General features: G+C 73.1%; 51 protein-coding genes, 1 other RNA gene and 1 riboswitch (2 of these 53 cut by a window edge). Of the genes, 21 read left to right on the forward strand and 31 right to left on the reverse strand.

The annotated features are described in order from the left end of the window. A riboswitch (TPP riboswitch) is annotated at positions 1–32 on the forward strand; it begins 83 nt to the left of the window's first position. The 6 genes from thiC to NR073_RS00555 all read left to right on the forward strand — a co-directional run bounded on the left by thiC (position 29) and on the right by NR073_RS00555 (position 7,263). Then, positions 29–1,834: a phosphomethylpyrimidine synthase ThiC gene (gene thiC / locus NR073_RS00530; protein ID WP_036341386.1), complete on the forward strand. Its 1,806-nt coding sequence runs from the start codon at positions 29–31 to the stop codon at positions 1,832–1,834. It overlaps the preceding riboswitch by 4 nt. A 370-nt stretch (positions 1,835–2,204) precedes the next feature. After that, positions 2,205–3,125 carry a hypothetical protein gene (locus NR073_RS00535; RefSeq protein ID WP_036381796.1) on the forward strand — a complete coding sequence of 307 codons (921 nt, stop codon included), beginning with the start codon at positions 2,205–2,207 and terminating at the stop codon, positions 3,123–3,125. After that, complete coding sequence (locus tag NR073_RS00540) at positions 3,122–4,258, forward strand: hypothetical protein (protein WP_235186472.1); 1,137 nt, start codon at positions 3,122–3,124, stop codon at positions 4,256–4,258. Before NR073_RS00535 ends, NR073_RS00540 begins: the two co-directional genes overlap by 4 nt. Continuing rightward, positions 4,258–4,929: an ABC transporter ATP-binding protein gene (locus tag NR073_RS00545; RefSeq protein ID WP_036381706.1), complete on the forward strand. Its 672-nt coding sequence runs from the start codon at positions 4,258–4,260 to the stop codon at positions 4,927–4,929. The genes NR073_RS00540 and NR073_RS00545 overlap by 1 nt, the downstream gene beginning before the upstream one ends. Before the next feature lie 105 nt (positions 4,930–5,034). Further along, positions 5,035–5,784, forward strand: a complete 750-nt coding sequence (locus tag NR073_RS00550) for a DNA-3-methyladenine glycosylase I (RefSeq protein WP_141842609.1) — start codon at positions 5,035–5,037, stop codon at positions 5,782–5,784. A gap of 63 nt (positions 5,785–5,847) precedes the next feature. Next, positions 5,848–7,263: an NAD-dependent succinate-semialdehyde dehydrogenase gene (locus NR073_RS00555; protein ID WP_036381712.1), complete on the forward strand. Its 1,416-nt coding sequence runs from the start codon at positions 5,848–5,850 to the stop codon at positions 7,261–7,263. A 54-nt stretch (positions 7,264–7,317) separates the two neighbouring features. Here NR073_RS00555 and NR073_RS00560 read toward each other — a convergent pair whose 3' ends face one another. Then, positions 7,318–7,911, reverse strand: a complete 594-nt coding sequence (locus NR073_RS00560) for a 2'-5' RNA ligase family protein (RefSeq protein WP_036341396.1) — start codon at positions 7,909–7,911, stop codon at positions 7,318–7,320. Next, positions 7,908–9,542, reverse strand: a complete 1,635-nt coding sequence (putP, locus tag NR073_RS00565; protein WP_098093186.1) for a sodium/proline symporter PutP — start codon at positions 9,540–9,542, stop codon at positions 7,908–7,910. Before putP ends, NR073_RS00560 begins: the two co-directional genes overlap by 4 nt. Positions 9,543–9,650: 108 nt before the next feature. Here putP and hrpA point away from each other — a divergent pair, with 108 nt between their 5' ends. Beyond that, entirely contained in the window at positions 9,651–13,754 is a 4,104-nt protein-coding gene (gene hrpA, locus NR073_RS00570) for an ATP-dependent RNA helicase HrpA (protein WP_230277820.1), read from the forward strand. Between the two features lie 24 nt (positions 13,755–13,778). Here hrpA and NR073_RS00575 read toward each other — a convergent pair whose 3' ends face one another. Both NR073_RS00575 and NR073_RS00580 read right to left on the reverse strand, forming a co-directional pair. Beyond that, a complete protein-coding gene (locus NR073_RS00575; RefSeq protein WP_036341403.1) occupies positions 13,779–14,207 on the reverse strand; it encodes an HIT family protein in 429 nt (142 codons plus the stop codon). Between the two features lie 44 nt (positions 14,208–14,251). After that, on the reverse strand, positions 14,252–15,379 hold the full coding sequence (locus tag NR073_RS00580) for a sulfurtransferase (RefSeq protein WP_144919006.1): 1,128 nt from the start codon (positions 15,377–15,379) through the stop codon (positions 14,252–14,254). Between the two features lie 111 nt (positions 15,380–15,490). Between NR073_RS00580 and NR073_RS00585 the strand changes: the two genes are divergently transcribed. Beyond that, positions 15,491–15,937, forward strand: coding sequence for a Fur family transcriptional regulator (locus tag NR073_RS00585; RefSeq protein WP_036337773.1), 447 nt, complete (start codon positions 15,491–15,493; stop codon positions 15,935–15,937). 19 nt (positions 15,938–15,956) lie between these two features. Here NR073_RS00585 and NR073_RS00590 read toward each other — a convergent pair whose 3' ends face one another. The 6 genes from NR073_RS00590 to NR073_RS00615 all read right to left on the reverse strand — a co-directional run bounded on the left by NR073_RS00590 (position 15,957) and on the right by NR073_RS00615 (position 22,794). After that, positions 15,957–16,775, reverse strand: a complete 819-nt coding sequence (locus tag NR073_RS00590; RefSeq protein WP_044659228.1) for a metal ABC transporter ATP-binding protein — start codon at positions 16,773–16,775, stop codon at positions 15,957–15,959. Continuing rightward, on the reverse strand, positions 16,772–17,671 hold the full coding sequence (locus NR073_RS00595; RefSeq protein ID WP_036337769.1) for a metal ABC transporter permease: 900 nt from the start codon (positions 17,669–17,671) through the stop codon (positions 16,772–16,774). Before NR073_RS00595 ends, NR073_RS00590 begins: the two co-directional genes overlap by 4 nt. 2 nt (positions 17,672–17,673) lie before the next feature. Then, the gene (locus tag NR073_RS00600; RefSeq protein ID WP_060974336.1) at positions 17,674–18,681 is read right to left on the reverse strand and encodes a metal ABC transporter substrate-binding protein; all 1,008 of its coding nucleotides are present in this window, start codon (positions 18,679–18,681) and stop codon (positions 17,674–17,676) included. 75 nt (positions 18,682–18,756) lie between these two features. Then, on the reverse strand, positions 18,757–19,815 hold the full coding sequence (locus tag NR073_RS00605; RefSeq protein WP_041104317.1) for a hemolysin family protein: 1,059 nt from the start codon (positions 19,813–19,815) through the stop codon (positions 18,757–18,759). Continuing rightward, positions 19,812–21,128 (reverse strand): hemolysin family protein, encoded by a 1,317-nt coding sequence (locus NR073_RS00610; RefSeq protein WP_060974335.1) that lies wholly within the window; start codon positions 21,126–21,128, stop codon positions 19,812–19,814. Before NR073_RS00610 ends, NR073_RS00605 begins: the two co-directional genes overlap by 4 nt. 184 nt (positions 21,129–21,312) lie before the next feature. Next, on the reverse strand, positions 21,313–22,794 hold the full coding sequence (locus NR073_RS00615) for a GuaB1 family IMP dehydrogenase-related protein (protein WP_049147194.1): 1,482 nt from the start codon (positions 22,792–22,794) through the stop codon (positions 21,313–21,315). A gap of 200 nt (positions 22,795–22,994) precedes the next feature. On the opposite strand from NR073_RS00615, the gene NR073_RS00620 reads away from it, so the two are divergent. From NR073_RS00620 to NR073_RS11300, 3 genes are all read left to right on the forward strand, one after another. After that, positions 22,995–26,723: a multifunctional oxoglutarate decarboxylase/oxoglutarate dehydrogenase thiamine pyrophosphate-binding subunit/dihydrolipoyllysine-residue succinyltransferase subunit gene (locus tag NR073_RS00620; RefSeq protein WP_060974334.1), complete on the forward strand. Its 3,729-nt coding sequence runs from the start codon at positions 22,995–22,997 to the stop codon at positions 26,721–26,723. Between the two features lie 76 nt (positions 26,724–26,799). After that, a complete protein-coding gene (locus NR073_RS00625) occupies positions 26,800–27,405 on the forward strand; it encodes a GDSL-type esterase/lipase family protein (RefSeq protein ID WP_004167659.1) in 606 nt (201 codons plus the stop codon). 44 nt (positions 27,406–27,449) lie between these two features. Then, positions 27,450–27,524: a 50S ribosomal protein bL37 gene (locus NR073_RS11300; protein WP_095346645.1), complete on the forward strand. Its 75-nt coding sequence runs from the start codon at positions 27,450–27,452 to the stop codon at positions 27,522–27,524. A 138-nt stretch (positions 27,525–27,662) separates the two neighbouring features. Here the strand turns inward: NR073_RS11300 and rsrA are convergent, their stop codons facing one another. Both rsrA and NR073_RS00635 read right to left on the reverse strand, forming a co-directional pair. Then, complete coding sequence (gene rsrA, locus NR073_RS00630; protein WP_060974333.1) at positions 27,663–27,941, reverse strand: mycothiol system anti-sigma-R factor; 279 nt, start codon at positions 27,939–27,941, stop codon at positions 27,663–27,665. Continuing rightward, positions 27,938–28,654, reverse strand: coding sequence for a sigma-70 family RNA polymerase sigma factor (locus NR073_RS00635; RefSeq protein WP_036314006.1), 717 nt, complete (start codon positions 28,652–28,654; stop codon positions 27,938–27,940). The genes rsrA and NR073_RS00635 overlap by 4 nt, the downstream gene beginning before the upstream one ends. A 200-nt stretch (positions 28,655–28,854) precedes the next feature. On the opposite strand from NR073_RS00635, the gene aroA reads away from it, so the two are divergent. From aroA to NR073_RS00660, 5 genes are all read left to right on the forward strand, one after another. Next, complete coding sequence (gene aroA / locus NR073_RS00640) at positions 28,855–30,285, forward strand: 3-phosphoshikimate 1-carboxyvinyltransferase (RefSeq protein ID WP_044659233.1); 1,431 nt, start codon at positions 28,855–28,857, stop codon at positions 30,283–30,285. After that, positions 30,285–31,385, forward strand: coding sequence for a ribosome small subunit-dependent GTPase A (gene rsgA, locus NR073_RS00645; protein WP_044659234.1), 1,101 nt, complete (start codon positions 30,285–30,287; stop codon positions 31,383–31,385). Before aroA ends, rsgA begins: the two co-directional genes overlap by 1 nt. Before the next feature lie 29 nt (positions 31,386–31,414). Then, positions 31,415–32,254, forward strand: coding sequence for a histidinol-phosphatase (gene hisN, locus NR073_RS00650; RefSeq protein WP_041104303.1), 840 nt, complete (start codon positions 31,415–31,417; stop codon positions 32,252–32,254). 77 nt (positions 32,255–32,331) lie between these two features. After that, positions 32,332–32,817, forward strand: a complete 486-nt coding sequence (locus NR073_RS00655; RefSeq protein ID WP_060974332.1) for a CrcB family protein — start codon at positions 32,332–32,334, stop codon at positions 32,815–32,817. Beyond that, positions 32,814–33,260 carry a CrcB family protein gene (locus NR073_RS00660; RefSeq protein ID WP_060974331.1) on the forward strand — a complete coding sequence of 149 codons (447 nt, stop codon included), beginning with the start codon at positions 32,814–32,816 and terminating at the stop codon, positions 33,258–33,260. Before NR073_RS00655 ends, NR073_RS00660 begins: the two co-directional genes overlap by 4 nt. A gap of 80 nt (positions 33,261–33,340) precedes the next feature. On the opposite strand, the gene ssrA is transcribed toward NR073_RS00660, so the two are convergent. The 16 genes from ssrA to NR073_RS00740 all read right to left on the reverse strand — a co-directional run bounded on the left by ssrA (position 33,341) and on the right by NR073_RS00740 (position 46,619). Continuing rightward, positions 33,341–33,712: a transfer-messenger RNA gene (gene ssrA / locus NR073_RS00665) on the reverse strand. A 135-nt stretch (positions 33,713–33,847) separates the two neighbouring features. Next, positions 33,848–34,363, reverse strand: a complete 516-nt coding sequence (gene smpB, locus NR073_RS00670) for an SsrA-binding protein SmpB (RefSeq protein WP_044659238.1) — start codon at positions 34,361–34,363, stop codon at positions 33,848–33,850. A gap of 129 nt (positions 34,364–34,492) precedes the next feature. Continuing rightward, positions 34,493–35,158: a CoA transferase subunit B gene (locus tag NR073_RS00675; protein ID WP_060974330.1), complete on the reverse strand. Its 666-nt coding sequence runs from the start codon at positions 35,156–35,158 to the stop codon at positions 34,493–34,495. Then, a complete protein-coding gene (locus NR073_RS00680; protein WP_060974329.1) occupies positions 35,155–35,964 on the reverse strand; it encodes a CoA transferase subunit A in 810 nt (269 codons plus the stop codon). The genes NR073_RS00675 and NR073_RS00680 overlap by 4 nt, the downstream gene beginning before the upstream one ends. Before the next feature lie 31 nt (positions 35,965–35,995). Next, positions 35,996–37,204, reverse strand: coding sequence for an acetyl-CoA C-acetyltransferase (locus tag NR073_RS00685; RefSeq protein WP_060974328.1), 1,209 nt, complete (start codon positions 37,202–37,204; stop codon positions 35,996–35,998). Between the two features lie 190 nt (positions 37,205–37,394). Then, positions 37,395–38,462: a 2,3-butanediol dehydrogenase gene (locus NR073_RS00690; RefSeq protein ID WP_041104337.1), complete on the reverse strand. Its 1,068-nt coding sequence runs from the start codon at positions 38,460–38,462 to the stop codon at positions 37,395–37,397. Between the two features lie 217 nt (positions 38,463–38,679). Then, positions 38,680–39,801 (reverse strand): peptide chain release factor 2, encoded by a 1,122-nt coding sequence (prfB, locus tag NR073_RS00695; RefSeq protein ID WP_049147200.1) that lies wholly within the window; start codon positions 39,799–39,801, stop codon positions 38,680–38,682. A gap of 150 nt (positions 39,802–39,951) precedes the next feature. After that, the gene (locus NR073_RS00700; RefSeq protein WP_060974327.1) at positions 39,952–41,106 is read right to left on the reverse strand and encodes a LysM peptidoglycan-binding domain-containing protein; all 1,155 of its coding nucleotides are present in this window, start codon (positions 41,104–41,106) and stop codon (positions 39,952–39,954) included. A gap of 159 nt (positions 41,107–41,265) precedes the next feature. Then, positions 41,266–42,006: an alpha/beta fold hydrolase gene (locus tag NR073_RS00705; RefSeq protein WP_135019366.1), complete on the reverse strand. Its 741-nt coding sequence runs from the start codon at positions 42,004–42,006 to the stop codon at positions 41,266–41,268. Then, complete coding sequence (locus NR073_RS00710) at positions 42,003–42,461, reverse strand: pilus assembly protein TadG-related protein (RefSeq protein WP_061867911.1); 459 nt, start codon at positions 42,459–42,461, stop codon at positions 42,003–42,005. Before NR073_RS00710 ends, NR073_RS00705 begins: the two co-directional genes overlap by 4 nt. Next, positions 42,461–42,889 carry a hypothetical protein gene (locus NR073_RS00715; protein ID WP_127435439.1) on the reverse strand — a complete coding sequence of 143 codons (429 nt, stop codon included), beginning with the start codon at positions 42,887–42,889 and terminating at the stop codon, positions 42,461–42,463. The genes NR073_RS00710 and NR073_RS00715 overlap by 1 nt, the downstream gene beginning before the upstream one ends. Beyond that, positions 42,873–43,301: a TadE/TadG family type IV pilus assembly protein gene (locus NR073_RS00720; protein ID WP_127435438.1), complete on the reverse strand. Its 429-nt coding sequence runs from the start codon at positions 43,299–43,301 to the stop codon at positions 42,873–42,875. Before NR073_RS00720 ends, NR073_RS00715 begins: the two co-directional genes overlap by 17 nt. Before the next feature lie 2 nt (positions 43,302–43,303). After that, positions 43,304–43,510, reverse strand: a complete 207-nt coding sequence (locus NR073_RS00725; RefSeq protein WP_004167681.1) for a hypothetical protein — start codon at positions 43,508–43,510, stop codon at positions 43,304–43,306. 87 nt (positions 43,511–43,597) lie between these two features. Continuing rightward, on the reverse strand, positions 43,598–44,539 hold the full coding sequence (locus NR073_RS00730) for a type II secretion system F family protein (RefSeq protein ID WP_127445890.1): 942 nt from the start codon (positions 44,537–44,539) through the stop codon (positions 43,598–43,600). Beyond that, the gene (locus tag NR073_RS00735; protein WP_135019367.1) at positions 44,536–45,393 is read right to left on the reverse strand and encodes a type II secretion system F family protein; all 858 of its coding nucleotides are present in this window, start codon (positions 45,391–45,393) and stop codon (positions 44,536–44,538) included. Before NR073_RS00735 ends, NR073_RS00730 begins: the two co-directional genes overlap by 4 nt. Beyond that, entirely contained in the window at positions 45,393–46,619 is a 1,227-nt protein-coding gene (locus NR073_RS00740; protein WP_135019368.1) for a CpaF family protein, read from the reverse strand. The genes NR073_RS00735 and NR073_RS00740 overlap by 1 nt, the downstream gene beginning before the upstream one ends. A gap of 237 nt (positions 46,620–46,856) precedes the next feature. Here NR073_RS00740 and NR073_RS00745 point away from each other — a divergent pair, with 237 nt between their 5' ends. Then, the gene (locus NR073_RS00745; RefSeq protein ID WP_256748539.1) at positions 46,857–49,856 is read left to right on the forward strand and encodes an FtsK/SpoIIIE domain-containing protein; all 3,000 of its coding nucleotides are present in this window, start codon (positions 46,857–46,859) and stop codon (positions 49,854–49,856) included. A gap of 578 nt (positions 49,857–50,434) precedes the next feature. Continuing rightward, positions 50,435–51,013, forward strand: coding sequence for a dienelactone hydrolase family protein (locus tag NR073_RS00750; protein ID WP_036339098.1), 579 nt, complete (start codon positions 50,435–50,437; stop codon positions 51,011–51,013). A 19-nt stretch (positions 51,014–51,032) separates the two neighbouring features. On the opposite strand, the gene NR073_RS00755 is transcribed toward NR073_RS00750, so the two are convergent. Then, entirely contained in the window at positions 51,033–52,436 is a 1,404-nt protein-coding gene (locus NR073_RS00755; protein WP_036339096.1) for an MFS transporter, read from the reverse strand. Between the two features lie 71 nt (positions 52,437–52,507). Further along, entirely contained in the window at positions 52,508–53,089 is a 582-nt protein-coding gene (locus NR073_RS00760) for an LURP-one-related/scramblase family protein (protein ID WP_036339093.1), read from the reverse strand. Positions 53,090–53,230: 141 nt separating this feature from the next. Here NR073_RS00760 and NR073_RS00765 point away from each other — a divergent pair, with 141 nt between their 5' ends. From NR073_RS00765 to NR073_RS00775, 3 genes are read left to right on the forward strand one after another with little or no spacing between them, the layout of a single operon-like run. After that, on the forward strand, positions 53,231–54,421 hold the full coding sequence (locus NR073_RS00765; protein WP_127435283.1) for an LLM class flavin-dependent oxidoreductase: 1,191 nt from the start codon (positions 53,231–53,233) through the stop codon (positions 54,419–54,421). Continuing rightward, positions 54,418–55,107, forward strand: a complete 690-nt coding sequence (locus NR073_RS00770) for an FMN reductase (RefSeq protein WP_049147210.1) — start codon at positions 54,418–54,420, stop codon at positions 55,105–55,107. Before NR073_RS00765 ends, NR073_RS00770 begins: the two co-directional genes overlap by 4 nt. Then, positions 55,079–55,621, forward strand: coding sequence for a MarR family winged helix-turn-helix transcriptional regulator (locus NR073_RS00775; RefSeq protein WP_228070444.1), 543 nt, complete (start codon positions 55,079–55,081; stop codon positions 55,619–55,621). Before NR073_RS00770 ends, NR073_RS00775 begins: the two co-directional genes overlap by 29 nt. A 105-nt stretch (positions 55,622–55,726) precedes the next feature. On the opposite strand, the gene NR073_RS00780 is transcribed toward NR073_RS00775, so the two are convergent. Continuing rightward, positions 55,727–56,449, reverse strand: partial view of a trypsin-like serine protease gene (locus NR073_RS00780; RefSeq protein WP_233437060.1) — the 3' portion only. 501 nt of this gene lie beyond the right edge of the window; the window shows 723 of its 1,224 coding nt (coding positions 502–1,224); its start codon lies off the right edge, out of view; the stop codon is at positions 55,727–55,729.

The raw sequence follows: 56,449 nt of genomic DNA on the forward strand, positions 1-56,449 counted from the left end.
TCCGGCGAAGGAAGAAGGAGCCGCGGCCATGTCCGTTTCCGAGCGCACCCCCCTGCCCGCAGCCGAGTCGACGGCCGAGGTCGTCGCCGAGGAGAACTACCCCACGCACCGTCTGGGCTGGCTCGAGGACGCCGAGCACGGCATCCGCGTGCCCGTCACCGAGGTCCACCAGGACGACTCCCCCGACGGCACGCCCAATGCGCCCCTGACCGTCTACCGCACCATGGGCCCGGGCTCCGTGCCCGAGCGCGGCCTGCCCGCCCAGCGCGCCGAGTGGATCCGCGCCCGCGGCGACGTCGAGGAGTACGAGGGCCGCGAGCGCGACCTGCTCGACGACGGCCGCTCGGCCGTGCGCCGCGGCGCCGCCTCACAGGAGTGGGCCGGCGAGCGCCGCCCCCCGCTGCGCGCCAAGGAGGGCGCGCGCGTCACCCAGATGCACTACGCCCGGCGCGGCGAGATCACCCCGGAGATGCGCTACGTCGCCCTGCGCGAGGGCGTGGACGTGGAGCTGGTGCGCTCCGAGGTCGCGGCCGGCCGCGCCATCATTCCGGCGAACGTGAACCACCCCGAGTCGGAGCCGATGATCATCGGCAAGGCGTTCGCCGTGAAGGTCAACGCGAACATCGGCAACTCGGCGGTGACGTCGTCGATCGCCGAGGAGGTCTCGAAGCTGCAGTGGGCCACCCGCTGGGGCGCGGACACCGTGATGGACCTGTCCACGGGCGACGACATCCACACCACCCGCGAGTGGATCCTGCGCAACTCCCCGGTGCCGATCGGCACCGTGCCGATCTACCAGGCCCTCGAGAAGGTCGGCGGCGACCACCAGGCCCTGACCTGGGAGATCTTCCGCGACACCGTGATCGAGCAGTGCGAGCAGGGCGTGGACTACATGACCGTGCACGCCGGCGTGCTGCTGCGCCACGTGCCGCTGTCCGCGGACCGCGTGACCGGCATCGTCTCCCGCGGCGGCTCGATCATGGCCGGCTGGTGCCTGGGCCACCACAAGGAGAACTTCCTCTACGAGAACTACGACGAGCTCTGCGAGATCTTCGCGCGCTACGACGTCGCGTTCTCCCTGGGCGACGGCCTGCGGCCGGGCTCCGTGGCGGACGCCAACGACGCCGCCCAGTTCGCCGAGCTCGACACGCTCGCCGAGCTGACGGAGCGGGCGTGGGCGTACGACGTCCAGGTCATGGTGGAGGGCCCCGGCCACATCCCGCTGCACCTGGTGCGGGAGAACGTGGAGCGCCAGCAGGAGCTGTGCAAGGGCGCCCCGTTCTACACGCTCGGCCCCCTCGTCACGGACATCGCCCCGGCGTACGACCACATCACCTCGGCCATCGGCGCCACCGAGATCGCCCGCTACGGCACCGCGATGCTCTGCTATGTCACGCCCAAGGAGCACCTGGGCCTGCCGGACCGGGACGACGTGAAGACGGGCGTGATCACCTACAAGATCGCCGCGCACGCCGCCGACGTCGCCAAGGGCCACCCCGGCGCCCGCGACCGCGATGACGCGCTGTCCAAGGCGCGCTTCGAGTTCCGCTGGCGCGACCAGTTCGGCCTCGGCCTGGATCCGCAGCTCGCCGAGGAGTACCACGACGAGACGCTGCCGGCCGAGCCCGCCAAGACCGCCCACTTCTGCTCGATGTGCGGGCCGAAGTTCTGCTCCATGCGCATCAGCCAGGACATCCGCAGCGAGTTCGGCGGCGCGTCCGAGCAGGCGCGGATCGCCGAGGCCGGCATGGCCGCGAAGTCCGCGGAGTTCCGGGCCGCCGGCGGGTCCGTGTACCTGCCCGAGCCGACGATCCGCACCGCCTCGGACGCCTGAGGCCGGACGCGGGGTGAGGTGGGGCGGGATGGCCCGCCCCTGCGCCACCTGACGATCGCGTCATGACCTGAGGGCCGCCACCAGGTCATGACGCGATCGCCAGGACAAGGCCCTCCGGGACGGCGAAGGCGCGGCCCCACGGACGGGGCAGTGCGCTCGGTGGTCGATCGAGTGGTGATGCCTCTTGACTCACACACACACTGGGCTCACTATTCCGTCAGGCCCCTGTGATGCGTGTCCCATTCGCCCACAGGAATTGAGTGGATGGAATATGACGTGAAAGTCGACATGACCCCGCCGGTCCGCACCCCAGGGGCGCTTCCCAGGTGAGGCATCATCCAGCCGCTCAGCTCTCCTCGGGCCAGCCGTGATGACCCGGATGCTCGTCTCGAGATTCCTCCTTCTCCTGATCACGCTCGGAACAGCAGCGCTCCTCGCGTCCTACGTCGGGGTGGAGAAGGAGGAACGCTGGCGCATGGACGGCACGGTGTACGAGATCTCGGCATTCCCCGCTGGCGAGGCCTGGCCCATGATCCGGACGTCGCTGACGGGACCGGACTCCGGCTCTGCGGCCACGTCCACGAGCCCCCACGTGACTGCCCTCGCCGGCCGACCTGCTCTGGACGTGCTCCCGGATGGCGTCGCCCCGACCGCGGTCGTCCCCAGCACCTCCCCCTTTGCCGCACGTGCCGCTGCGGGCGAACTGAGCTGGCCGGACGTCGATCGGGTCGTCGTCCGAGACCTCTCCTCCGCGCCGGATCGCGCCACCGAAGCAGACCTCCTGGTCCCGTTCCTCTCCACCGACAGTTCGTCCCTTGCCGGCGTGATCGGCGGCTCACCGGCCCAGGTCGACGAGCTCGTCCAATCGCTGCGGCGGGCCGGTGTCGTCGTCGACGTCGTCCCGCTCCCGCCGCCGTGGGAGGCAGCGATGCGACGCAGTGTCCACGTGCCCCTGCTCGCCGTGATCGCCGGCTTCGCCCTGCTGGGCGCACAGGTCGTCTGGCGCACGACCCTGCGCAGTCGACTGCTCCCTGCCGTCACCTCGCACCGCCTCGTCGGTGCCTCCCCGCTGCGAGCGGCCCGGCTCGGTGTCCGGCCCGCCATGCTCGCCTGGGCGACCGCCGCCGCGAGTGCCGGCGGAGTCTGGCTCGTGGCATGGCCCCGGTGGGACGCGGAGATCGGGCTCACGGGGGGCACCGCTCTCCTCTGGTCCGCCGTGCTCGTCGTGGACGCCATCCTCATCCTCAGCACGACCCTGTCCACCCTCTGGGTCCGAAGGGCACACGCATGATGGCAGCCATGCGGGCCGTTGCGGACGGCCTCCGCGACCTGTTCGACACGCCCGGACTGCTGTTCCTGTCCCTGCTGCACACGACCGTGGCGTCGGTCGTGTTCGGACTGGCCCTGGGCGTCGCCGGCGGGGTGACCACGGCGCTCGAGGTGCTCGAGGACGCCGAGTCGTCGGGCCTGGTGACAGCCAGGATTCTGGACCCCGCCGTCACGACCGACCTCCGCCCCCGCGCCGTCGACACCGTCTCCCGGGCGTTCGCCGCCCATGTCGACGGAGTCGACCCCCGTGCCTTTCTCGTGACGGACGCCATCGGAATCGAGGACCCCCGGCTGCAGGGGGCGGTCATCGCCACGCCTGGTCTGGCCCGGGAGTTCGGCGCTGCCGCTGCCGTCAGTCCCGCCGAGGGCGTGTACTTCGCTCCCGCCGCGATCACCTCCGGGGGGCCGGGCGGCACCGTGTATGTGGGGTCCACACCCCACAGCTATGCCGGCCCACTCCCCGGGGACGCGGCCGCGCCGCGGGCCGACGGATCCCTCTGGCCCCTGGGTGAGTCGCCCGTCATCGTCACCAGCACCACGACCATGGCCGGCCTGATCGAACCGGCCCAGCTCGCGGCGGTCTACGGTTCCGTCGTGGCACGCCAGGACGCGGCCTCCGAGGTGAGAGCGGCACTCGACGTCCTCGAGGACGAGACGGGCGTGGTCGCCGAGTTGGCCCCGATCGCCTCGGCCAGGTCTCCGATCGCCCGAGAAGCCCGCGGTGCCGCGCTCATGGTCACCGCCTACACCGCCGGGCTTGCCAGCGCCGTCGTGACGGTGGTGAGCCTCCTGACGACCATGACCCGTCGACTCACGCCCGCGTGGCTGGCGCACCTGACGGTCGGGGCGCCCAGACGACTGATCCGGCTCCGGATCGCCACATCCGTGGCCGCGGTATGGGGCATTCCGGCCGTGCTCGGATCGTTGCTCGGCCTCGGCATCGCCTCGGAAGCGGGCGGACTGCGTCCGGCGCCTGCCGTCGTCGTGGTCGGGCTGGCGGTCGTCTTGGCGATCGCCGCTGCGTGCACCCGTCATCCCCTCCGCCGGCTGCACCGGGCCGTCCGCACGGCGGCACTCGTCGAAAGGACCGTGTGATGTCCCTGCTCACCGTGCACGACGTGCACCGCTCCTACCGCGGCCCCGCCGGGGATGTCCCCGTGCTCCGAGGCGTCTCACTCCAGGTCCCCGAGGGCGGCGTCCACGCGATCATGGGACCCTCCGGGTCCGGCAAGTCCACCCTGCTGCGGCTCCTCGCCTGCCTTGACACACCGGACGCCGGCAGCATCCGTGTGGCTGGGCGGAGCCTGCCGGCACCGTGGTCGTCCGACGGCGACGCCTACCGGAACCGGACGTGCGGCATCGTGCTCCAGGACCATCTGCTCATCGATCGGGCGACCGCCATGGACAACGCGGCCCTGCCGCTGCTCTACGCGCGGCCGCGCCCGGCGAAGCGCGAGCGTCGCGACATGGCCGCCGAGCTTCTGACGCGGCTCGGGCTCGGAGACCGTCTCCACCACCCCGTCGGCCGACTCTCCGGCGGCGAGCGCCAGCGCGTGGCCATCGCCCGGGCCGTGATCATGGGGCCCTCCCTGCTGCTCGCCGACGAGCCGACGGGCGCCCTGGACGAGGAGCGCACCGACGAGGTGATGGGGCTCTTCCGCTCCATGTCCCAGCCGGAGCGGGCGATCGTGATCGTGACGCATGACCCCGCCGTGGCGGCCCGGTGCGACCACACGTGGCGGCTGCGGGCCGGGCGGCTCGAGTGACGAGGTCCGGCCGTGCCTCCTGCACAGGTGTCCGCAGACGGCGTGGCGTCCCCGGGCGTCGCGTTCCGGTTCCGGATGTCCGGGGCCGCTCCTAGGCTCGGATGCATGAGCGCGCACCACGCCGACGACGGCCTCCCCGCCCCCGTCTCCACCCTCGCCGAGGATCCACCGGCCGACGGGCGACAGGCGCCGCCGAGTGGCGTCGTCGTGGGTGAGGACGGGCGGGCCCGCCCGCCGTGGGCGGCACGGGATCCGCTGCTGCGGGAGTACTACGACACGGAGTGGGGCCTGCCCGTCACGGACGAGCGGGGCCTGTTCGAGCGCCTCGTCCTCGAGGCGTTCCAGTCGGGCCTGAGCTGGCGGACCGTCCTGGCCAAGCGGCCCCGGTTCCGGGAGGTGTTCGCGGGCTTCGACGCGGACGCCGTCGCGGCGTTCGGGGACGCGGAGGTCGAGGCGCTGCTGGCGGACCCCGGCATCATCCGGAACCGGCGCAAGATCGAGGCGGCGATCGCGAACGCGCAGGCCGTCGTCGGGATGCGCGGTGAGCGGTTCGCCCCGCTGCACCCGGGCTCCCCCGGCGCGGGCCCCGCCTGGCACGGCGACGGCGACCGGCCGGTCCGCGGTCTGCCGGGGCTGGTCTGGGCGCACCAGCCTGCCGCGACCCCACGGCCGGAGACGGTGGCGCAGGTCCCCTCGACCTCGGACGAGTCGCGCGCGCTCGCGAGGGCGCTGAAGGCGCACGGCTGCCGATTCGTGGGGCCGACCACGTGCTTCGCCCTGATGGAGGCCGCCGGGATCGTGGACACCCACCTTCTCGGCTCCTGGCGAAGAGGGGCGTCCGGGATCTGGGAGTGAGCGGGGGCCTCCGGCAGGATGGGGAGCTCAACGCAGGACGTCCACACGAAAGGGTGACGACTGATGACCACCACCTCCGCCTCTCAGGGCTACCGCACGATCAACCCGGCCACCGGGGAGCTGCTGAAGTCCTTCGACAACGCCACGGATCAGCAGATCGCCGACGCCCTCGACGCCTCGCAGGCCGCGTACGAGCAGTGGTCCCGGAAGTCGGTGGCCGAGCGCGCCGCCGTCGTGAAGCGGATCTCCGAGCTGCTGGCCGAGCGCTCCAAGGACATCGCCGCGCTGATCACCACGGAGATGGGCAAGTCCCTCGGCGCGGCAGTCGGCGAGGTGCGCTACGGCGCCCAGATCTTCGGGTACTACGCGGACGAGGCCGAGGAGCTGCTCGCGGACCAGCGGATCAAGCAGTTCTCCGGGCAGGAGGCGTTCATCCAGCGGCTGCCGCTCGGCCCGCTGCTGGGGATCATGCCGTGGAACTTCCCGGTGTACCAGGTGGCCCGTTTCGTGGCGCCGAACCTCGTGCTGGGCAACACCATCCTGCTCAAGCACGCCGAGATCAACCCGCAGGTGGCGCAGCTGCTGGAAGAGCTCTTCACCGAAGCCGGGCTCCCGGAGGGCGTGTACCAGAACGTGTTCGCCACCCACGACCAGATCTCCACGATCATCGCCGATCCGCGCGTGCAGGGCGTGTCCCTCACCGGTTCGGAGCGGGCCGGCGCCACCGTCGCCGAGCAGGCCGGCCGGCACCTCAAGAAGGTTGTGCTCGAGCTCGGCGGCTCCGATCCGTACATCGTGCTCTCCGCGCCGGACGCCCGCGCCGCCGCCCGCGACGCACTGGCCACCCGGATGGGCAACTGGGGCCAGGCCTGCAACTCGAACAAGCGCATGATCGTCATGGAGGACATCTACGACGACTTCGTGGATGAGCTGGTCCAGCGCTCCTCGGCGATGAAGCCCGGCGACCCGACCTCGCGCGACGCCGACGTCTACGGCCCGCTGTCCTCCGAGTCCGCGGCCGACGGGCTCACCGAGCAGATCGCCGCGGCCAAGGAGGCCGGCGCCACCGTCCACGTGGGCGGCGAGCGCGTCTCCGGCCCGGAGGGCGAGGGCTTCTACGTCTCCCCGGCCGTGATCACGGACGTGGACCAGGAGAACCCCGCCTACACGCAGGAGCTGTTCGGCATGGCCGCCGTGGTCTACAAGGTGTCCTCGGCCGAGGAGGCCGTGGCGCTGGCCAACGACTCCCAGTACGGTCTCGGCGGCGCCGTGTTCTCCACGGACCTGGACGAGGCCAAGCGCGTGGCCGACCAGCTCGAGGTGGGGATGGCGAACGTGAACCTCGCCTCCGCCGCCGGCGCGAACCTGCCCTTCGGCGGCGTGAAGCGCTCGGGCTTCGGCCGCGAGCTCGGCCCCATGGCCGTGGACGAGTTCGCCAACAAGCGCCTGTACGCGGTGCAGGGCCCCCTGGAGGGCTGACCCGGGGCCGGGTCGGCCGGGCGGGTCTCCCGCTCCGGCCGCCCCGTCGGCCTCTCAGCCGCGCAGCGGGACGGTCGCCAGCACCTCGTGCAGCGGCCCGCCGGACCGTCCCTCGCCGAGCCGGGACGCCACGACCTCGACCCCGTCGGCGGTCCACTGCGGACCGCGGTACACGGCGAGCGCGCGCACGGCCTCGGCCAGCAGGACGGTGGCCGGTGCCGGCGGACGGGGCTCGCCCCGCCTCCGACCCCGAGGTCGGGGCGCGGCGGCCGAGACCCGCGCCACGGTGAGGTGGGCACGCCGGCGGTCCCGGCCGTCGTCGTCGGCGAGCCAGGGCTCCGCCAGGAGCGCGCCGAGCTCCCGGACCTGCCCGCCCACCCCCACCCAGAGCGTGCGGTGGGAGAACTCCCCCGCTCCGGCCAGGTGCAGGTGCAGCGGGGCATGTCCCGCCGCGATGCGGCCGGCGTCGGCGACGACGTCGTCCACGGCGCCGGCGGGCACCTCCGGGTGGAACGCCAGCGTCAGGTGCCGCTGCTCCGGCTCGGTCCAGCGCAGCGCGCGTCCGGCCCGGTCCCGGACGCCGTCGAGGGCCGGCTCGAGGTGGTCGAGCACGGCCCTCGGCGGACGGATCGCGAGGAAGAGCCTCACGCCTGCGCGCGCGGATCCGCGGCGGATGCGGTCGAGCCCCCGGCGGCGTCGCGCGTCATGGCGGCCGGGGCCACGTCCGGGTCCGGCTCGCGGCCGGCCACGATGTCGATCGCGCCGGTGAACTCGGCGTCGATCCGCCGCTGCACCCGGCGCGAGCGCTGGGTCACGAGGGACACCACCACACCCACCACGAAGGCGGCGACGAAGCCCGGCAGCAGCTCGTACAGGCCGAACCACTCCCACGTCTCGGCACTGGCCTCGGACCACACCCAGGCGACGGCGGCGCCGGTGACCATGGCGGCCATCGCCCCCCACGAGGTGAACCGCGGCCAGTACAGGGCGAGCAGGATCACAGGGCCGAAGGCGGCGCCGAAGCCGGCCCACGCGAAGGAGACGAGCTCGAGCACGGAGGAGTCCGGGTTGAGGGCGAGCAGCCCCGCCACGAGCGCCACCACCAGCACGCCGATGCGGCCGAGCCACAGGGTGAACGTCGGGGAACCGGTGCGCCCGCGCAGCATGTAGAGGTCCTCCACCAGGGCGGAGGAGCACACGATCAGCTGCGAGGAGAGCGTGGACATGATCGCGGCGAGGACGGCGGCCAGCACCAGGCCGGCCACGAACGGGTGGAACATGATCGAGGCAAGCACCAGGAACACGGTCTCCGGGTCCTCGAGCGTGGTGCCGGGGTTGGCCTGGAAGTAGGCGATGCCCACGAGGGCCACCATCACGGCACCGAACACGGACAGCGCCATCCAGCCGATGCCGACGCGCCGGGCGACGGCCGCGTCGTGCGGGGTGCGCAGGGCCATGAAGCGGACGATGATGTGCGGCTGGCCGAAGTAGCCCAGGCCCCAGGCGAGGGAGGACAGGACGCCGATCAGCGTTGCGTTCTCGAACATCGAGAAGTGGTTCACTCCGCCGCCGGCGGCGTCGGCGGCGCGGATGCCCTCGACGACGGCGTCCCAGCCGCCCATGGTCAGGATCACGACGATGGGGACGGCCAGCAGGGAGAGGAACATGAGGATGCCCTGGGCCACGTCCGTCAGCGAGGCGCCGAGGAAGCCGCCGAACAGGGTGTAGAGCACCGTGATGCCCGCGACCACGAGCATGCCGGTGAGGTAGTTGATGCTGATGCCCTGGGCGTAGAAGGAGTCGGGGCCGAAGGTGGACTCGACGAACTTGCCGCCGGCCACCATGCCCGAGGACACGTAGAAGGTGAAGAACACGAGGATGATCAGGCCGGCCACGATCCGCAGGATGTGCGTGCGGTCCTTGAATCGGTTCTCGAGGAAGGACGGGATCGTGATCGAGTTCCCGGCCACCTCGGTGTAGGAGCGCAGGCGGGGGGCGACCACGCGCCAGTTCACCCACGCGCCCACGGTCAGGCCGACCGCCATCCAGCCCTCGACCAGGCCCGCGGCGTAGATCGCGCCGGGCAGGCCCATCAGGAGCCAGCCGGACATGTCGGACGCACCCGCGGAGAGCGCCGCGACGGACGGCTTCATGTCGCGTCCTGCGAGCATGTAGTCGTCGAGGTCGGTGTTCTTGCGGGAGGCGTACAGGCCGATCGCGATCATCGCGAGGAAATAGAGGCCGATCGCCGCCAACAGGAAGACGGTGTTCGTGTCCATGGGCTCCAGAGAATCACATCCGGACTCTCAGCCCCAGTCCCAGGTCCGTCCCAGATTCGCCCCGTCCGGGTCGGCCCGGGCCCCCGCGCGCCTAGGATGGAGGCCGTCATGACGCAGACTCCCCCGCCCTCCACGCCCGCCGCGCAGCCGTCGGCGACGCCCCACGACGCCGTCGCGATCACGTTCCCCGAACACCTGCCGGTGGCGGAGCGCCGTGAGGAGATCATGGCCGCGATCCGCGACCACCAGGTGGTGATCGTCGCGGGCGAGACCGGCTCGGGCAAGACCACGCAGCTGCCGAAGATGTGCCTGGCCCTCGGGCTCGGGGAGGCCGGCTCGATCGGCCACACCCAGCCCCGGCGCATCGCCGCCCGCTCCGTGGCCGAACGCATCGCGCAGGAGCTGGGCGAGGAGATCGGGCAGACGGTCGGCTACCAGGTCCGCTTCACGGCGCAGACCTCGAAGGCCACCCGGGTCAAGGTCATGACGGACGGCATCCTGCTGGCCGAGATCCCCCACGACCCGCAGCTGCGCCGCTACTCCGTGATCATCGTGGACGAGGCCCACGAGCGCAGCCTCAACATCGACTTCCTCCTGGGCTACCTGCGCAACCTGCTGCCCCAGCGCCCGGACCTGAAGGTGATCATCACCTCGGCCACCATCGACCCGGAGCGCTTCGCCCGGCACTTCGGCCGGCCGCTGGCCGCGGGCGAGGACCATGCGGACGCGGTGGAGGCCGACGACGGCGGCCGCGTGGTCCCGGCGCCGATCATCGAGGTCTCGGGGCGCACCTACCCCGTCGAGATCCGCTACCGGCCGCTGACCGACGAGCCCTCCCCCGACGACCCCGAGGACGATGCGGACGACGCCGCCGAGACCCGCGACCCCCTCGACGCGATCGGCGACGCCGTCCTCGAGCTGGCCGCCGAGCCGCCGGGTGACATCCTCGTGTTCCTGCCGGGCGAGCGGGAGATCCGCGAGGCCGCGGACCACCTGACAGGCGTCGTCGCCGGCACCACGCGCCTGGCCGGCACGGAGATCCTGCCGCTGTTCGGCCGCCTGTCCATGGCGGAGCAGCACCGCGTGTTCGGCCGCGCCGGGGCCGGGGTGCGCCGGCGGATCGTGCTGGCCACGAACGTCGCCGAGACGTCCCTGACCGTGCCGGGCATCAAGTACGTGATCGACACGGGCACCGCGCGCATCTCGCGCTACTCGAACCGCACCAAGGTGCAGCGCCTGCCGATCGAGCGCGTCTCCCAGGCCAGCGCGAACCAGCGCGCGGGCCGGTCCGGCCGCACCTCGGACGGCATCGCGATCCGCCTGTACTCGGAGGAAGACTACCTCTCCCGCCCCGAGTTCACGGACCCGGAGATCCTGCGCACCTCCCTGGCCTCGGTGATCCTGCAGATGCTCTCCCTCGGCGTGGCCCGCACCCCGGGCGACGTCAAGGAGTTCCCCTTCGTCCAGCCGCCGGACGGCCGTCAGGTCACCGACGGCGCCACCACGCTCACCGAGCTCGGCGCGCTCGAGGCCGGCGGCGCCCGCGCGGGCACCATCACCCGGGTCGGACGCCGCCTGGCCCGCCTGCCCGTGGACCCGCGGCTGGGTCGCATGATCCTCGAGGCCGGTGAGCGCGGCTGCGTCCGGGAGGTCATGGTGATCGCCGCGGCCCTGACCATCCAGGACCCCCGCGAGCGCCCCACGGAGCAGCGCGAGGCCGCGGACGAGCTGCACCGCCGGTTCGCGGACGAGAACTCGGACTTCTCCGCGATCCTGAACCTCTGGGCCTACCTGCACGAGCGGCAGAAGGAGCTCTCCGGCTCCCAGTTCCGCAAGCTGTGCCGCCGTGAGCACATCAACTGGCTGCGCGTGCAGGAGTGGCAGGACCTGGTGCGCCAGCTGCGCCAGCTCGCCAAGGACGTGGGCCTCACCGTCGAGTCCGGACCCGTGGACCCGGTCGGCCGGCACGAGGCGGTGCACAAGTCCCTGCTCACGGGCCTGCTCTCGCAGATCGGCGCCTACGACGAGCGCCGTCGCGAGTACGTGGGCGCCCGCGGCACCCGCTTCGCCGTGTTCCCCGGCTCCGCCCTGTTCAAGAAGCGCCACCCGTTCGTCATGGCCGCCGAGCTCGTGGAGACCTCCCGGCTGTGGGCGCGCACGGTGGCCCGGATCGAGCCGGAGTGGGCCGAGGAGGTCGCCGGCCACCTCGTCAAGCGGACCTACAACGAGCCGCACTGGTCGCGGCGGGCGGCTTCCGTCGTCGCGCGCGAGAAGGTGACGCTGTTCGGCGTCACTCTGATCCCGGACCGCTCGGTCCGGTACGGCCGGATCGACCCGGAGCTCTCCCGCGAGCTGTTCATCCGGCACGCCCTCGTGGAGGGCGACTGGCGCACGCGTCACCGGTTCTTCGCCCGCAACCGGGCTGCGCTCGAGGAGGTCGACGCCCTCGAGACGCGCCTGCGCCGCCGCGACCTGCGGATCGGGGACGAGGACCTGTTCGCCTTCTACGACGCGCGGATCCCGGGAAACGTCGTCTCCGAGCGGCACTTCGACGCGTGGTGGAAGAAGGCGCGCCAGGATCAGCCGGACCTGCTGGACCTCGACGTCGCCGCCCTGCTCACCGCCGACGCCGAGGACCTGGACACCGACGCGTTCCCCACCACGTTCACGTATCCGATGCCCGGCGGCGACGTGGAGCTCGACCTCGAGTACACGTTCGACCCGACCGGCGCGGCCGGCACCGACGGCGTGACCGTGGCCGTGCCGATCCTGCTGCTCAACCAGGTCTCCCCCGGCCCCTTCGCGTGGCTGGTCCCCGGCCTGCGGGTCGAGCTCGTCACCGCCCTCATCAAGGCGTTGCCCAAGGCCGTGCGCAAGAACCTCGTGCCCGCCCCGGACGTGGCCCAGCAGCTCGTCGCGGACCTCGAGGCCCACGCCGACCCGCTGCGGGACGAGCTGCCGGACGCGCTGTCCGCGGCCGTGCGCCGGGTGCGCGGCGTGGTGGTGGAGCCCGGACTGTGGGCCCTGGACGCGGTGCCCCTGCACCTGCGGATGGACTACCGCGTCGTGGACGCCCGCGGCGCCGTGATGGGCGCCGGCCAGGACCTGCCCGCGCTGCAGGCCCGGCTCGCGCAGGCCAACCGCTCCGCGATCGCCGCCCGGCTCGCCGGCACCGACGATCCCGCCTCGGCCCGGCCGGGGCCGCGCGGCACGGGCCGCGGCGGCCGGGCCCAGGCCGACGGGCGGGCCGGGGCCGAGGGACGCCGTCGCCCGGAGGGCCCCGGGCGGTCCGACGCGACGCCGGCCTTCGAGGAGCGGCACGGGTTGACCTCGTGGAGCATCGGCACGGTGCCGAAGACCGTCTCCACCGCGGCCGGGGCGCGCGGCCCCGCCATCACGGGCTACCCGAGCCTGGTGCCCGAGACCACGCCCGACGGCGGCCCCGCGGCCGGCCTGACCGTGGCCCGGTCCGCGGACGACCAGGCGGCCTGGCACCGGGCCGGGGTGATCCGGCTGCTGCTGGCCACCCTGCCCAGCCCCCAGCGCTACGTGCTGGACCACCTGGACAACCGGGAGAAGCTCACCTTCACCCAGAACCCGCACGGCTCGGTGGACTCCCTCGTCGCGGACTGCACGCAGGCCGCCGTCGACCGTCTCGTCGGGGACGAGCTGCCGTTCGACGAGGCCGCGTTCCGCGCCCTGTTCGACCGGGTGCGGGCCGACCTGATCGACACGGTCTTCGCCGTCACGTCCCTGGTGGAGCAGGTGCTCTCCCGGGCCGCGCAGGTGCGACGCCGGCTCAAGGGCTCGGTCTCGCTCGCCCTCGCGCCGGCGCTGTCGGACGTGAAGGCACACCTCGAGCAGCTCGTGTTCCCCGGCTTCGTGGCCACCACGGGCTGGGAGCGGCTGCAGCACCTGCCGCGCTACCTGCAGGGCATGCTGACGCGCCTGGACCGGTTGGACGCCGGCGGCCACCTGCAGCGCGACGGGCAGCACATGGCGGTGGTGCAGGGGCTCGAGGACGAGTTCGACGCCGCCGTCGCGGCCCACCGCGCCCGGTTCGCGGGCACGCCCGTGCCCGCGGAGCTGGAGCGGGTGCGCTGGCTCATCGAGGAGCTGCGCGTCTCGTTCTTCGCCCAGGAGCTGGGCACGGCGGTCTCGGTCTCCGAGAAGCGGGTGCGTCAGGCGCTCGCCCGGGCCACGCGCGCCTGAGCCGGGTCCGGGCGGCGCGGGCCGTCAGTCCTGCGGGACGACCTCGCCGTGGCCCAGGTCCCGCAGGGCCGCGCGGAGGCGGGCGGCGGCGTCGTCCAGGTCTGCCGGATCGGGGGCGTTGTCCACGCGGGCCAGGTCGAAGTCGGCGAGCGAGGTGGAGGGCCACACGTGCACGTGCAGGTGCGGGATCTCGTAGCCGGCGATCATGAGCCCGGCCCGGCGCGCGGAGAACGCCGCCACCTGCGCCTTGCCGATCTGCTGGGCGACCGTCGTCAGGTGCGTGACCAGCGCCGGGTCGACCTCCACCCATTCGTCCACCTCCTCACGGGGCACCACGAGCGTGTGCCCCGGCTGGAGCGGTGCGGCGGACAGGAACGCGACGCACGTCGGGTCCTGCCACACGAAGCGGGCGGGCAGCTCGCCGGCGACGATCCTGCTGAAGACGGTGGCCATGGGGGGTCCTCCTGGGGGTCGGCGGGGCGGGGCCCCGGGGCTCATCACTCCCGGCCGGACGCGCCGTAGGGCTCGGGGCCGACCGCGACGGCGTTGGACGGGTCCTGGACCCATGCTGACCACGAACCCGGGTAGAGCGCCACTCCGGGTCGCCCCGCGACGGCCAGGGTGAGCACGGCGTGCGCCGCGGTGATGCCCGAGCCGCAGTACACGGCCACGGGAGTGGCGTCGTCCACGCCGACGGCGTCGAACCGCTCCGCCAGCTCCGCGGCGGGCCGCAGGCGACCGTCCTCGGCGATGCTCTCCGCCGTGGGCACGTTCCGCGCCCCGGGGATGTGCCCGGCCACGGGGTCGAAGGGCTCGACCTCCCCGCGGTAGCGCTCGGCCGCCCGCGCGTCGAGGAGCAGACCGCCGGAGGCCATCGCCTCGGCGCCGGCCGTGTCCACGACGGGCATGCGGCCCCACGACGGCCGGGCGGTGCCGGGCACCGGGATGACCTCACCGGGCTGCAGGGGCAGGCCCGCGGCGCGCCACGCCTCGAGGCCGCCGTCCAGGAGCACGGAGTCCCGCAGCCCCGCGTGGCGCAGCAGCCACCAGGCGCGCGCGGCGGACAGGCCGTGGTCGTCGTCGTAGACCACGATGGTGTCGCCCTCGTCGATCCCCCACATCCGCACGGTCTCCGCGAACTGGCGCGCGTCCGGCAGGGGGTGGCGCCCCGCCGCCGGACCGGCGTGGCCGGCGAGCTGGCTGGGCAGGGAGACGTAGACGGCGCCCGGCAGATGGCCCTGGAGATAGGCGGCGTGGTCCGGCCCGCCCCCCGTGGCCCGGAACCGGACGTCGAGCAGGATCACCCGGTTCGGGCGGCATCGGCCCGGCTGGGCGTAGGCCGGGCCCCCGGGCACCGGCGGCAGGTCCTCGACGGGGGCCAGACCGAGCCAGCCGGCCAGCACGTCCACCGTCACCAGGGTGGGCGGCTCGGCGGCCTCAGGGTCGACGCCGTCGATGTCCGCGTCCGGGTCGCCGCCGGCGTCATGGGACGAGGACGGGGCCGCCGTGGGCGCCGGGACGACGCGGCCCTGCCCCTCGCCGACGACGATCAGCGGGTCGGGTCGATCGGGGGCGGCGCCGTCGCGGTCCGGGACAGGGGATGGGTCCGGGGTCTCGCTGTGCACCCGGACACCCTACTCCACGCCCCCTTCGGCGTCGCTGATAACCTGGAGGATGGCCCGCGCGGACCTGTTCCGGACCGCGCGGAGGAGGCGGCAGCCGCCGCAGAAGGAGTCGTGAGCACCGTGAGCGCCCCCCAGCCCAGCCCCCGGGCCGCCCGTCCCCGGGCGACCCGGCAGAAGGCCGCCGTCGACCGAGCCCTGGACCGCATCCCGGACTTCGTGAGCGCGCAGGAGCTCCATGCCCGCCTCCAGGACCAGGGCGAACGCGTCTCGCTGGCCACCGTGTACCGGACCCTGCAGCAGCAGCTCGACGACGGCCTCGTGGACATGCTCCGCCGCGACGACGGCGAGACCGTGTACCGCCGGTGCGAGGACGAGGGCCACCATCACCACCTGGTGTGCCGGATCTGCTGGACCACCGTCGAGGTCACCGCCCCCCACGTCGAGGCGTGGGCCACCGCCGTCGCCGCGGAGCACGGCTTCACGGACGCGGACCACACGGTGGAGATCACCGGCGTCTGTGCCCGCTGCCGGGCCGAGGGGCGCACCCGCGCGGCCTGACCCCGGGGCCGGGCCCCGGTCAGTGGCGGATGCCGCCCGCGGGGTCGTCCAGGAAGTCCGCCGGGTCCTCGACTGCCTTGGAGGGCCCGTGCAGGGCGCCCCGGCCGTAGGCGATGTCCAGGTTCTCGACCGTGAGCACGTTCCGCGGCGGGCCGGAGGCCACGACACGCCCGCCCATCAGGACCACATGGTCCGCCTCCGCAGCCTCGTCGAGATCGTGGGTCGTGTAGACCACGGACACCCCGCGCGTCGGCTCCTCGTGGAGGAGGTCGTCGATCGTGCGGGCGGAGACGATGTCGAGGCCCGTCATCGGCTCGTCGAGCAGCAGCACGTCGTGGTCCTGGGCGAGGCCCTGGGCCACGTAGGCGCGCTGGCGCTGGCCGCCGGAGAGCTGGTCGAGGTGCCGCCGCGCCAGGTCCGCGACCTGCATGCGCTCCATGGCGGCCCGCACGATGTCCCGGTCCTGCTTCCGGAACGGGCGGAACCACCCGAGCGTGGGGTACCGGCCCATCCCGACGACGTCGCGCACCGTCACCGGCACTCCCTGGGGCACGCCGATGGACTGCATCACGAAGGAGGTGCGCTGCGAGCGCCGCCGCGGGTTCTCGCCGAGCACCTCCAGCGCACCGGAGGCCGGGTCGCTCAGGCCCGCCAGGGCGGTCAGCAGCGTGGACTTGCCGGAGCCGTTGGGCCCGATCACCGCGATCAGCCGCCGGGCCGGCAGGGTGAAGTCGGAGGGCCGGACGGCCACGTGCGAGCCGTGGCGCAGTTCGAGCGCCCGGGCGACCGCGAGGGGAGGCGTGGCCGCCGCGGCGCCCGCGGGGAAGGACGCGTTCATCGGGCGACCTCCGCTCCGGGCAGGGCCACGACCGGCGTCTCCTGCTCACGCTGCGCGCGCGAGCGCACGTGCCGGCCCAGGAGCGCCAGCACGGCGGCGCGGACGGCGAGCACGACGAAGAACAGCAGGATCGGCATGAGCGCCATGGTGGCCGAACCCGCCGTGCCCAGCCGGTAGCTGAGGGTGAGCCCGGTGACGACGCACGCCGCGCCGATCACGACGGAGACGAGCATCATCTGGGGGACGCTGCGCGTCAGCAGCGCCGCCGTCGCGGGCGGTCCCACGAGGAGGCCGAACACGAGCACCGTGCCCACCGCCTGGAACGAACCGATCACGGCCGCGCCGATCATCACCAGCAGCAACGTGTGCGTCAGCCCCGGTCGCATGCCCAGCGAGCGCGCCTTGACCTCGGAGAAGCTCAGCGCCAACAGGGGCCGGTAGAGCAGCAGGGCCAGGGCGATCACCACGACGGCGATGACCGCCTGGGTCACGATGCCGTCCACGCTGACCCCCAGCACATCGCCGAACAGGATCGACGTGAGCGAACCCGTGTAGGAGTCCGACTTGGAGATGATCACCACGCCCAGGGCCATCATCCCCACGAAGAGCAGGCCGATGGCGGTGTCCTCCTTGAGGGTGGTGGCCCGGTGCACCAGCGAGATGCCCGCCATCATGACGACGGCGGCCACCGCGGCACCGAGGTGGGGGCTGCCGCCGGTGACGACCGCCAGGGCGATGCCCGGCAGGACACCGTGCACGAACGCGTCCCCGAAGAAGCTCATCCCGCGCAGCACCAGCCACGTGCCCACGACCGAGCACATCACCACCGCGATGAGTCCGCCGACGAGGGCACGCTGCTGGAAGCCCATCTGGAAGGGTTCGAGCAGCCAGTCCATCCTCAGCCCTCCAGCGCGTCGGCGAGGGTGCGGGCGTTGAGGAGCATGGCCTCGGCGTAGTCCGCCTCCGGGGTGTCCTTCGGGCCGACGCCGCCCTCGTAGACCTCGATGACCGGCAGGTCGCCGACCTCCTCGGCCACGGTGTCCACGAGGCTGTTGCGCGCGCCCACGGACGTGATCACGGCGTCTGCGCCGCCGTCGCGGATGGACCGGGCGAGCTCGGCGATCTCCTGGGAGGAGGGCTCGCCGTCGGTGGAGCCGCCCGGGACGACGACGCCGGACACGGTGAAGTCGTAGGCCTCGCTGAAGTAGCCGTAGGCGTCGTGGTCCGTGACCAGCGTGCGGCGGTCCTCCGGGACCCCGGCGAGGATCTCCCGGACCTGCGTGTCCGTCTGCTCGAGCTCCCCGCGCACGGTCGCGCCGCACTCGGCGAACCTCTCGTCACCCCGCTCCTGGGCGAGCGTGTCGCCCATCAGCTCGGCGGCCCTCGCCATGCGGGCGACGTCCATCCAGACGTGCGGGTCCTCGGACCCGTGGTCATGGCCCTCGTGGCCCGCCCCCTCCTCGGCGTGGTCATGGCCGCCGAAGGGCAGCGGATCCAGCTGGGGCGCCACCTCGACGACGGTCGCGCCGTCCGCCTCGGCGTTGGCGAGGGCGGACTCCATGCCGCCCTCGAGGCCGAGGCCGTTGGAGAACACGAGGCCGGAGGAGACCATGTCCTTCACCTGCGCGGACGAGGCGGAGAAGTCGTGCGGATCATCCCCCGGGCCCATCACCGTGACGCTGCGGGCGTCGGCGCACGCGACCACGCGGTCGAGCACGGAGCCGAGCTGCGTCGTCGTGGCGACGGCCACGGGCGCGCCCGCGGCCGAGCCGGACCCGGCGGCAGCAGAGGCGCCCGCGGCCTGCTCGCCCGCGGAGTCGCCGCTGGTCCCGCCGCACGCGGCGAGGCTCAGGGTGAGCGCGGTGAGGGCCCCGGTCAGGGCGGGCAGACGACGGCGGCGGAGCATGGGGCGACCTCGTTCGTGTCGGGAGGATGTGTGAAATCGGTTCTCAACAGTAGCACCGCGCCGCCCGCGCGACGCTCACGCGGGCCGGAACCGACGTGGCGACTGCGTCACGTCGTTGATCTCCCCGACGAGCTCCTCGAGCACGTCCTCGAGGAAGAGGATGCCCGCGGTCTCGCCCTCGGGCGTGATGACCCGGGCGAGGTGGGAGCCCGTGCGCTGCATGAGCGCGAGTGCGTCCTCGACCTCGTCCTCGAGCCGCACGTTGGCCAGCGAGCGCACGCGCGTGAGCGGGATCGGCTCGTCGTGTCCCGACGGGCCCACGGTGAGGACGTCCTTCAGGTGCAGGTAGCCGGTGTAGCCGCCGTCGGGGTCCTCGACCACGAACCGGGAGAAGCCCACGCGGCCCACGGTCCACTCGAAGTCGTGCGGCGTGATCCCCTCGGGGACGGTGACGACCCGCTCGAGCGGCACCATCACGTCCCCGGCCCGGTGGTCCGAGAACTCGAGGGCCGAGTGCAGCACGCCGGACTCGTCCTCCAGGGTGCCCGAGCGGGTGGACTCGGCCACGATCGACTGCACCTCCTCGAGCGTGTAGGAGGAGGCCACCTCGTCCTTCGGCTCGATGCGCAGGGCGTGCAGCACGAGGTTGGCCGTCCAGTTCAGCGCGGCCACGACCGGATGCAGCAGCTTCGAGAGCCACACGAGCGGCTGGGCCAGCAGCATCACGGCGCGGTCCGCGAACGAGACGGCGGCGTTCTTGGGCACCATCTCGCCCAGGGTCACGTGCAGGAAGGTGACCACCAGCAGCGCGAGCACGAAGGCGGTCACGTCCGCCGCCGCGGACGGGACCCCGAGGGCGGCCATCGGGACGACGAGCAGGTGGTGCAGCGCCGGCTCGGACACGTTGAGGATGAGCAGGGAGCACACCGTGATGCCGAGCTGGCAGACGGCCAGCATCTGGGAGACGTGCTCCATCGCGTAGAGCGCCACCTGGGCCTGGCGGGAGCCGGCCTCGGCCCGCGGCTCGATCTGCGCCCGGCGGGCGCCCATGACGGCGAACTCGCCCGCCACGAAGAAGGCGTTGGCGGCCAACAGGACCACCAGCCACAGCAGTCCGACGACGTCCCCGTTCATGCGCGCGTCTCCTCGTCCTCAGCGGCCGGGTCGAAGCGCACGCGCTCGATGCGGCGGCCGTCCATCCGCTCGACCGTCAGGACACCGCCGTCCACGTCCACCACGTCCCCGACCTCCGCCAGGCGCCCCAGTCGGGCCAGGATGTACCCGCCGACGGTCTCGTAGGCACCGTCCTCCGGCACCACGAGGGCCGGGATCTGGGTCCGCACCTCGTCGGGCCGCAGCTCCGCCGGGAAGTACCAGCGGCCGGAGGCCGTCTGCAGGACCCCCGGGGTGACGCGGTCGTGCTCGTCCGCGACCTCGCCGACGATCTCCTCCACCACGTCCTCGAGCGTGACCACCCCTGCGGTGCCCCCGTACTCGTCCACGACGACGGCCATCTGCAGGTTCGCGTCGCGCAGCTCGGCCAGCAGCTGGTCCAGGTGCACGGTCTCCGGCACGCGGATGACCTCCGTCATCAGTGCACCGGCCTCGAGGTCGGCGCGGCGCTCCCGCGGCACGGCCACGACCTTCTTCACGTGCACCACGCCGCGGATGTCGTCCGAGGAGTCGCCGATCACGGGGAACCGCGAGTAGCCGGTGCTGCGGGCCAGGTCCAGGACCTCGGGCAGAGCCTGGTCCTCCCTCACCGTCTCCACGCGGATGCGCGGGGTCATCACGTCCGCGGCGGTGCGGTCCGCGAAGCGCAGCGTCCGGTCCAGGAACGTGGCGGTCTGCGCGTCGAGCGTGCCCAGCTGGGCCGAGCGGCGGACCAGCGAGGAGAGCTCCTCGGGGCTGCGGGCGCCGGAGATCTCCTCCTTGGCCTCGATGCCCACGCGGGCCAGCACGCCGTTGGAGAACCCGTTCAGGACCAGGATCGCCGGCTTGAACACGGTGCTGAACACGAGCTGGGGCCGGGCGAGTGCGCGGCCGATCGCCATGGGCTCGGCGATGGACATGTTCTTGGGGATCAGCTCGCCGAGGAGCATCGAGAGCAGGGTCGCCACGACCATCGCGACGACGAGCGAGACGGTGCCCACCACGCCGGCCGGCAGCCCCACCTGGAGCAGCAGCGGGTCGATGAGCCGGCTGATCGCCGGGTCCATCACGTAGCCGGTGAGCAGTGTGGTCAGAGTGATGCCCAGCTGGCACGCGGAGAGCTGGGTCGAGAGTGACTTGAGACAGCGCAGCAGGGGCTCGGCGCCGCGGTCACCCGCGTCCACCATGCGCTGCACGGTGGGCACGTCGATCGCGATCATGGCGAACTCGACGGCCACGAAGAACCCGGTGCCCACGATCAGGGCCAGGCCGAGGATCAGCAGGAGCCACTCCACCCGACCTCACCCCCTCGACGGCGGGCCGGGCGGCGGTGCGGGGCACCGGGACTGGAAGGCTCCGATCCGGCCGCGTCCGCGTGGGCGGACGAGCGGTCTGGCACACAGGTGTCAGGGTGATCCATAGTCCGCCCAGTATAGGGGCGTCAGGCCCCGGCGGAACGAGCAGGGGCATGCGGCCGCCTCACCACGACGAGGCGACCGGCCGGCCCTCCTCGTAGCCCGCCGCGGACTGCAGGCCGACGACGGCGCGCTCACGGAACTCCGCCAGGTCGTGGGCGCCGGCGTAGGTCAGCGACGAGCGCACACCGGACGTGATGGTGTCCAGCAGGTCCTCCACCGAGGGGCGGCGCGGGTCCACGTACATGCGCGAGGAGGAGATGCCCTCCTCGAACATCGCCTTGCGGGCCTTGGTGAAGGCGTCCTCGTGGCGGGTGCGGTGCTGGACCGCGCGGGCCGAGGCCATGCCGAAGCTCTCCTTGTACCGCCGACCGTCCGGACCGTGCACGAGGTCGCCCGGAGACTCGAGCGTCCCCGCGAACCACGAGCCGATCATCACCGAGCTGGCTCCGGCGGCCAGCGCGAGCGCCACGTCCCGCGGGTGCTTCACCCCGCCGTCCGCCCACACGCGTGCCCCGAGCTCGCGGGCCGCGGCGGCGCACTCCAGGACCGCCGAGAACTGGGGCCGGCCCACCGCGGTCTGCATGCGCGTGGTGCACATCGCGCCCGGTCCCACGCCCACCTTGACGATGTCCGCGCCGGCCGCGACCAGGTCCCGGACGCCGTCGCCGGAGACGACGTTGCCGGCCACCACGGGCACGCCGGGGTCGAGGGCCCGCACGGCGGCGAGCGCGTCCAGCATGGTCCGCTGATGACCGTGCGCGGTGTCCACGACGAGCACGTCGACGCCGGCCTCGACCAGGACGGCGGCCTTCTCCCCCACCGCCCCGTTGATGCCGACGGCGGCGCCGACGCGGAGCCGTCCGTCGTCGTCGAGACCGGGCGTGAACAAGGACGAGCGCAGCAGGCCCGCCGCGGTGACGACCCCGCGCAGCACGGGGGCGGCGGTGCCCACCGCCGGGTCCACGACGGGGGCCATCTCCTGGTGCGCGGCGTGCAGGCGCTCGAAGGCCGCCCGCAGCGCGTCCTTGTCCGGGGCGCCGTCCGTGCCGCCGAGCTCGGCGAGCGTGAGGGTCACCACCGGAGGGTGCATGACGGAGGCGGCCGAGGTGAAGCGGTCCACGTCCTCGCAGTCCTGGGGGCGGACCACGCCGAGCAGCCCGCCGTGCGCGTCCACCACGCAGACGGCCCCGTGGTTGCGGCGGTCCACGAGGTGGAGCAGGTCCAGCACCGTGTCCTGCGGGCCGACGGTCAGGGCGGTGTCCGCCACGGGGTGGGCCGCCTTCACCCGACGCACGACGTCCCGGATGACGTCCGCCGGGATGTCCTGCGGCAGGATCCCGAGACCGCCGCGCCGGGCCATGGTCTCGACCATCCGGCGCCCGGTGACGGCGGTCATGTTGGCGGAGACCAGGGGGATGGTGGCGCCCGTGCCGTCATCCGGGGCGATGTCCACGTCCATGCGACTGGCGACGTCCGAGTGCGAGGGCACGAGGAAGACGTCGTTGTACGTCAGGTCGACGGCCGGGTCGGTGAGGAAGCGCATGGTGTCAGTCTCCCAGACGCGGTGGACGCCGAGAGCCCCCCGCGCGTCCGCCGGGAGCGGAGTCGAGCCGAGGCCGCGGCATTCCGACCGGGGGCGTCGAAGAACTATGATGTCTCGAGGCGTTCCCGGCCCCACGCGCGCCGCGCGGGTGGCCCGGCGCAGCACATCGCATCCCAAGGCTCAGGAAGAGGCGTTACACAGTGCCAGAACTCACGTCGGACCGGCTCGCACAGGAGTTCCCGGGGAACGAACGGCTCGTGGCCGAGATCTACCGGAAGTACCGCGAGGACTCCGGTTCCGTGGACCGGCAGTGGGCACAGATCTTCGCCCGTCTTGAGGCCAGCGCCCCCGCCGAGGCCGAGCCGAAGGCCGGCGCCCAGACCGAGCCGAAGGCCGCCGCCCAGACCGAGCCGAAGGCCTCCGCCAAGGTGACCGAGCCGAAGGCGGCGACCGCCCCGGCCCGGGGTCCGCAGCCCAAGGAGACCTCGGTCAGCACCGGCCCCAAGCCCAAGAAGACCCCGGCGGCCCAGGCCGTGCCCTCCGAGCCCGCCGACACCACCGCCACCACCGCGGACGAGAAGCAGGAGAAGGCCACCGTCCTCAAGGGCATGGCCAAGGCCGTGGCCACGAACATGGACGCCTCCCTGTCCATGCCCACCGCCACCACCGTGCGCGACCTGCCGGCCAAGGTGCTGATCGACAACCGCGTGGTCATCAACAGCCACCTGGCCCGCACCCGCGGCGGCAAGGTCTCCTTCACCCACCTCATCGGCTACGCCGTGGTCCGCGCGCTCGCGGCCATGCCCTCGATGAACGTGACCTACGAGGAGCGCGACGGCAAGCCCACCATGGTGGAGCCGGCCCACGTGAACTTCGGCCTCGCCATCGACCTGCCCCGCCCGGACGGCACCCGCGCGCTCGTGGTCCCCAACGTCAAGGCCGCCGAGACCCTCGACTTCCGCGGCTTCTGGAAGGCGTACGACGACCTCGTCCAGCGCGCCCGCAAGAACAAGCTGACGATGGACGACTACGCCGGCACCACGGTCTCCCTGACCAACCCGGGCGGCATCGGCACCGTGCACTCGGTGCCCCGCCTGTCCCAGGGCCAGGCCGCCATCATCGGCGTCGGCGCGCTGACCTATCCGGCCGCCTTCCAGGGCGCCGCCGAGTCCACGCTGCACGACCTGGCGATCTCCAAGACGATCACGCTGACCTCCACGTACGACCACCGCGTGATCCAGGGCGCCGGCTCCGGCGAGTTCCTGAAGATCGTGCACGGCCTCCTGCTGGGCGAGGACGGCTTCTACGACGAGGTCTTCCACTCCCTGCGCATCCCCTACGAGCCCGTCCGCTGGGCCCAGGACGTGCAGGTGAACCCGGAGGAGCAGATCGGCAAGGTCGCCCGCATCCAGCAGCTCATCCACGCGTACCGGGACCGCGGCCACCTGCTGGCCAACGTGGACCCGCTCGAGTACTCGATGGCCTACCACCCGGACCTCGACATCCGCGAGCACGGGCTGACCCTGTGGGACCTGGACCGCAAGTGGCCCACCGGCGGCTTCGGCGGGGCGAGCAGCCTGACGCTGCGCAAGATCCTCGGCGTGCTGCGTGACGCGTACTGCCGCACCATCGGCGTCGAGTACATGCACATCCAGGACCCGGCCGAGCGCGCCTGGTTCCAGGAGAAGCTCGAGCAGCCGTACGCCAAGCCCACCCGCGAGGAGCAGCTGCGCATCCTGGGCCGACTCAACGCCGCGGAGGCGTTCGAGACGTTCCTGCAGACCAAGTACATCGGCCAGAAGCGCTTCTCCCTGGAGGGCGGCGAGTCCCTCATCCCGCTGCTGGACGGCATCCTCGGCGACGCCGCCGACGCCGGGCTGGACGAGGTCGCCATCGGCATGGCGCACCGCGGTCGCCTGAACGTGCTGACCAACATCGCCGGCAAGACCTACAGCCAGGTCTTCCGCGAGTTCGAGGGGGCCACCCCGGGCGGCGCCTCGGGCTCGGGCGACGTGAAGTACCACATGGGCACCGAGGGCACCTTCGTGTCCGACGCCGGCAACAGCACCCGCGTGTACCTCGCCGCCAACCCCTCGCACCTGGAGGCCGTGGACCCGGTCCTCGAGGGCGTCGTGCGTGCCAAGCAGGACCGCCTCGATCTGGGTGGCCAGCGCCCGGACTCCTTCTCCGTGCTGCCGATCCTCGTGCACGGCGACGCGGCCTTCGCGGGCCAGGGCGTCGTGACCGAGGTCCTGCAGCTCTCGCAGCTGCCCGGCTACCGCACCGGCGGCACGATCCACGTGGTCGTGAACAACCAGGTGGGCTTCACCACGCCGCCGACCCAGGCGCGCTCCGCGGTGTACTCCACCGACGTGGCCAAGACCATCCAGGCCCCGATCTTCCACGTCAACGGCGACGAGCCGGAGTCCGTGGTGCACGTGGCCCAGCTCGCCTTCGAGTACCGCCAGCGGTTCAACAAGGACGTCGTCATCGACCTCGTCTGCTACCGCCGCCGCGGCCACAACGAGGGCGACGACCCGTCGATGACGCAGCCGCGCATGTACAACCTCATCGAGCAGAAGCGCTCCACCCGCAAGCTGTACGTCGAGTCCCTCGTGGGCCGCGGCGACATCACGCAGGAGGAGGCGGACAGCGCCCTGAAGGACTACCAGCAGCAGCTGGAGCGGGTCTTCGCGGAGACCCACGAGGACGCGCCCGCCTCCGGCGGGGAGGGCCTCCGCCCGGCCGAGGACCGGGACGCGGCCCCGGAGGCGCCGGCGTCCACGGCCATCTCGGCCGAGACGCTGCGGGCCATCGGGCAGGCGCACATCGACGTGCCCGAGGGCTTTACGGTCCACCCCAAGCTCGCGGCCCTGCTCGAGCGCCGCGCCAAGATGGCCGTCGACGGCGGCATCGACTGGGGCTTCGCCGAGCTGGCGGCCTTCGGCTCGCTGCTCATGGAGGGCGTGCCGGTCCGCCTGGCGGGCCAGGACTCCCAGCGCGGCACCTTCACGCAGCGCCACTCGGTGTTCCACGACCGGATCACCGGCGACACGTGGGCGCCGCTGAGGCACCTCTCCGAGGACCAGGCGAAGTTCTGGGTCTACAACTCGCTGCTGTCCGAGTACGCCGCCCTCGGCTTCGAGTACGGCTACTCCGTGGAGCGCTCCGACGCCCTCGTGCTGTGGGAGGCCCAGTTCGGCGACTTCGTGAACGGCGCGCAGACGATCATCGACGAGTTCATCTCCTCGGCCGATCAGAAGTGGTCGCAGACCTCGTCCGTGGTCCTGCTCCTCCCCCACGGCTACGAGGGACAGGGGCCGGACCACTCCTCCGCCCGCATCGAGCGCTTCCTGCAGATGTGCGCCGAGGACAACATGCGCGTGGTCAACCCCTCCACGGGCGCGAACCACTTCCACCTGCTGCGCGAGCACGCCTACGCCCGCCCGCGTCGGCCCCTCATCGTGTTCACCCCGAAGCAGCTGCTGCGCCTCAAGGCCGCCGCGAACTCGGTGGAGGACTTCACCGAGGGCGGCTTCCAGCCGGTCATCCCGGACGCCGGGGTGGACGCCAAGGACGTCACGCGCGTGGTGCTGGTCTCCGGCCGGCTGTACTACGACCTGCTCGCCCGCCGCGAGAAGTCCGGTGACACGTCCACCGCGATCGTGCGGGTGGAGCAGCTCTACCCGCTGCCGCTCGACGAGATCCGCAAGGCGCTCCGCGCCTACCCGGTCGCCGACGTCACCTGGGTGCAGGACGAGCCCGCGAACCAGGGCCCGTGGCCGTTCATGGCACTGAACCTCGTGCCGCAGCTCGACGGCCCCGTGACCCTCGTGTCCCGCCCGGCCTCGGCCGCGACCTCCGCGGGCACCAAGGGCCGCCACGACCAGGAGCTCAGCACGCTGCTGGACGCCGCCTTCGGCCGCTGACCCGGACCGACCCTGCGCCGCCGCCGCACCCTCCGGTGCGGCGGCGGCGCCGGATCGGCCGACGAAAGGACACACTGTGCACAACCGCCGGATCCGGATCGCCGCCGTCGGCGACCAGCTGCTGGCCGGTGCGGGCGACGCCCGCGCCATCGGCTGGTGGGGCCGCGTGCTCGCCCGCACCCAGGCCCCCGACGTGGAGCTGGAGAACTACGTGCTGGCCGTGCCGCACGAGACCACCGAGGACCTCAACGAGCGCTGGTGGGGCGAGGCCTCGCGGCGCTTCTCCGAGGAGACGGAGAACCGCCTCGTCGTGGCCCTGTCCGACGCGGACCTGGACCTGGAGGCCACCTCGACCGCCCGCTCGCGGCTGAACCTGGCCAACGTCCTGGACACCGCCTCGCAGCGGAACATCCCGGTGCTCGTGGTGGGCCCCACGCCCACCCTGGACGAGCAGCGCAACGCCCGGCTCGCCGAGCTCAACGCCGCCTACCTGGATGTGGCCGACCGGCGCAACCACGTGTACGTGGACACGTTCACCCCGCTGGTGGGCCACGAGCAGTGGCGCTCGGACCTGGCCTCCGGCCAGGGCCGGCCGGGCCAGGCGGGCCACGGGCTCATCGCGTGGCTCGTGCTGCATCGGGGCTGGTACCAGTGGCTCGGTCTGCCCGAGCCCACGGCCTGATGTGACAGAATGGACCACCGACCGACTCGTTGAAGGGAGACGTCATGAGCAAGCGTGCACGCAAGCGTCGCGACCGCCGCAGGAACGGCGCCAACCACGGCAAGCGTCCCAACGCCTGATCCGCTGATCGGCGTCGCGGACCGGCCGGGTGCCACCCGGCGACCGCAGAGACCACGAAGGGCCGTCCCCTCAGGGGACGGCCCTTCGTCATCGTCGGGGCGCCCGATCGGGTGCCCACGGGTCCGCATGTCGCGGTGTCAGCCCCAGGTGACGGTCGTCGTCGAGATCTGGGTGATGCGGGTCATGATGGTGGCCCGCAGCTGCGCGGGCGCCTTCTCCTGACAGCACCGACGCACCGCCGAGCGGATGAGCTCCTCGAGCTCCTTCTGGTGCCGGCAGTCCGGACACTCCGCCACGTGGGCGCGCACCTGCTCGATGTCCTCGGGCGTCAGGGCGCCGTCCAGGTACTGGTACAGCCGCTCCAGGGAGGCGTCCTGGGCGACGCGGCACTCATGGCCGTGCTGGTCCGCGGTCATCGCGTGGCCTCCTTCGTGCTCGTCTCGGTCTGCTTCGTGCCGCCGCGCCCGGTCTTCTTCTTCGGCTGGGCCTTGATGCCGCGCGCGGCCGCGTAGTCCGCGAGGCGCTCGCGCAGCTGCTTGCGGCCGCGGTGCAGCCGCGACATGACGGTGCCGATCGGCACGTCGAGGATCTCGGCGATCTCCTTGTAGGCGAAGCCCTCCACGTCCGCGAAGTAGACGGCGAGCCGGAACTCCTCCGGGATCGCCTGCAGGGCGTCCTTCACCTGGGAGTCGGGCAGCCGGTCGAGGGCCTCCGTCTCGGCCGAGCGCAGGCCACCGGAGGTGTGCTCGGCGGCCCGGGCCATCTGCCAGTCCTCCACCTCAGGGTTGTCCGCCTCGAGGGGCTGGCGCTGCCGCTTGCGGTAGAGGTTGATGTACGTGTTCGTGAGGATCCGGTAGAGCCAGGCCTTGAGGTTGGTGCCGGGCCGGTACTGGTGGAACGAGGAGTAGGCCTTCGTGTACGCCTCCTGGACCAGGTCCTCGGCGTCCTGCGGGTTGCGCGTCATGCGCAGCGCAGCGGAGTACAACTGGTCCACGAACTCGAGGGCGTCACGCTCGAACCGGGCACGGCGCTGCTGTTCGGACTCGGCGGCGACGTCGATGTCGGCGCGGTCGTGCTCGGGGGCGTCCTCGGGCCGGGCGAATTCCGGCCGGCTGTTGTCAGTGCTCATCGCGGGCCAGTCTACGGTCCGGGAGGGATGCGTCAGCAGGGCGGCGCTCATGCGGGGCTCCTCTCCGGCTGCGGTCCGCGGCGAGCGGGACCGGTGCGCCGACACGGGTACGGGGTCGTCCAGTGGAGCGCCAGGAGCGTTCCAGGTATTCCCCCGCGACAGGCCGACCCCGGCCGACAGCCGCCGGATAGGCTGGTCCGGTGACCCGCCCCACGCGTGCCGCCGCGCACTCCCCCGCCCCCCGTCCCGACGCCGCCGAGACCTGGCCCGCGCCCGTGGCGCGCGGCCCGGTGCGCGGAGAGGTGCGGCTGCCGGGATCGAAGTCGCTGACGAACCGGCATCTCGTGCTCGCCGCGCTCGCCGACGGTCCGTGCGTCCTGCACGGCGTCCTCGAGTCGCGGGACACGGCATTGATGCGCACGGCGCTCACAGCGCTCGGGGCCCGGTTCGAGCCCCTGTCCGACGGCGGACTGCGGGTGCATCCGATGCCGGTCGGCGAGCCGCTGGCCGGGGATGTCGCCGTGGACTGCGGACTGGCGGGGACGGTCATGCGCTTCGTCCCGTTCGTCGCCGCGCTGCGGCCCGGCCGGGTCCGCTTCGACGGCGACGCCGGCGCGCGCCTGCGCCCGATGGCCCCGGTCCTGGACGCGCTGCGCCAGCTCGGGGTGGCCGTCAACGAGGAGGGCGAGCCCGGTCGCCTGCCCTTCACGATGACGACCCGCGCGGACGCGGCCACGGTGGCCCCCGACGGCGACGTGCCGGAGGTCGCGGTCGACGCCTCCGGCTCCTCCCAGTTCCTGTCCGCCGCGCTGCTGGCGGCCGCGGGGATGCCGCGCGGCCTCCGGCTGCGGCACACCGGGCAGACCGTGCCGAGTCCGGAGCACGTCGCGATGACCGTCGGGGTGCTGCGCGCGCTCGAGGTGGACGTCGCCGAGACGGGTCCCGGGGCGTGGACCGTGGCCCCGGGGCGCATCCCGGCACACGAGGCGACCGTCGAGCCGGACCTGTCCAACGCAGGCCCCTTCCTGGCCGCCGCCGTGGCCACGGGCGGCTCCGTGACGGTGCCGGACTGGCCCACCCGCACGACGCAGATCGGCGACCGCTGGCGGCGGATCCTGCCGCAGTTCGGGGCGAGCGTGGCCCTCACGGTCGACCGCACGGACCGCTCCCGCGGCCGGCTCACGGTGACGGGGGCGGTCCACGACGACGGCGCGCCCCGCATCACCGGCGCCGGTGAGATCGCGGACACGGCCGAGCTCGCCCCCACCGCGGCCGCGCTCGCCCTGCTGGCCTCCGGGCCCACCCGCCTGACGGGGATCGGCCATCTGCGGGGCCATGAGACGGACCGGCTCGCCGCGCTCACCGCCGAGGCCGCCCGCCTGGGGATCACCGTGGACGAGGACGAGACGTCGCTCGGCTTCCCGGGGACGGACGCGTCGGGGCCGCTGTCGCCCGCCGCCCTCGAGACCTACCACGACCACCGGATGGCGACCTTCGCCGCCGTCGTCGGCCTGCGCGTGCCGGGGACCGGCATCGTGGACGTGGCGACCACCGCGAAGACGATGCCGGACTTCCCCGCACTGTGGACCGCGCTCGTGGCACCCGGCGATGCGGCCGAGGAGGCCCGCTGATGGCCCGGCGCCTCGATCCCTCCGCGTGGGACGAGTCCGATGTCCGGGTGCGCCCGTCCAAACGCGGCACCCGCCCGCGCACCAAGGAGCGGCCCAAGCACGAGGATGCGCAGGTCGGCATGGTCACCACGGTGGACCGCGGCCGGTACGCCGTGGTGCTGCCGGATCGCCTGGACGAGCGGATCACGGCGATGCGCGCCCGCGAGCTGCGCCGCACGCCGATCGCCACGGGCGACCGGGTGGCCGTCGTCGGGGACCTCTCCGGGGACGAGGGCACGCTCGCACGCATCGTCCGTGTCGAGGAGCGCAGCACGGTCCTGCGCCGGTCGGCGGACGACTCGGACGAGGTCGAGCGGGTGGTGGTGGCCAACGCCGACCTGCTGGTGATCATGGTGGCCGCGGCCAATCCGGAGCCCCGGACCGGCTTCATCGACCGCGCCCTGGTCGCCTGCTACGACGCCGGCATCCACCCGGTGCTGCTCATCACGAAGACCGACCTGCGTGATCCGGCCGCGCTGGTGGCGCACTACGAGGCCCTGGACCTGGAGGTGATGACCTCCGGTGCGGCGACCTTCGAGGCCGAGACCGGGGACACCGCCCTGGACGCCTCGCTCGTGGCCCGGGTGGCCGAGCGGCTGATCGGGCACACGAGCGCGTTCGTGGGGCCCTCCGGCGTCGGCAAGTCCACGCTGCTGAACGCGCTCACCGGCGCGGAACGGGCCACCGGCCACGTCAACGCCGTCACCGGCCGGGGCCGGCACACCTCCTCGTCCGCGCTCGCACTGCCGCTGACGGGCGACGACGGCGCCCCCCTGCCGGACACCTGGGTGGTGGACACCCCCGGCATCCGGTCCTTCGGGCTGGGCTGGGTCGAGCCGGACCGCGTGGTGGAGGCGTTCGACGACCTCGCCGGCGGGCTGGCGGACTGCCCGCGCGGCTGCACCCACACCGCCGACTCCCCCGGCTGCGGCCTGGACGCATGGGTGGCCGCGGGCCACGCCGGCCCCTCGGGAGCGGCACGCCTGGCCTCGCTGCGGCGTCTGCTCGGCAACCGGCTGGCCCCCTCGGGGGCGGAGGACGCGGCGTCGTCCGAGGACTGAGGCGGCCCGCGCGGTATAGCGTGGGCGGCATGGAGCGACCTGAGAACCCTGCGACCCGCGGCCGCGACCTCACGGAGGACCTGCGGCTGGCCCACATGCTGGCGGACAACGTGGACTCGATCACGATGTCCCGGTTCAAGGCCCAGGACCTCGAGGTCAGCACCAAGCCGGATCTCACCCCTGTCACGGATGCGGACCGCGCCGCGGAGGAGTCCATCCGCTCCACCCTGTCCCGTGCCCGGGCGCGCGACGGCATCGTGGGTGAGGAGTTCGGCGGATCTCTGAGCCGCTCCGGCCGGCAGTGGGTGGTCGACCCCATCGACGGCACCAAGAACTTCGTGCGCGGCGTGCCCGTGTGGGCCACCCTCATCGCGCTGCTGATCGACGGCGAGCCCGTCGTCGGCGTCGTCTCCGCCCCCGCCCTGCACCGGCGCTGGTGGGCCGCGGCCGGCCAGGGCGCCTTCGCGGGCACCTCGCTCACGCGTGCTCAGCGGATCACCGTGTCCGGCGTGGATCGGGTCGAGGACGCGTCGCTGTCCTTCTCCTCGATCGAGGGCTGGCGCGAACGCGGCTCGATCCGCGCGTTCCTGCAGCTCACCTCGGACGTGTGGCGCGTGCGCGGCTTCGGTGACTTCTGGTCCTACATGCTCGTGGCCGAGGGCGCCGTGGACATCGCGGCCGAGCCCGAGCTCGAGCTGCATGACATGGCCGCTCTGGTGCCGATCGTGCGCGAGGCCGGCGGCCGCTTCACCTCGCTGGACGGCGAGGACGGCCCGTTCGGCGGGCACGCGCTGGCCACGAACGGCCTGCTCCACGACGACGTCCTCGCCCGCCTCCGCGCGGGTGACGAGACCGAGGGCGGCGCCTGATGGCCGCGCGGGGGGAGACGACGGCCGACCGGAGGGGCGGGCGCGGGACGGATCGCCGGCCCGGCACTGCGGGTGCGGTGGCCCTCGGCGGTGCCGCGGGCGTGCTGTGCGGTGCGGGGGTGATGAACGCGGTGACCGCGCTGGCCGGGGCGCCCAACTTCCGCGGCACGTTCGGCGCCGCGTTCGGGGCGGTCGACGTGCTGGTCCAGGCCCTGCCGCTGTTCGTGGTGAACGTGCTCGGCTCGTTCCTGCTCGGCCTGCTGTGGGCGGCCTCGCGCTGCCGCGGGCCGGACTGGCGTCCACGCCTGGTGGCGGGGCTGGGAACCGGCTTCCTCGGTGCGTTCACCACCATCTCCAGCGCCGTCGCCCTGGTGCTGTGGCCGGTGCGGCTGGGCGCTGCGGCGTCCGGGGCGGGTGGCGTCCTCGCCGCGGCGGTAGCGGTGCTGCTGGTGCTCGCGCTGATGGCTGCACTCTCGACGGCGGCGGCCGTGCTCGGCCTGCGCGCCGGGGGCGCCCCGGGGTCGCGCGCGGTCGGGACGGATCGTTCGGCGGAGGACGCATGAGCGGCGCGGGATACGAGGTCTTCGCTCTCCTCCAGGTGGCCCTCCTGGCCTGCCTCGCGGCGGGCGGGGCGCTCGGCGCCCTGGTGCGCCGGCGCCTGACCGACCGGCTCGGCCCCCGGGGTCTGCTCACCGCCAACACGACGGCGGCCCTGCTCCTCGGCGTCACCGTCGGCCTGGCCGTGCCGGAGCTGGTGTACGCCTCCGGGGGCGGGGGCGACGGGCAGGGGCTCGTGCTCGTCGCGGCGGTGTCGGCCGTGGTGTCCGGGTTCTGCCTCGCCCTGGGGACGTGGTCCACCGTGGCCGCTGAGGCGGCTGACGCCGTGCTCGCCCGTCGATGGGGCACAGCCGCCCGCCTGTGGGCCGCGCATCTGGGTCTGGGGCTGGTGGCCGTCGTCGTCGGCTGGGGCGCCGGCCTGGGCCTGCACGCGGTCCTGGCCGGCTGAGGGGCGGGCCGCCGCAAACCGGTCGCGGACACGAGGAAGGCCCCGGAATCGGGGTGATTCCGGGGCCTTCCCGTGGTGGTGAGTGGAGCCGGCGGGAATTGAACCCGCGTCCGATGAGGTGTTGCCAGGTCTTCTCCGGGCGCAGTCTGCTGTGGGTGTTGCTCGGTCCTGGCCGTCCCGCAGACGGGCGGCCAACCCGGACCCAGCCGGATTGATGTCGGCGTCACGACCCCCGGCGAGGGTGACGCCCAGTGGCTATCTAGCTGACGCCACGATCCGAGGCGACAGCGACCTCGGGGTGACGGACTCGATCACTGATCAGGCAGCGAGAGCGAAGTCAGTGCGCTTGGATTCGGCACTTATTGGTTTGCAGAGAGCGTTTGACGAGATGACTCTGCATCCTCGGCCCGCTTCTCCCGACGCGACACACACCGTCGAAACCGATCGGCCCCATGGGGGCGACTCCTCTATGAGGTTGTCAATCACCACTGCAGGCGGAGGGCGCGAGGCCCGCCGGTCCTGAAACCGGCCCTGCGAGAGATACAACGTAGCACGCCCCCCGGGCATTCCCAAGGGGCCTGCCGCGCTCAGGCCACGCCGGCGCGCCGGTTGCGCATCCGCATGGCCCGCTGGGCCTCGCGGTTGTCCTGCTGCTCGCGCAGCTTGTGCCGCTTGTCGTATTCGCGGTTGCCGCGCGCGACGCCGATCTCCACCTTCACGCGCCCGTTCAGGAAGTACAGGGACAGCGGCACGATGGTCAGGCCCGGATCCTGGATCTGGCGGGAGATCTTCGTCAGCTCGGCGCGGTGCAGCAGCAGCTTGCGGCGGCGGCGGGCGGCGTGGTTGGTCCACGAGCCGTTGAGGTACTCCGGGATGTAGACCTGCTCGAGCCACAGCTCGTCCCGGTAGAAGACCGCGAAGCCGTCCACGAGCGAGGCCTTGCCCTCGCGCAGCGACTTCACCTCGGTGCCGGTGAGCACCATGCCGGCCTCGTACGTGTCGAGGATGGTGTAGTCGTGGCGCGCCTTCTTGTTGTTGGCGATCACCTGGCGCTCGCCGGGGGCCGGCTGCTTGGCGGCCTTGCCCTTGCTGTTCTTGCCCATGGCCTCACGTCCTTCCAGCGTCCACGGCGACGGCCGCGCCCCGATCAGGGCGCGGCCGTCCAGTCTATCCCGTGCCGGTCCGATGCCCGCCGAGGCGGTGCGCCGGGGCCGCGGGGCGGCGTCGTCGGCTCAGTCCAGCGACGCGCCGGTGAGCGCGCGGACCTGCTCCTCGGTGACGCCGGGCGCGGTCTCCACGAGCGCCAGGCGGGGCTGTTCCGGGGTGCCGACGACGTCGATGACGGCCAGGTCCGTGATGATGCGGTCGACGACGGCGCGGCCGGTCAGCGGCAGGGTGCACTGGTCGACGATCTTGGGGGTGCCGTCCTTGGACACGTGGTCCATCATGACGATCACGCGGCCGGCGCCGTGGACGAGGTCCATCGCACCGCCCATGCCCTTGACCATCTTGCCGGGCACCATCCAGTTGGCCAGGTCGCCCGCGGCGGAGACCTCCATGCCGCCCAGGACGGCGACGTCGATCTTGCCGCCGCGGATCATGCCGAAGCTCAGCGCGGAGTCGAAGAAGGACGCCCCCGGGTTCACGGTGACGGTCTCCTTGCCCGCGTTGATCAGGTCCGGGTCCACGGCGTCCTCCGTGGGGTACGGGCCCGTGCCGAGGATGCCGTTCTCGGACTGCAGCACCACGGACCGCCCGGCGGGGATGTGGTTGGGGATCAGCGTGGGCATGCCGATGCCGAGGTTGACGTAGGCGCCGTCCGGCAGCTCCTGCGCGGCGCGGGCCGCCATCTGGTCGCGGCTCAGGCCCTGGGGACGCCCGGTGGTCTGCTCGCTCATGCCTGCTCCTCCCCCGACGCGCGCACGGTGCGCTTCTCGATCCGCTTCTCGATGTCCGTGCCGACCTCCACGATCCGGTGCACGAAGACGCCGGGCAGGTGCACGTCATCCGGGTCGATCTCGCCGGGCTCGACGAGCTCCTCCACCTGGGCGATGCACACGCGGCCGGCCATGGCCGCGGGCGGGCCGAACTGGCGGGTGGCCTTGCGGAACACGAGGTTGCCGTGGCGGTCGCCCTTCCACGCGTGCACGAGGGAGAAGTCGGTGACGATGGAGCGTTCGAGCACATAGGTCTCGGGCTCGTCCGGGGTCTGGCTGAGGTAGCCCTCGCCGAGCACGAACGTGTCCGTGGGCTTGGCCTGCGAGGACTTCACCACGGTGCCGTCCGCGTCGTAGCGCATGGGCAGGCCGCCTTCGGCCACCTGGGTGCCGACGCCGGAGCGGGTGTAGAACGCCGGGATGCCGGCGCCGCCGGCGCGGAGCTTCTCCGCGAGGGTGCCCTGCGGGACGAGCTCCACCTCGAGCTCGCCCTCGAGGTACTGGCGGGCGAACTCCTTGTTCTCCCCCACATAGGAGGAGGTCATCTTCCGCAGCCGGCGCGCGCCGAGCAGGATGCCCAGGCCCCAGCCGTCCACGCCGCAGTTGTTGGAGACGACGGACAGGTCCGTGGCGCCCTGCTCGAGCAGGGCCTCGATGAGCTGCACGGGGTTGCCGGAGAGCCCGAAGCCGCCGACGGCCAGGGACGCGCCGTCCGGCACGTCCGCCACCGCCTCGGCGGGCGTGGCCACGGTCTTGTCGAGAGCCATGTCCGGGGTCCTTTCTGTCAGGGGCGGTCTGTCAGCGGAAGAGGATCAGGGCCTCGCCCTGGCCGCCGCCGCCGCAGAGCGAGACGGCCGCGCGGCCGCCGTCGCGCCGGTCGAGCTCGAGGGCGGCGTGCAGGGCCAGCCGGGCGCCGGAGGCGCCGATCGGGTGGCCCAGGGCGATGGCGCCGCCGTGGATGTTGGTCTTCTCGTGCGGGTAGCCGAGGTCGCGCAGGGACTGCACGGCCACCGCGCCGAACGCCTCGTTGATCTCGATGAAGTCGAGGTCGGCCACGTCCCAGCCCTGCTTCCGCACGGCGGCGTTGATCGCGTCCGAGGGCTGGGAGTGCAGCTGCGAGCTGTCCGGGCCGGCGGTCTGGCCGGGTGCGCCCACCGTGGCGAGGATCGTCAGGCCCTTCTCCTCGGCGAAGGCCCGCGAGGTCACCACGAGGGCGGCGGCGCCGTCGGACAGGGGCGAGGAGTTGCCGGCCGTGATGGTGCCGTCCTTCGCGAACGCCGGGCGCAGGGCGCCCAGCGACTCGGCGGTCGTGTCCGGGCGGACCCCTTCGTCCTGGGAGACGACCAGCGGGTCGCCCTTGCGCTGCGGGATCTCCACCGGGGCGATCTCGCCCTCGAAGACGCCCTCGGACTGGGCCCGGGCGGCCCGCTGGTGCGAGGCCGCGGCGACCTCGTCCTGCTCGGCGCGGGCGATGTTCCGCTCGCCGTTGCCGGACTCGGTCAGCTCGCCCATGGCCTCGTGGCTCAGGGAGTCGGTGAGGCCGTCCCACGCGACGGCGTCGAGCATGGTGGCCGGGCCGTACTTGAAGCCCGTGCGCGCGCCGGGCAGCAGGTGCGGGGCGTTGGTCATGGACTCCTGACCGCCGGCCACCACCACGTCCGCCTCGCCGAGGCGGATGAGACGGGCGGCGTCGATCACGGCGGTGAGGCCGGACAGGCACACCTTGTTGATCGTCATGGCCGGGACGTTCCACGGGATGCCCGCGGCGAGCGCGGACTGGCGGGCCGGGTTCTGGCCCGCGCCGGCCTGCACGACCTGGCCCATGTAGACCATGTCCACGTCCTCGGGGGCCACGCCGGCGCGCTCGAGCGCGTGCGTGATCGCGTGGGCGCCCAGGTCCACGGCGCGCAGGTCGGCCTGCTGCGAGAGCAGCCGGGTGAAGGGCGTGCGGGCACCGCCCACGATCACGGCATCGGTGGGCTGAGGCTGGGGCAGCTCGGCGGTCATGCGGTCCTCCTGGGACGTTCAACTCGGTTCATCACGATTCACTCAAATGCAGTCTATGACCCCGGTCACAGGCGCGCCAGGGAGCGACGCGTCTGTGACGGCGCGCCGCGGCACAGGGACCACGACGGCCCGCACCCGCAGCGCGCGGGTGCGGGCCGTCGTCGGGACGTCCGGGGGTCGGGCCGGAGCCTCAGAGGCCCTGGCCGGTGGGCGAGACGAGGATCTTCACGGCCGTCTCGTTGTGGTGGATGAGGGTCTCGAAGCCCTGGTCGACCAGGTCGTCGAGGCCGATCTTGCCGGTGATGAACGGCGCGAGGTCCACGGCGCCGTCCTCGACCATGCGGATGGTGTCCGCGTGGTCGTTCGCGTACGCGATGGTGCCGCGCAGGTCGATCTCCTTCATCACCAGCTTGTGCAGGGCCACGGCGGGCTCGTGGCCCCAGATGGACTCGTTGACGATCACCCCGCCGGGACGGACCGCGTCCAGCAGCATGTCCAGCACCACGTCCACCGAGGTGCACTCGAAGCCCACGTCCGCGCCCTGGCCGTCGTGCAGCTCGCGGATCTTCGCGGGCACGTCCACCTCGCGGGGGTCGAATGCCTCGTCTACCACGCCGGCCTCGAGCACCTTCTGGCGGCGCAGCTCCGAGAGCTCGGAGACGTACACCGTCAGGCCCTTGCCCTTGAGCACGGCCGCCGTGAGCGCGCCGATGGGGCCGGCGCCACCGATCACTGCCACGCCCGACGTCGGAGAGCCGGCCCTCACCCACGCGTGGTGGGCCACGGAGAGCGGCTCGATGAGCGCGGCCTGGTCGAGAGGCACGGAGTCGGCCACCGGGTGGACCCAGCGGCGCTGCACCGCGATCTGCTCGGCCAGTCCGCCGCCGTCGCCGCCCAGGCCGATGAAGTTCATGTCCGGCGCGAGGTTGTAGTCCGGTCGGTCCCGGTCCTCCTCGCGCACGATGTACGGCTCCACGACGACCTTCTGGCCGACCTCGAGGTCCGTGACGCCCTCGCCCAGGGCGGCGACGGTGCCGGACATCTCGTGGCCGAGCGTGACGGGGGCGGCGTCGCCGGAGATCGGGTGCGGGTGCCCGGCCGGCGGGATGAAGATCGGGCCCTCGAGGTACTCGTGCAGGTCCGTGCCGCAGATGCCGCACCACGCGACGTCCACGAGGACCTGCCCCGGGCCGGCCGTGGGCGAGTCGATCTCCTCGATGCGGATGTCCTTCTTGCCGTGCCAACGGGCGGCGCGCATGGTCATGCTGGTCGACCTCCTGGGTGGGAATGGAGTCTGGTGCCGGACCGGCGCGCGGGGGCGCCTGCCCGGTGCTTCGAGCATCCCACCGGGCCGGTCTCCCGGGCCAGGCCCGAGGCCCCTGCGGGGGCTTGAACGGCGACGCCGGCCGGCGCCTCACTGCGGAGGTGCGGGCCGGCGTCGTGGTGGCCTGGGCGGCGGGGCCGCGCCGTGGGGCTCAGTCCTCCTGGGCGGCCTTGACCTGCTCGGCGCGCCAGCGGATCCCGGCGTCCACGAAATCGTCGATGTGGCCGTCGAACACGGAGGAGGGGTTGCCCTCCTCGTGGCCCGTGCGCAGGTCCTTGACCATCTGGTACGGGTTCAGCACGTAGGAGCGCATCTGGTCGCCCCAGGACGCCTTGACGTCGCCGGCCATCTCCTTCTTCTTCGCGTCCTCCTCGGCCTTGCGCAGCAGCAGCAGACGGGACTGGAGCACGCGCAGGGCGGCGGCACGGTTCTGGATCTGCGACTTCTCGTTCTGCATGGACACGACGATGCCGGTGGGCAGGTGCGTCATGCGGACGGCGGAGTCCGTGGTGTTCACGGACTGGCCGCCGGGGCCCGAGGAGCGGAACACGTCCACCTTGATCTCGGACTCGGGGATCTCGATGGAGTCGTCCGACTCGATCAGCGGCACCACCTCGACCGCCGCGAAGGACGTCTGGCGGCGGCCCTGGTTGTCGAAGGGGCTGATGCGCACGAGGCGGTGCGTGCCGGCCTCCACGGAGAGGGTGCCGAACGCGTAGGGCGCGTTGACCTCGAAGGTGACGGACTTCAGGCCGGCCTCCTCCGCGTAGGAGGTGTCCATGACCTTGGTGGACCAGCCGCGCTGCTCGGCCCAGCGCAGGTACATGCGCATGAGGGTCTCGGCGAAGTCGGCCGCGTCCACGCCGCCGGCGCCCGCGCGGATGGTCACGACGGCGTCGCGCTGGTCGTACTCGCCGCTGAGCAGCGTGACGACCTCGAGTTCCTCCAGGGCCTTGCGGATGGAGGTCAGCTCCTGGTTCGCGTCGTCGAGGAGGGAGGGCTCGTCCTCCTCCGCGGCGAGCTCGACCATGGTCTCCAGGTCCTCGATGCGGCTCTCCAGGGAGGTGATGCGCTTGAGGTCCGTCTGACGGTGGGAGAGCTTGGAGGTGACCTTCTGGGCCTCCTCCGGGTCGTCCCAGAGGTCCGGTGCGGAGGCCTGCTGCTCCAGTTCGGCGATGTCCGCCTTGATGCGGTCGAGGTCCGAGACCTGCTCGATGGAGGCCAGGGTGTGGCGCAGGGAGTCGATCTCCGCAGAGAAGTCAGTATCAGCCATGATTCGGCCAGCCTACCGCGTGGGGTGGACGCCGGTCGCGGCCGGTGACGACGAGTCGACCCGGGCCGGGACCCGCGCGACTTCTAGGAGCAGCGGTGCGGTTCGGGCAGGCGGGTCGCCGGGGGCCACCGGCCCACCGTCGCCGTCCGGTCAGCGGAGGCGCAGGCGCTGGCCCGGGTGGATCTCGGTGCTCAGCGTGGCGCCGTTCAGGCTGAGCAGCTGGGTGACCGGGACGCCCGTGGCGCGGGACACCGCGTACCAGCCCTGGCCGGGGAGCACGGTGTAGGTGGCCGGCGTCGTCGTGGTGGAGGTGGCGGGCAGCAGCAGGGTCTGGCCGACGCGGATCATGTGCGGATCGGAGATCTTGTTGAGGGTGGCCAGCGCCTGCCAGCCGCCGGTGACCCCGTAGCGGGTGGCGATGAGGCTCAGGGTGTCGCCGGCCTGGACCGTGACGGTCCGGGGTGTCGTGGACCGCAGCACCGGCGCGGTGTCCACGGCGAGGCGGACCAGACGCGCGTAGACGCTCGCACCCTGCCCGCGGGGGTGGATGCGGTCCTCGCGGAAGTCCGTCACATAGGCCGAGGCCCGCTTCCAGTCCGCCACCACCACGCGGCTGGGGTAGGTGGCGGCGAGGTTGCGCATCGCCGTGTTGGTGGACGTCTCCCAGGCGACCGGTCCGGAGGCCGTGACCAGCACGAGTGTGCGTCCGGTCCCGACGAGGTCCATCGCCCGGCGAACCTGGGTGGCCGTGGCACCGCCGTCGTTCACACCGAGGCCGAGCACGACGACGTCACCGAGGCGGCCGGCCTGCTTGAGCTCGGCCAGGCGTGTCAGGCCCTGGGCGAAGGTGCGGCCCTCGCGGGCGTCGATGGTCAGCCCCGGCATTTCGAGGTTCATCAGGGACGCCGCGCCGAGGGCGATGGAGTCGCCGACCACGGTCACCCGGCGACCGGCCGAGGAGGGGGCCATCGGCCCGGAGTAGGGGGTGCCGGTGCGCGAGGTGGCCGGCAGGTGCTTCGAAACGGCCGGAAGGACGAGGGGCTGGCCGGCGCGGATCGCGGTGCTGGTCGTGGCGCCGTTGGCACGGAGCAGGTCCGCGAGTTCGACCCCCACGCGTGGGGCGATGTACGCCCACGTGTCCCCAGACTGGGCCAGGTAGGTGCCCGGCGCGAGCCCGGTGGTCGCGGTGGTGGTCGTCGTCCCTGAGGCGGAGGTGACTGCCGGGGCGGCCGGGGCCGCGGAGACCAGGGCGGCGACGACGAGGACGGAGGCGCCGAGGCGCGTGCCGAGGGTGGAGCGGTTCATGCGGGGCTTTCAGGCGGGGAGGACGGGCTTCCGCAGGACTGACCACTCGAGATGTGCGTCACACCGGGTGCGGTCAGATCATTGTATGGCGCGCGGGACGTCTCGACGCGTTGCCCGCTTCGGAGGGGCACCCATGCCCGGTCGGCGGCGGGCACGCGGTCAGTGGTGGGAGGGCTGGGCGGCCACGGTCGCGTGCCAGCGGCGGATGGCTGCCGCGACGGCCTCGGGCTCGGCGACGTGCGGCCAGTGGCCCGGGCCGACGTCGACGACGGTGGCGTGCTGAGTGACCGCGTCCAGGTCCCGCTGGTGGACGTCCCGGGTGCTGCGCACGTACAGCGTCGGGACGGTGAGGGAGGACCACAGGGCACGGGTGTCCGCGGCAAGGACGGCGGCCCAGAGCTCGCGCATCGAATGGTCCGGCGTGGCGTCCAGGTCGGCCAGGATCCGCTCGTGCCACGGCTCCGGGACGAGGAGGTCCCGCGCGAGCGAGGCGCGGAGCACGCTCCGCCAGTCCGGGCGGGCGGCGAGGCGGGCCTTCGCCGCCCGGGCGGCCAGGGCGGGGTCCGTCACCGGGACGTTCGAGTCGATGACCACGAGGGCGCGGGGTCGCACCAGCCCGTCGGCGACGGCGCGCAGCGCGATGACCCCGCCCGTGCTGTGGCCGATCAGCAGCCCCGGCACGGGGCCGGCCTGCGCCGCCCAGGTGTGGGCGGCGTCGAGGACGGGATCCGCCTCGATCGCCGGCCGTGCGGCCCGGGGGCGGTCCTGGCCGCCGGCGTCCGTGCCCGGGTGGCCGGGCAGGGCGGGCGAGGCGGCGAGGTCGGCCGCGGCGCCGAGGGCGTCGGCAAGGGGCTGGAAGTGGGCGGGTCGGCCACCGATGCCGTGGAGGAAGCGGATCACCGGGCCAGGCTAGTGCGACTGCTGCCCGTCGCCTCGAGGGGGACCGACAGGGGCAGTGTCCCCGCGAACGGGCCGGTCATGGCGAACAGATCGGCCCGGGCGTCGAGGGTGACGACGACGGTGGTGCCGTCCTCGGCCACGCGGGCGCTCATCCCACCGAGCCCGGGCACGGCCTCACGGGCGCCGACGGCCGCGAGGTGCGCGCTGGCGGAGGCGGCCACGTCGCCGTCGGAGAGCACGACGCCCGGGTCCTCCCCCAGCCGGAAGCCGAGCTCCTCTGCCCCGGCGACGGCGGCCGAGTCCGCGAGCGACTGCAGGCGACGGTGCTGCAACTGCACGGTGGTGACCGCGAGCATGACCAGCATGAGGGCCACGAGCACGGCGCACAGGCCGACGGTGAGGACGGTGGTCTGCCCGTCATCGTGACCCAGGCGAGCGGTGAGGGGGCGGCGCATCAGAACCTCGGCACCGTCTGGCGGGCGTCGGAACCCACGGTCACGGGGGTCATCGACCACGCTGCCGGCGTGAGAGGGACGGGCACCGCCACGTCCACCCGCACCGCGACGACCTCGCCCGGTTCGAGCGTGCCACAGCCACCCTGGTCGCAGCCGACGGTCAGGTCGTACTGGCCGGCGCCCACGCCGTAGTCGGCGAGCGTGAGCTCGAGGGTGGCGTGGGCGGCGCCTGCGCTGGGGTGATCGGCCTCGGCGACCACGGCCTTGACGGCCTGGTCCGCGGCGGCGACCGAGGCGAACGCCGCGGCCTGGACCTGGGAGACGTAGATCATCAGGTACACCACGGGGATCAGCAGGACGAGGGTGAGGCCCAGGAATTCGACCGTGGCCGCTCCCCGCTCGTCGCGGACGTCATTGACGGAACGCATGACCGCTCACCTCCACGGGGATCGGGCCCGGCAGGAACCCCAGGCCGGGCAGCGAGCTCGAGACCGTGACGCGCAGGACCGGGACCCCGTCCTGGCTGGTGAGCTCCGCGGCGACGTCGGCCCCGGACTGGCCGGGCACACCGGTGGAGAGCAGCTCCCGAGCCCGCTGGACGCCGTCCTCGGGGTTCCGGTCCGCGAGCGCCCCGTACCGGGCACCGGCGGAGGCGGCATCGATCATCACGTTGCGTGTGTGGATCACGACGCCGGCCTGGAGCAGTGCCGCGAAGAGCAGGACGACCAGGGTCATCACCATGGTGGACTCGGCCACCGCGGCGCCCCGGTCGTCCCGCCAGCGGACGCCCGTGTGGCCGCCGCGGGGCGCCGGCGCGTCGTGGGCAGCACCCCGGGGCATGCTCAGCCGCCCTGGGACACCTGGGAGATGGCCTGGTTGAACAGTCCCTCGAGCGCCGGCAGGGCGAGGGCCAGCAGGCCGGCCACGAGCACGGCGGACATGAGGGTGATCATCACCCAGCCGGGGACGTCGCCGCGCTCGTCGCGGACGTCGTCGTGGATGAGGGCGCGCAGAGCGGCCAGGACGGTGATGGCGTGGTGGTGGAGCATGGTCCCCTCCTCGGGTGGCCGGCCGCCCGTGCGGCCGGAGTGGATGGTGATCGTGGGTGGACGGATGGACTATTCAGTTGTGGGTCTTCAGAACCCCAGGCGCATCAGGGAGATGCCGGGGAAGACGGCGAAGATCACCGTGAGCGGGAGGATGCCGAACACGAGGGGGACCATCATCTGGATCTCCTTCCGGCCGGCGGCCTCCATGAGCTCGCGGCGACCCATCTCACGCACGTCCTGGGCCTGTGCGCGCAGGACGTCGGCGAGGGGTGTGCCGCGGTCGAGCGCGATGAGCACGCCCCCGATGAACCGTTCGACGGGGGCCAGCTGCACGCGCCGTCCCATGGCCTTGAGCGCCGCGGACAGCGACGCCCCGGCACGCATGTCGGCGAGCGTGACGCGGAACTCGCCGGCCAGCTCCCCGCGCGCCGTCCCCGCGATGCGCTCGAGCGCTCCAGCGGCGCTCTCCCCCGCGCCCACCGAGAGCGCGAACAGCTCGGCCACGGACGGGAACTCGGAGAGGATGGCCTCGCGCCGCCGTCGCGCCCGCAGGGAGAGCAGCTGGTCCCGGAGCAGGAACCCGGCCATGCCGCCGGCGATCACGAGGGCGACCCCCGTGATCACCGGCACGCGGCCCGTGACGGTGAGGCTGAGCGCGAGGACGGCCGCCACGGCGGCCCCCGCGGCCGCGCTCAGGACCTGCTGCGCACGGAAGTCCGCCGACGTGACCGCGAGCCCCGCGGCGGCCAGCTTGCGGTCGAGCGCCACCCCGCCCGGGGAGATGCGCTGGACCCAGCCGACCCCGGCCTGCACCACGGGATCGAGGATGCGTCCCCACGCTCCCCAGGGTGAGGCGCCCGCACGTTCCTCCTCGAGGAGGCGGGAGGCCGGGATGTGGTGGCGCAGCTGCGGTTCGACCCGTTGCTCGAGGCTGGGGCGCCAGCCCACCGGCTGGGTGACCAGGATGAGGAGCAGTCCCGCCCCGAGGGTGAGGCCCAGGAGCGCGGCCCAGATCAGCGCGGACGTCATGCGAACACCCGTTTCTCCCGGGGCAGCGCGCCGATGCGGAGCATGACGCGGTAGCAGACGATGGAGGCCACCATGCCCGCGAGGAGCACGGCCCCGCCGGCGGCGGACCGGTAGGCCGCGACCGCGGCGGGCTGGGTCCCCAGCAACAGGAGCACGAGCCACGGGGCGCACACCGCCAGCCGGGCCGCGTTCACGGTCCACGACTGCCGGGCCTCGAGCTCGGCGCGGATGCGGGCGTCCTGCCGGAGGAACTCGGAGAGGGTCTGCAGCAGACGGCCGATGTCGGCGCCGCCGACCTCGCGGGTCAGGCGCAGCGAGACCACCAGGCGGTCCGCGACGGGGTCGGCCATCCGGGCCTTGAGCCGGTCCAGAGCGTCCACGAAGCGGGCTCCGGCCCGGTAGTCCCGGGCGAAGTGCTGGAACGGCTCGCGCAGCCCCTCCGGCCCGGTCTCCCCGAGCTGGATGAGCGCCTCCGGGAGAGTCAGGCCCGCGCGGATGGCCGACCGGGCGTGGTCGATCGCGTCCGGCCACAGCTCGCGCAGTGCCGTGGACCGCCGACGGGCCTGCCAGGACAGCAGCAGCCAGGGCACGGCCGCCCCGAAGACGGCGAAGCACGCGGCGATGGTCCACGTGCCGGTCAGCGACAGGACGAGCAGCCCGACCACGAGACCGCCGACGGCCATGGCGGACAGGACACCGGCCGGGCTGAGGCGTTGGATGCCGGACTGGGCGATCAGCACACGCAGGCGCGAGTCGGGGCGGGCGGCCTCGGGTTTCTCCGTGGGAGGGGACCAGAGGGACCACCACAGCAGGAACAGGCCGCAGCCGAGCGCGAGCCCCAGCAGCGCGGCCATCAGCGCAGCCCCACCAGCTCGTGGACGTCCACGCCGCGACGGGCGAGCGCCTCGAACTCCAGGTTCGCCCCCTCGTTGAGGCGCAGGTCGCCCTCGGCGTCGCGCTGGAAGAGCGCCGACGTCTCGATGACCCCGCCCTCCACCCGTGAGCCGACGGTGAGGATCTCCCGCACTCGCCGGCGGCCCTGACGGTCGCGCTCGCAGTGCACGACGACGTCGATGCACGTGGCGACCGTCGGGACGACGAAGTCCCGGGAGATGTTCTCCCCGGCCAGCAGCGGCAGCGTGCAGAGCTTCGTGAGCGCGTCCGCGGCCGAGTTCGCGTGGATCGTGCACATGCCGGCCAGGCCGGAGTTCAGCGCGACGAGCATGTCCAGTGCCTCGGCCTCGCGCACCTCGCCGACGATCAGGCGGTCCGGGCGCATCCGCAGCGCCTCCTTGACGAGGCGGCGCAGCGGGATCTCGCCGTGGCCCTCCAGGTTCGGCTGGCGGCACTGCAGCCCGACGACGTCGCGCACCGGGATCTGCAGCTCGAAGATCTCCTCCACGGTGATCACGCGCTCCCGCGGGCCGATGGCCGAGGCCAGACAGTTGAGCAGGGTGGTCTTGCCCGCCTGGGTGGCCCCGCTGACGAGGATGTTCATGCCCGTGTCCACGGCTGCGTCCAGGAAGCGGGCCGCCGTCGGAGTGAGGGAACCGCCCCGGACGAGGTCGTCCAGCCGGCGCGCCCGGGCGATGAACTTCCGGATGTTCACGGCCCAGTGCCGCCGCGTGATGTCGGGTATGGCCACGTGCAGGCGCGAACCGTCCGGCAGGGCCGCGTCGACGAACGGCATCGACAGGTCCAGCCGCCGGCCCGAGGACTTCAACATGACTTCGACGAGGTCCTGCACCTCCTCCTCGGTCAGGACGATGCCCGTCAGCTCGGAGCGGCCGGACCGCGCGCAGTAGACGGCGTCCGGCGCGTTCAGCCAGATCTCCTCCACGGAGGGATCGTCCATGAGCCGCTGGAGCGGCCCGAGGCCCGCGATGCGGTCGAACAGGTCCTGCCGCGCCGCCACGGGATCCTCCAGGTCCGGCAGCGAGCTGACCATCGCGCGGGACTCGTAGTCCGCGGCCGCGTCCTGGATGAGCGTCAGGACCCGGGCGTGCTCACGCTGCGGGTCGATGCCCTGCCGCCGGACGATCTCCCGGATCTCGTCCTCGAGAATGCGCACCGCATCCATGTGTCCCTCCTGTGCCCGATTCGGCGCCATCCCCAGCGCCGCACATGTCTCGATCAGGAAGATACCCCGTTCCGTCGATGCGTGTGGTCCAGGACACCATGACTGTGGACAACGTGGCGGCGGTCCCGTTCGACGGGGAGTTGTCCACAGGCCGCCCGAACCGCCATCAGGCCGTGGCAGGGTCGTCCCCAGGCGGCCGGACGGGCCGGTCGCCGGTCTCAGGAGGGAGGGGCGGGGATGGCCTGGAGCGTGCGGATCCTGGGCGGGGCCGCTCCCGAGACATGGCGGGTGGAGCACTTCCCCGCCGACGCGGACGAGCAGGACCGGGCGGTGCGGGAACGTTTTCCCGCCCGGTCGCTGCACCGGTGCGCTGCCGGGCCGCGCAGCGTGACGTACGCGGAACGGGTCGGGAGTGCACCGGCCCGGGGGCCGGAGCTCGCGGTGGTCACCGAGCACGGACCCGACGCCGGCCGCCTCGTCCCTCTGGGGGAGGGCGGGTTGAGCACGGGACGCGGTGGGGCGCGGCTGCTGCTGGACGACCCCTCTGCCCCGTCGCGGCCGATGCGTCTGCGGCTCGCGCCCACCGGGCTGCACGTCCACGACGGTCCTCGGGACACCGGACGCCTGTGGGACGGCCGCAGCCCGCTCCCTGTGGGCCGGACCGCCCTGGGCCTGGTCCGCGGGCCCGGGGCCGCCCTGCCGCGGCCGGTCACGCCGGAGCCGCCCGCCGTCGACCTCGGATCCCCACCGGCCCGGCAGTCCGTCGTGATCCCGCTGGTGGCGGCCCTGGGCCCGCTGGTGCTCGGGGTCGCCCTGGTCCTGATGATGGGCAACCCGGTGTTCCTGCTGTTCGGTGTGCTGTCCGTGACGGTGGCGCTGGTCATGCTGGCGATGCAGCGCCGTACCCGGCTGCGGCATGCGCGGCTGCTCGCCGCCCGCGCGGACGCGGTCGTGCGCCGGCGGGCTCAGGCGGCACTGAGCCCCGGTGCGGTGGCCCGCGCCGTCCGCTCCGGCGCGACGGACCGCTTCGGGCTGACGTCGGGGGCCGACGAGGCCGTGGCGGTCTCGTGGGGTTCCGGCGTCGGGGCGCTGTCCCTGTCGCGGGACGACCCGGACGAGGCATGGGTGGAGGCCGTCACGTCGCGGCGCACCGTGATGACGACGTCACCGCCGGAGTCGCGCGTCGTCGTGCTCGGGCCGCCGCGCGATGTGGCCGGGGCCTGCCGGTGGGCGGTGTTCCAGCTCCTGCGGCACGCGGTGGCCGCCGACGGCGCGTTCGTGGTGGAGGCCGGTGGAGTCCGCCGCACCTGGTGGTCGGGCGGGTCCGGCCCGCGGCTGCTGGTGTCGGCTCCTGAGGACGCGGCACTGGATCCGGCGTGGCGAGCGTGGCGGGCCGCCATCGGCGGCGACGCGGGGACGACGCCCACGGCCCGGGCGGATCTGCCCTGGACGCGGTACGACTTCACCGGGCCGTCGCCTGCGCCGGGGGACGCCGTCGTCGACCTGCGCGGGCGCACCGTCGTGGTCCCCGCCGAACAGCAGCGCTTCGAGGACGTGACCGCCGACGGCCTCGCCGACGGCACCCTGGTCGCCTGGCTGACCGAGCTGGCCGACGACGTCGTGGACCTCGGCCTGCTGCCCACCGACGACGGCGACGGCACGCTCACACCACCGGGGCAGGTGGGCGCCCGCGATGCCGTCGACGGGCTCACCGTGACCCTCGCCCGTAGCGGCGACGAGACGGGCGTCGTCGAGATGGACCTGGCCGCCGACGGGCCGCACCTGCTCATCGCGGGCACCACGGGATCCGGGAAGTCGGATCTCCTGCTGTCCCTCCTGCTGGGGGCTGCGGCGCACCACCCGCCGGCCGAGGTCGCGTTCCTGCTGCTGGACTTCAAGGGCGGCGCGTCGTTCGGTCCGCTGGGCGCGCTCCCCCACACGATGAGCCTGGAGACCAACCACGTGGGAACGGCCTCGTTGCGGGCGCTGAGCGCCATCCGGGCGGAGCTGCATCGCCGCGAGGCCCTCTTCGCAGAGGCCGGGGTCAGCGACTATCCCGGTTTCCGTCGCCGCCATCCGGACGCGGCGCTGCCTCGGCTCGTCGTGGCGATCGACGAACTGCGCGTGCTCGTGGACGACCACCCGGACGCGGCCGCCGTCCTGCAGCGTCTGGCCGCCACGGGCCGTTCCCTGGGCTTCCACCTCATCCTGGCCACGCAGCGGGCCACGGGTGCGGTGGGCTCGGACCTGCGCTCGAACCTGGGCAGCACGATCGCCCTGCGCACCGCGACGGAGCAGGAGTCGTGGGATCTCGTGGGCACGGCCGCCGCGGCCCGGCTCGACCCGCGTCGCCCCGGCTCCGCGATCCTCTCGACGGCGGGGCGCCCGACGGTCCCGTTCCGCGCGTCCCAGTGGACGGTCGACGGCGGCACGCCCGTGTGGCGACGGCTGGGCGAGGCCGCGGCCGCCCCGGCCGTCGCCCCCTGGGAGGCCGTCGTCTCGGTCCTGGTGGAGAAGTACGCGGCGGGTGACTGGCCGACACCCCCGCCCGTGGTCACCCCCGCCCTGCCGGAGCGCTGGGTGCCGGACCGCGCTCGCCGGGCGGAGGCCACGGCCCTGGCCCTGCTCGACGACGCGGCCCACGGCCGGCACCGTCCCTGGCGGTGGCCGACCGGCGCGGAGGGACGCACCGCATGGATCGTCGAGGCCGCGGGCGGTCGCGCGGAGACGCTGGCCGCCGTCGTCGAAGTGGCGCTGCGCAGCGGCCGGCCGGTGGCCGTGCTGGACGGCACCGGGGAGGCCGCGGCGGCCGCGCGGTCCGGGACGCCGGTGCTGACCCCGGACGTCGAGGGGGCCGGGGAGGCCGCCCTGGCCCGCCTGCGCGAGCTCGCGGCCGCCGGCGGCACGGCGGTGATCACGGGCTGGAACGCGTGGTCCGGCCTGCGCGTCGGGGACACCTACCGCACGGTCGAGGAGGACGTGCACGACTGGCTCGGCCGTCCGACCGCCGCCGGCCTGCGGTTGGCGGTGTTCGGCGGCCGAGAGCTGGCGACGGGCCGGCTGCTGCTGCACCTGCCCCACCGCTTCTTCGTGCCGGCCGGGACGAACGCCGAGCACCGGCTCATCTGGCCACGGCTGACCGAGGTCGAGCCCCTGCCGGGGCGGGCCGTGCACATCAGTCCCGCCGTCCCCGAACCCGGCATGCCCTGCCAGCTCGCGTCTCCCGCCCTGGCGTGACCGCACTGACGGCGATTCCCGTGTGACCGCAGCGGAACGGTGGACTCAGCTCCGACGTCCACCCGGCGAGACGTTCTCCCGTCCTCCGTCGAACGTGGATGCCGTGGTCGAGGTCGCCAGGAGCAGTCGGACAGGGCGCCCCTTCGTCGCCGTCCGTCCAAAGGGGACGCCGCATCGTCCGGCGAAGACGTCCCGAAGGTCGCAAGACGGATGAAGCGAGGAGGCTGCTGTCCGGTCCTGCCTCGAGTAGCCCCGTGACCGTTCGCACGAGTGCCTCGGCACTCATGCAGAAGATTCCTCGCCGCTCGCTCGCGCAGTCTCCGGTGGGCAGGAGCCTCCTTTCCGCATCCGCACCGACAGCATGCGTCCCCGAGTCTCGCCCCCACCCAGCAGAGCACGCCCGGGGAGGAGCGCTGCAACGAGAACCCAGGGCACCGGTCGGAGAAACACTGCGCTTGCCCTCCACGCAATGAGCGGCAACTCACCCGTGGCGACAGACGCGAGCCACCTCACTTCTTCGCCCCGATCACCCACCCGCACTCTGGGGCAGCCGCTCACCGCGGTCTACGCTCTGACCCATGGCGCAGATCGTCCTCTTCCACCACGCCCTCGGTCTCACAGACGGCGTGCGCGCGCTCGCCGAACAGATCGCCAGCGGCGGTCACACCGTCCACACCCCTGACCTCTACGACGGCCGCACGTTCGCCACCGTGGACGAGGGTGTCGCCCACGCCCAGCACCTCGGCTTCGAGGAGATCGGCCGACGCGGCATGCGGGCGTGTGCCGAGCACCAGGAGGCCTCCGTCGTCGCGGGCATCAGCATGGGCGTGATGCCCGCCTGGCGTGCCGCCCAGGTGGTCCCCGGCTTCCGCGCGTGCATCGCCATGGCCGGCGTCCTGGCCCTCGACGCCTACGCCCCGCTCTGGCAGCCCCACACCGCCCTGCAGATCCACCTCGGCACCCGCGACCCCTGGGCCCTCGAGGGCGACCTCGAGACCGCCCGCTCCTACGCGGCCACCGCCGAGCACCCGGACCGCCCCGCCGACCTCTTCGAGTACGACACGGACCGGCACCTGTTCATGGACTCCTCCACCGCGGACTTCGACGCGGACCTCACCGCCGTGCTGGTCCGCCGCATCCACGAGCTCCTGGCCTGACGCGCGGAGCGGGTCCGGCTCAGGCGGGACGCCGCCCGCGCATCACCGTCGCCAGGGCGGCCAGCAGCACGAGCACGAAGCCCGCGGCCGCCGCGAACACGTAGCCCGCGGACGGGGCGACGCCGTCGATGAACACGCCGGCCAGCGGGGCGCCCATGGCGGCGCCGGCGGTCATGGCCGAGCCGTAGAAGCCCATCGCCTCGCCGCGCCGCTCCTCCACCACGAGGTGCGAGAGCCGGGACGAGGCCGAGGCCAGGGTCGGCGCCGTCAGCAGACCCGAGGGGATCGAGGCCAGCGCGAGCGCCCACACCCCGTCCACGAGCGCGAGCGGCACCGTCGCCACGGCGAACAGCGCCATCAGCAGGTACGGGTGCACCTGGCGGCCCCAGGCCCCATAGAAGAGCCCGCCCACGGCGGAGGCGCCGCACCAGAACGCGTACACCAGACCCACCGACGCCGCGGCGCCCTGCGACTCCAGCTCGGCCACCATCGAGACCTCGGTGCCGACCATGACGATCCCGGCCGCCATCGACACCACGAGCACACCGAGCACCTCCGGCCCGACCCAGGAGAAGTGGGTCCGCCGCCACTGCCGCAGCCGCTCGGCCCGGGCCCGGCGCGGCGCCGTCGTCGGCCCGGAGCCGTCCGCGGCGATGACGGGCAGCGACCCGGTGACCAGGGGGATGGCCTCCGTGATGGCCGGCAGCGCACCGGTCGCCAGGCTGGGGGCGGCCATCTCCACGTGCATGGGCGCGGCGGTCACCGCCTGGGCGATCGCCTCCTGACGGTCCTGCTCCTCGGTGTAGGGATCCTCGGTCGCCGGTCCGACGACGGCCAGCTGACTCGACCGTGTCGGCGGGTTGAACCACATCAGCAGGATGCCGCCCAGCGCGCTGGAGAGGCCGACGATGGTCAGGCCGAGGGCACTCGACCACGTGGCCGCGACGACGGCGCCCAGCGCCGGGCCCATCATGAAGATCGTCTCCGTGACGATGGAGTCCAGGGCAAACGCCGTCTGCCGGTCCTTGCCGTGGGTGAGCACGCCGAGTCCCTGCCGGACGACGGAGAAGATCGGCAGTGAGAACACGCCGCCCAGGAACACGGCCAGGAGCATCGGCCAGAACGGCAGCCACGGGACGATCGGCCAGATCACGGCCTCCGCGATCACGGAGGGCAGCAGTGCACGGCGCAGCCCCTTCGCGTCCACCACGCGGCCCCGCCACGGCGAGCCCACCGCGATGCCCAGCGTCATCGCCGCCCCAGCCAGGCCGGCCTGGCCGTAGCCCAGGCCCAGCGTGAGCGCCACGTGCAGGGTGAGGATCACCCCGGCCGCGGTGTGCGGGAAGCGGGCGATGAACCCCACCGCCAGCAGATGGCGGATCCGAGGGTCCTGCAACAGCCGTCCGTACGCTCCGAAGTCCACCGTCGAATCCTACGGGAGGGGTCAAGGCACGCCCCGGAGGCGCCGTCGAGACGGCCGCGCGCTCGGCGGACTCAGCCGTTGCTGCGCCGGTCCTTGGCCCGGATCAGGTCGAGGGCGATGGCCGTGCCGAGCACGGCGCAGCGCACCACGGGCGGCATGCCGGGGTCCAGGCGCATCTCGTACCGCGAGCGCCCGGCCAGGGCGTTCATGACGCCTCCGAACCGCGCGGTCACGCGGGCGATCGGCTGCTGGCCCACCGTCATGGCGTAGTCGTGGTCCCACAGGTCGCCGGTCACCGCGAAGCACGTGCCGTCCACGACCTCGACGTTCACGGACGTCCGCAGGAACGCGATCTGGCGGACGAGGTTGGCGAAGGGCAGCCCGTCGGCGTCCAGGATCGCGAAGCGGTCGCGGCCGAACGTGGCCGGGTCGGCGAGGCGGAAGAGCACGCGGCCGTCGTCACCGTCGACCACGTCGAAGCTGCGGTTCCCCATCAGCATTCGGCCCAGGCCCCCGCCCGTAGTGACCACCGAGACGACGGTGCGCCCGTCCGGGTCCGTCACCTGGATGTCGTTGGACAGGAAGCTCGTCACCTGCTGCAGGATGAGGACGTCCGTGTGGGCGAGGCGACCGGCGTCGAAGGCGGGGCTCATGGGACCAGTCTGCCGTGTCGGGCCCTGCGGAATATTCAGGACGGGGCGGCTCGTTGTGCGGTATAGTTCATTTTTGAAGAACACGGCGACGGCGCGGCCGGCACCGTGAGACCCGCCCCCGGGCACACTGAGGAGCACACCATGCAGTTCGGCGTCTTCACGATCGGCGACATCACCGCCGATCCGACGAACGGGACCGCCCCCACCGAGCATCAGCGGATCAAGGACACCGTCAAGATCGCCCGCCACGCCGAGCAGGCGGGCTTCGAGGTGTTCGCGACCGGCCAGCACCACAACCCGCCCTTCGTGGCCCCGGGCAACCCGCCCACGCTGCTGGCCTACCTGGCCGCGCAGACCGAGACCCTCCAGCTCTCCACGGCGACGACCCTGATCACCACCATGGACCCGGTGCGTCTGGCCGAGGACTACGCGTACCTGCAGCACCTCGCCGACGGTCGCGTGGACCTGACGATGGGCCGCGGCAACACCGGCCCCGTGTACCCGTGGTTCGGCAAGGACATCCGCCAGGGCATCCAACTCGCCGTGGAGAACTACAACCTCCTCTACCGCCTGTGGCATGAGGAGACCGTGGACTGGAGCGGCAACCACCGCACCCCGCTGCAGGACTTCACCCTCACCCCGCAGCCCCTGGACGGCGTCGCCCCCTTCGTGTGGCACGGCTCCATCCGCTCCCCCGAGATCGCCGAGCAGGCCGCCTACTACGGCGACGGCTACTTCCACAACAACATCTTCTGGAACAAGGAGCACGTCATCCAGATGGTGCGCCTGTACCGCCAGCGCTACGAGTACTACGGCCACGGCAAGGCCCATCAGGCGTACGTGGCCCTGGGCGGCCAGGCCTACATGGCGAAGAACTCGCAGGACGCCGTGGCGGAGTTCCGCCCCTACTTCGACAACGCGCCGGTCTACGGCCACGGCCCGTCCCTCGAGGACTTCTCGAGGATGACGCCCCTGACGGTCGGCTCGCCGCAGCAGGTCATCGAGCGCACGCTCACGTTCCGCGACTGGGTGGGCGACTACCAGCGTCAGATGTTCCTCATCGACCACGCCGGCCTGCCCACGGACACCGTCCTGCGGCAGATCGACCTCTTCGGCGAGGAGGTCCTGCCCGTGCTGCGCAAGGAGTTCGACGCTCTGAAGCCGGACGACGTCCCGGCGGCCCAGACCCACGAGTTCCTCGTGGCACGCGCCCGCCGCGGCGAGGCTCCCGTGCCCGGCGGCAAGGAGGGATCGCAGGCCCAGCTCGACCGCGCGGCGGCCGCCGAGCAGCGCGCCACCGCCGATGCCGCGAAGGGCGGTGCCGCGCAGTGACCACCCCCGGCGCCCCCGATGCCTCCGCCCCGTTCACGCCGCAGGCCCGGCACCTCGCCGTGGTCTCCGGCGGGTCCGGGGACCCGTCCCAGACCCGCATGCTCGCCGAACGCATGGCGGAGTCCGCCTCGGCGGCGCTCTCCGAGCACGGCGTGGTCCCGCAGATCCACCTGATCACGCTGCGGGAGCTCGCCGTGGACATCGCGCAGGCCCTGGTGACCTTCGCCATCTCCCCGGCCCTGCGCGCCGCCCTGGACGAGGTCGCCCAGGCCGACGCTGTCATCGCGGTCTCGCCCACGTACAAGGCCTCCTACTCGGGCCTGTTCAAGTCCTTCTGGGACCTCGCGGAGCCGACGTCCGTCGTCGGCGTGCCCGTGCTCCTCGGCGCCACCGGCGGCACCGCCCGCCACTCGCTCATGATCGACACCGCCATGCGGCCGCTGTTCGCCTACCTCAAGGCCCGCATCGTGCCGACCGCGGTCTTCGCGGCCTCGGACGACTGGGGCGAGGCGGCCGGCGTGCAGGCCTCGATGCGGACCGACCCGCTGCAGTCCCGCATCCGGGCCGCCGGACGCGACCTGGCCGAGATCACCCTGAACCGCCCCCCGCGGGCACGCGCCGCCGCGCCCGCGGACATCGACCTGGAGGTGACCCCCTTTGAGCAGCTCCTCAACCCCGGCCCCTGAGCCCGCCGCGCAGGACGCGGCGGCGGAGCCCGACGGCGGCTGGTTCGGCTCCGCCTCGGAGGCGCACCGCCCGGTGGACCCGCCCAAGCGCGCCTGGCGCGCCTACTTCGAGGCCACCCAGATGCTCACGGAGGTGCTGGAGCGCCGCCTGAAGCAGGACTGCGGCATGTCGCTGGCCGACTACAACCTGCTGCTGCTCCTCTACGAGTCCCCCGACGGCCGGCTCCGGCTGGGAGAGCTGGCGTCCCGGATGGTCTTCTCCCCGTCGCGTATCACCTACCAGGTGAAGACGCTCGTGGCCCGCGGCCTGATCGACCGCCGCCCGGTGGCCTGTGACCGGCGGGGCTTCGAGGCCGTCCTCACCGACGAGGGCCGGTCCGCCTTCCGGCGCGCCGCGATCGAGCACGCCCGGCAGGTGGACGAGCTCTTCCTCGGCGACCTGGCGCCGGGCGAGGCGGAGTCCCTCACCCGGATCTTCTCCCGCCTGGGGCGGCGGCTCGAGGGGCTGTGCTGACCACGTCCCCACCTGGCCGGGGTCGCCCCGGCCCCGGGACATGACGAGGCCCGGTGATCCGTGCGGGATCACCGGGCCCCGTCGTGTCGTTCGGGGCGGAATCGATCAGCCGACCAGCTGACCGCCCAGGGTCACGGTGGCGTCCGTGGCGGCGCCGGCGGCGTCGACCACGGTCACCACCACGGAGCCGCCCGCGGGCACCTCGGCCGGCACGGGCAGCCAGGCGCGGTACTCGCCGGTGAGGTCCAGGCCCTCCTGGCCCAGGACCGTGCCGTCGGCGTCGTAGGCCGTGACGGTGACGGAGGCGAAGCCGCCCTGATCCGTCTGCGCGACCACCTGGGTGCCGTAGGCGACACCCTCGGCGGGCGCGGCCACGACGTCGGTCACGCCCGGCGCGGCGGCCTCAGCGGCCGGGGCCTCAGCAGCGGGGGCCGCCTCGGCGGCCTCCTCCGCGGCGGTCTCGGCGCGGGCCTTGAGCTCGGCCGCGATGGCCTCCTCCTCGGCCGGGGTGAACTCGGTCAGCTCGGACTCGTCCACGGCAGGCTCGCCGCCGGTGGGCAGGTCCTCGTCGGCCACGGGGCCCGCGACGTCGGCGATCGCCGGGGCGGTCTCGGCGGCCGGAGCGGTCTCCGCGGCCGCGGCGGTCTCGGCGGCGGGCGCCGCGGAGGCGTCCAGCGCGTCGAGGGACTCGACCGGGACCATGATCGAGGACATCGCCTGGGCGTCGCAGCCCACCACGTTGCCCTCGGCGTCGAAGGTCACCGGGGCGATGCCCGAGATGACCCCGACCACCCGCTGCTGGGCGTCATAGACGGCCCCGCCCGAGTC

This window comes from Micrococcus sp. Mcc28 (assembly GCF_024519775.1).
In the GTDB taxonomy this organism is placed as follows: Bacteria; Actinomycetota; Actinomycetes; order Actinomycetales; family Micrococcaceae; genus Micrococcus; species Micrococcus luteus.

What these genes read in the sequence shown, in the direction of transcription:
- NR073_RS00540 (WP_235186472.1), top strand. Translation starts at nt 3,122, where the DNA reads ATGATGGCAGCCATGCGGGCCGTTGCGGACGGCCTCCGCGACCTGTTC.
- NR073_RS00720 (WP_127435438.1), bottom strand. Translation starts at nt 43,301, where the DNA reads ATGCCCCGGGGTGCTGCCCACGACGCGCCGGCGCCCCGCGGCGGCCAC.
- NR073_RS00760 (WP_036339093.1), bottom strand. Translation starts at nt 53,089, where the DNA reads ATGAGCCCCGCCTTCGACGCCGGTCGCCTCGCCCACACGGACGTCCTC.
- NR073_RS00700 (WP_060974327.1), bottom strand. Translation starts at nt 41,106, where the DNA reads ATGAACCGCTCCACCCTCGGCACGCGCCTCGGCGCCTCCGTCCTCGTC.
- NR073_RS00660 (WP_060974331.1), top strand. Translation starts at nt 32,814, where the DNA reads ATGAGCGGCGCGGGATACGAGGTCTTCGCTCTCCTCCAGGTGGCCCTC.
- NR073_RS00550 (WP_141842609.1), top strand. Translation starts at nt 5,035, where the DNA reads ATGAGCGCGCACCACGCCGACGACGGCCTCCCCGCCCCCGTCTCCACC.
- NR073_RS00735 (WP_135019367.1), bottom strand. Translation starts at nt 45,393, where the DNA reads ATGGCCGCGCTGCTGGGGCTCGCGCTCGGCTGCGGCCTGTTCCTGCTG.
- NR073_RS00590 (WP_044659228.1), bottom strand. Translation starts at nt 16,775, where the DNA reads ATGAACGCGTCCTTCCCCGCGGGCGCCGCGGCGGCCACGCCTCCCCTC.
- NR073_RS00765 (WP_127435283.1), top strand. Translation starts at nt 53,231, where the DNA reads ATGCAGTTCGGCGTCTTCACGATCGGCGACATCACCGCCGATCCGACG.
- NR073_RS00675 (WP_060974330.1), bottom strand. Translation starts at nt 35,158, where the DNA reads ATGAGCGAGCAGACCACCGGGCGTCCCCAGGGCCTGAGCCGCGACCAG.
- thiC (WP_036341386.1), top strand. Translation starts at nt 29, where the DNA reads ATGTCCGTTTCCGAGCGCACCCCCCTGCCCGCAGCCGAGTCGACGGCC.
- putP (WP_098093186.1), bottom strand. Translation starts at nt 9,542, where the DNA reads ATGGACACGAACACCGTCTTCCTGTTGGCGGCGATCGGCCTCTATTTC.
- NR073_RS00680 (WP_060974329.1), bottom strand. Translation starts at nt 35,964, where the DNA reads ATGGCTCTCGACAAGACCGTGGCCACGCCCGCCGAGGCGGTGGCGGAC.
- NR073_RS00715 (WP_127435439.1), bottom strand. Translation starts at nt 42,889, where the DNA reads ATGCGTTCCGTCAATGACGTCCGCGACGAGCGGGGAGCGGCCACGGTC.
- NR073_RS00600 (WP_060974336.1), bottom strand. Translation starts at nt 18,681, where the DNA reads ATGCTCCGCCGCCGTCGTCTGCCCGCCCTGACCGGGGCCCTCACCGCG.
- NR073_RS00725 (WP_004167681.1), bottom strand. Translation starts at nt 43,510, where the DNA reads ATGCTCCACCACCACGCCATCACCGTCCTGGCCGCTCTGCGCGCCCTC.
- rsgA (WP_044659234.1), top strand. Translation starts at nt 30,285, where the DNA reads ATGGCCCGGCGCCTCGATCCCTCCGCGTGGGACGAGTCCGATGTCCGG.
- hisN (WP_041104303.1), top strand. Translation starts at nt 31,415, where the DNA reads ATGGAGCGACCTGAGAACCCTGCGACCCGCGGCCGCGACCTCACGGAG.
- NR073_RS00595 (WP_036337769.1), bottom strand. Translation starts at nt 17,671, where the DNA reads ATGGACTGGCTGCTCGAACCCTTCCAGATGGGCTTCCAGCAGCGTGCC.
- NR073_RS00685 (WP_060974328.1), bottom strand. Translation starts at nt 37,204, where the DNA reads ATGACCGCCGAGCTGCCCCAGCCTCAGCCCACCGATGCCGTGATCGTG.
- NR073_RS00740 (WP_135019368.1), bottom strand. Translation starts at nt 46,619, where the DNA reads ATGGATGCGGTGCGCATTCTCGAGGACGAGATCCGGGAGATCGTCCGG.
- prfB (WP_049147200.1), bottom strand. Translation starts at nt 39,801, where the DNA reads ATGGCTGATACTGACTTCTCTGCGGAGATCGACTCCCTGCGCCACACC.
- rsrA (WP_060974333.1), bottom strand. Translation starts at nt 27,941, where the DNA reads ATGACCGCGGACCAGCACGGCCATGAGTGCCGCGTCGCCCAGGACGCC.
- NR073_RS00730 (WP_127445890.1), bottom strand. Translation starts at nt 44,539, where the DNA reads ATGACGTCCGCGCTGATCTGGGCCGCGCTCCTGGGCCTCACCCTCGGG.
- NR073_RS00575 (WP_036341403.1), bottom strand. Translation starts at nt 14,207, where the DNA reads ATGGCCACCGTCTTCAGCAGGATCGTCGCCGGCGAGCTGCCCGCCCGC.
- NR073_RS00690 (WP_041104337.1), bottom strand. Translation starts at nt 38,462, where the DNA reads ATGCGCGCCGCCCGTTGGCACGGCAAGAAGGACATCCGCATCGAGGAG.
- NR073_RS00615 (WP_049147194.1), bottom strand. Translation starts at nt 22,794, where the DNA reads ATGCGCTTCCTCACCGACCCGGCCGTCGACCTGACGTACAACGACGTC.
- hrpA (WP_230277820.1), top strand. Translation starts at nt 9,651, where the DNA reads ATGACGCAGACTCCCCCGCCCTCCACGCCCGCCGCGCAGCCGTCGGCG.
- NR073_RS00745 (WP_256748539.1), top strand. Translation starts at nt 46,857, where the DNA reads ATGGCCTGGAGCGTGCGGATCCTGGGCGGGGCCGCTCCCGAGACATGG.
- NR073_RS00635 (WP_036314006.1), bottom strand. Translation starts at nt 28,654, where the DNA reads ATGAGCACTGACAACAGCCGGCCGGAATTCGCCCGGCCCGAGGACGCC.
- NR073_RS00750 (WP_036339098.1), top strand. Translation starts at nt 50,435, where the DNA reads ATGGCGCAGATCGTCCTCTTCCACCACGCCCTCGGTCTCACAGACGGC.
- NR073_RS00710 (WP_061867911.1), bottom strand. Translation starts at nt 42,461, where the DNA reads ATGCGCCGCCCCCTCACCGCTCGCCTGGGTCACGATGACGGGCAGACC.
- NR073_RS00535 (WP_036381796.1), top strand. Translation starts at nt 2,205, where the DNA reads ATGACCCGGATGCTCGTCTCGAGATTCCTCCTTCTCCTGATCACGCTC.
- NR073_RS00605 (WP_041104317.1), bottom strand. Translation starts at nt 19,815, where the DNA reads ATGAACGGGGACGTCGTCGGACTGCTGTGGCTGGTGGTCCTGTTGGCC.
- NR073_RS00545 (WP_036381706.1), top strand. Translation starts at nt 4,258, where the DNA reads ATGTCCCTGCTCACCGTGCACGACGTGCACCGCTCCTACCGCGGCCCC.
- smpB (WP_044659238.1), bottom strand. Translation starts at nt 34,363, where the DNA reads ATGGGCAAGAACAGCAAGGGCAAGGCCGCCAAGCAGCCGGCCCCCGGC.
- NR073_RS00555 (WP_036381712.1), top strand. Translation starts at nt 5,848, where the DNA reads ATGACCACCACCTCCGCCTCTCAGGGCTACCGCACGATCAACCCGGCC.